The organism is Xanthobacter cornucopiae (assembly GCF_043195065.2).
In the GTDB taxonomy this organism is placed as follows: Bacteria; Pseudomonadota; Alphaproteobacteria; order Rhizobiales; family Xanthobacteraceae; genus Xanthobacter.
Genome location: NZ_CM195531.1, coordinates 4,105,595 through 4,160,326 on the forward strand (window position 1 = coordinate 4,105,595; position 54,732 = coordinate 4,160,326).

Annotated in this window: 57 protein-coding genes (2 of these 57 only partly in view); 23 read left to right on the forward strand and 34 right to left on the reverse strand. The window is 71.1% G+C overall.

All coding sequences use genetic code 11. The features are described from left to right. From fhcD to secB, 13 genes are all read right to left on the reverse strand, one after another. Window positions 1-588: the 5' portion of a formylmethanofuran--tetrahydromethanopterin N-formyltransferase gene (fhcD, locus tag V5F53_RS18025; RefSeq protein WP_393996017.1), read on the reverse strand. It extends 330 nt beyond the left edge of the window; only the first 588 of its 918 coding nucleotides appear in the window; it begins with the start codon at window positions 586-588; the stop codon falls past the left edge of the window. Then, window positions 585-2,240: a formylmethanofuran dehydrogenase subunit A gene (locus tag V5F53_RS18030; RefSeq protein WP_393996016.1), complete on the reverse strand. Its 1,656-nt coding sequence runs from the start codon at window positions 2,238-2,240 to the stop codon at window positions 585-587. The genes fhcD and V5F53_RS18030 overlap by 4 nt, the downstream gene beginning before the upstream one ends. Next, window positions 2,237-3,547, reverse strand: a complete 1,311-nt coding sequence (locus V5F53_RS18035) for a formylmethanofuran dehydrogenase (RefSeq protein ID WP_393996015.1) — start codon at window positions 3,545-3,547, stop codon at window positions 2,237-2,239. The genes V5F53_RS18030 and V5F53_RS18035 overlap by 4 nt, the downstream gene beginning before the upstream one ends. Window positions 3,548-3,891: 344 nt before the next feature. After that, window positions 3,892-4,245 (reverse strand): hypothetical protein, encoded by a 354-nt coding sequence (locus V5F53_RS18040; protein WP_393996014.1) that lies wholly within the window; start codon window positions 4,243-4,245, stop codon window positions 3,892-3,894. Continuing rightward, window positions 4,226-4,987 (reverse strand): hypothetical protein, encoded by a 762-nt coding sequence (locus V5F53_RS18045; protein ID WP_393996013.1) that lies wholly within the window; start codon window positions 4,985-4,987, stop codon window positions 4,226-4,228. Before V5F53_RS18045 ends, V5F53_RS18040 begins: the two co-directional genes overlap by 20 nt. Further along, window positions 4,984-6,168: a pyrroloquinoline quinone biosynthesis protein PqqE gene (gene pqqE / locus V5F53_RS18050; RefSeq protein WP_393996012.1), complete on the reverse strand. Its 1,185-nt coding sequence runs from the start codon at window positions 6,166-6,168 to the stop codon at window positions 4,984-4,986. The genes V5F53_RS18045 and pqqE overlap by 4 nt, the downstream gene beginning before the upstream one ends. Then, window positions 6,165-6,440, reverse strand: coding sequence for a pyrroloquinoline quinone biosynthesis peptide chaperone PqqD (gene pqqD, locus V5F53_RS18055; protein ID WP_393996011.1), 276 nt, complete (start codon window positions 6,438-6,440; stop codon window positions 6,165-6,167). The genes pqqE and pqqD overlap by 4 nt, the downstream gene beginning before the upstream one ends. Continuing rightward, complete coding sequence (pqqC, locus tag V5F53_RS18060) at window positions 6,437-7,222, reverse strand: pyrroloquinoline-quinone synthase PqqC (protein ID WP_393996264.1); 786 nt, start codon at window positions 7,220-7,222, stop codon at window positions 6,437-6,439. The genes pqqD and pqqC overlap by 4 nt, the downstream gene beginning before the upstream one ends. A 2-nt stretch (window positions 7,223-7,224) precedes the next feature. Beyond that, window positions 7,225-8,136: a pyrroloquinoline quinone biosynthesis protein PqqB gene (pqqB, locus tag V5F53_RS18065; RefSeq protein ID WP_393996010.1), complete on the reverse strand. Its 912-nt coding sequence runs from the start codon at window positions 8,134-8,136 to the stop codon at window positions 7,225-7,227. A 254-nt stretch (window positions 8,137-8,390) separates the two neighbouring features. Next, complete coding sequence (gene pqqA, locus V5F53_RS18070; RefSeq protein ID WP_393996263.1) at window positions 8,391-8,468, reverse strand: pyrroloquinoline quinone precursor peptide PqqA; 78 nt, start codon at window positions 8,466-8,468, stop codon at window positions 8,391-8,393. A 189-nt stretch (window positions 8,469-8,657) separates the two neighbouring features. Continuing rightward, window positions 8,658-9,359 (reverse strand): response regulator transcription factor, encoded by a 702-nt coding sequence (locus V5F53_RS18075; protein ID WP_393996009.1) that lies wholly within the window; start codon window positions 9,357-9,359, stop codon window positions 8,658-8,660. After that, window positions 9,356-10,999, reverse strand: coding sequence for a HAMP domain-containing sensor histidine kinase (locus V5F53_RS18080; protein WP_393996008.1), 1,644 nt, complete (start codon window positions 10,997-10,999; stop codon window positions 9,356-9,358). The genes V5F53_RS18075 and V5F53_RS18080 overlap by 4 nt, the downstream gene beginning before the upstream one ends. 134 nt (window positions 11,000-11,133) lie before the next feature. Next, a complete protein-coding gene (secB, locus tag V5F53_RS18085) occupies window positions 11,134-11,616 on the reverse strand; it encodes a protein-export chaperone SecB (protein ID WP_393996007.1) in 483 nt (160 codons plus the stop codon). A 135-nt stretch (window positions 11,617-11,751) separates the two neighbouring features. Between secB and V5F53_RS18090 the strand changes: the two genes are divergently transcribed. Beyond that, complete coding sequence (locus V5F53_RS18090) at window positions 11,752-11,973, forward strand: DUF1674 domain-containing protein (protein WP_393996006.1); 222 nt, start codon at window positions 11,752-11,754, stop codon at window positions 11,971-11,973. Between the two features lie 269 nt (window positions 11,974-12,242). Further along, the gene (fae, locus tag V5F53_RS18095; protein WP_393996005.1) at window positions 12,243-12,749 is read left to right on the forward strand and encodes a formaldehyde-activating enzyme; all 507 of its coding nucleotides are present in this window, start codon (window positions 12,243-12,245) and stop codon (window positions 12,747-12,749) included. A gap of 330 nt (window positions 12,750-13,079) precedes the next feature. On the opposite strand, the gene V5F53_RS18100 is transcribed toward fae, so the two are convergent. From V5F53_RS18100 to V5F53_RS18110, 3 genes are read right to left on the reverse strand one after another with little or no spacing between them, the layout of a single operon-like run. Then, complete coding sequence (locus tag V5F53_RS18100; RefSeq protein WP_393996004.1) at window positions 13,080-14,048, reverse strand: YVTN family beta-propeller repeat protein; 969 nt, start codon at window positions 14,046-14,048, stop codon at window positions 13,080-13,082. Next, window positions 14,045-14,575, reverse strand: a complete 531-nt coding sequence (locus V5F53_RS18105) for an SRPBCC family protein (RefSeq protein ID WP_393996003.1) — start codon at window positions 14,573-14,575, stop codon at window positions 14,045-14,047. Before V5F53_RS18105 ends, V5F53_RS18100 begins: the two co-directional genes overlap by 4 nt. A 52-nt stretch (window positions 14,576-14,627) precedes the next feature. Continuing rightward, on the reverse strand, window positions 14,628-15,077 hold the full coding sequence (locus tag V5F53_RS18110; RefSeq protein ID WP_393996002.1) for a DUF3280 domain-containing protein: 450 nt from the start codon (window positions 15,075-15,077) through the stop codon (window positions 14,628-14,630). Between the two features lie 333 nt (window positions 15,078-15,410). Here V5F53_RS18110 and pedA1 point away from each other — a divergent pair, with 333 nt between their 5' ends. From pedA1 to V5F53_RS18135, 5 genes are all read left to right on the forward strand, one after another. Continuing rightward, window positions 15,411-16,628, forward strand: coding sequence for a lanthanide ABC transporter ABC transporter substrate-binding protein PedA1 (gene pedA1 / locus V5F53_RS18115; protein WP_393996262.1), 1,218 nt, complete (start codon window positions 15,411-15,413; stop codon window positions 16,626-16,628). A gap of 129 nt (window positions 16,629-16,757) precedes the next feature. Then, a complete protein-coding gene (locus V5F53_RS18120; RefSeq protein ID WP_393996001.1) occupies window positions 16,758-17,756 on the forward strand; it encodes a YVTN family beta-propeller repeat protein in 999 nt (332 codons plus the stop codon). Between the two features lie 19 nt (window positions 17,757-17,775). Then, window positions 17,776-18,528 (forward strand): lanthanide ABC transporter ATP-binding protein PedB/LutE, encoded by a 753-nt coding sequence (gene pedB / locus V5F53_RS18125; RefSeq protein ID WP_393996000.1) that lies wholly within the window; start codon window positions 17,776-17,778, stop codon window positions 18,526-18,528. Then, window positions 18,525-19,394, forward strand: coding sequence for a lanthanide ABC transporter permease protein PedC (gene pedC / locus V5F53_RS18130; protein WP_393995999.1), 870 nt, complete (start codon window positions 18,525-18,527; stop codon window positions 19,392-19,394). The genes pedB and pedC overlap by 4 nt, the downstream gene beginning before the upstream one ends. Before the next feature lie 74 nt (window positions 19,395-19,468). Further along, a complete protein-coding gene (locus V5F53_RS18135) occupies window positions 19,469-20,125 on the forward strand; it encodes a hypothetical protein (protein WP_393995998.1) in 657 nt (218 codons plus the stop codon). Between the two features lie 7 nt (window positions 20,126-20,132). Here the strand turns inward: V5F53_RS18135 and cysW are convergent, their stop codons facing one another. From cysW to V5F53_RS18150, 3 genes are all read right to left on the reverse strand, one after another. Then, the gene (cysW, locus tag V5F53_RS18140) at window positions 20,133-20,999 is read right to left on the reverse strand and encodes a sulfate ABC transporter permease subunit CysW (RefSeq protein ID WP_393995997.1); all 867 of its coding nucleotides are present in this window, start codon (window positions 20,997-20,999) and stop codon (window positions 20,133-20,135) included. Between the two features lie 2 nt (window positions 21,000-21,001). After that, window positions 21,002-21,847, reverse strand: coding sequence for a sulfate ABC transporter permease subunit CysT (gene cysT, locus V5F53_RS18145; RefSeq protein WP_393995996.1), 846 nt, complete (start codon window positions 21,845-21,847; stop codon window positions 21,002-21,004). Window positions 21,848-22,105: 258 nt separating this feature from the next. After that, window positions 22,106-22,408: a hypothetical protein gene (locus V5F53_RS18150; protein WP_393995995.1), complete on the reverse strand. Its 303-nt coding sequence runs from the start codon at window positions 22,406-22,408 to the stop codon at window positions 22,106-22,108. Window positions 22,409-22,703: 295 nt separating this feature from the next. Here V5F53_RS18150 and V5F53_RS18155 point away from each other — a divergent pair, with 295 nt between their 5' ends. Then, on the forward strand, window positions 22,704-23,738 hold the full coding sequence (locus V5F53_RS18155) for an aspartate-semialdehyde dehydrogenase (RefSeq protein ID WP_393995994.1): 1,035 nt from the start codon (window positions 22,704-22,706) through the stop codon (window positions 23,736-23,738). A gap of 121 nt (window positions 23,739-23,859) precedes the next feature. Then, window positions 23,860-24,072 carry a Trm112 family protein gene (locus V5F53_RS18160; RefSeq protein ID WP_393995993.1) on the forward strand — a complete coding sequence of 71 codons (213 nt, stop codon included), beginning with the start codon at window positions 23,860-23,862 and terminating at the stop codon, window positions 24,070-24,072. Between the two features lie 68 nt (window positions 24,073-24,140). Here the strand turns inward: V5F53_RS18160 and V5F53_RS18165 are convergent, their stop codons facing one another. The 4 genes from V5F53_RS18165 to V5F53_RS18180 form a co-directional block, all read right to left on the reverse strand. Beyond that, complete coding sequence (locus tag V5F53_RS18165) at window positions 24,141-25,133, reverse strand: hypothetical protein (protein WP_393995992.1); 993 nt, start codon at window positions 25,131-25,133, stop codon at window positions 24,141-24,143. A gap of 147 nt (window positions 25,134-25,280) precedes the next feature. Continuing rightward, window positions 25,281-26,036: an NUDIX hydrolase gene (locus V5F53_RS18170; RefSeq protein ID WP_393995991.1), complete on the reverse strand. Its 756-nt coding sequence runs from the start codon at window positions 26,034-26,036 to the stop codon at window positions 25,281-25,283. After that, complete coding sequence (locus V5F53_RS18175; protein WP_393995990.1) at window positions 26,033-27,130, reverse strand: alkene reductase; 1,098 nt, start codon at window positions 27,128-27,130, stop codon at window positions 26,033-26,035. Before V5F53_RS18175 ends, V5F53_RS18170 begins: the two co-directional genes overlap by 4 nt. A gap of 238 nt (window positions 27,131-27,368) precedes the next feature. Then, complete coding sequence (locus V5F53_RS18180) at window positions 27,369-28,322, reverse strand: AraC family transcriptional regulator (RefSeq protein ID WP_393995989.1); 954 nt, start codon at window positions 28,320-28,322, stop codon at window positions 27,369-27,371. Window positions 28,323-28,454: 132 nt separating this feature from the next. On the opposite strand from V5F53_RS18180, the gene V5F53_RS18185 reads away from it, so the two are divergent. After that, the gene (locus V5F53_RS18185) at window positions 28,455-29,210 is read left to right on the forward strand and encodes an SDR family NAD(P)-dependent oxidoreductase (protein WP_393995988.1); all 756 of its coding nucleotides are present in this window, start codon (window positions 28,455-28,457) and stop codon (window positions 29,208-29,210) included. A 58-nt stretch (window positions 29,211-29,268) separates the two neighbouring features. On the opposite strand, the gene V5F53_RS18190 is transcribed toward V5F53_RS18185, so the two are convergent. From V5F53_RS18190 to V5F53_RS18200, 3 genes are all read right to left on the reverse strand, one after another. Then, the gene (locus V5F53_RS18190) at window positions 29,269-30,171 is read right to left on the reverse strand and encodes a PhzF family protein (protein ID WP_393995987.1); all 903 of its coding nucleotides are present in this window, start codon (window positions 30,169-30,171) and stop codon (window positions 29,269-29,271) included. 100 nt (window positions 30,172-30,271) lie between these two features. Further along, window positions 30,272-31,120, reverse strand: coding sequence for a pyridoxal kinase PdxY (pdxY, locus tag V5F53_RS18195; protein ID WP_393995986.1), 849 nt, complete (start codon window positions 31,118-31,120; stop codon window positions 30,272-30,274). 174 nt (window positions 31,121-31,294) lie between these two features. Beyond that, window positions 31,295-32,101, reverse strand: a complete 807-nt coding sequence (locus V5F53_RS18200; protein WP_393995985.1) for an SDR family NAD(P)-dependent oxidoreductase — start codon at window positions 32,099-32,101, stop codon at window positions 31,295-31,297. Window positions 32,102-32,672: 571 nt separating this feature from the next. On the opposite strand from V5F53_RS18200, the gene V5F53_RS18205 reads away from it, so the two are divergent. The 5 genes from V5F53_RS18205 to phnE (V5F53_RS18225) all read left to right on the forward strand — a co-directional run bounded on the left by V5F53_RS18205 (window position 32,673) and on the right by phnE (V5F53_RS18225) (window position 37,855). After that, entirely contained in the window at window positions 32,673-33,665 is a 993-nt protein-coding gene (locus V5F53_RS18205; RefSeq protein ID WP_393995984.1) for a polysaccharide deacetylase family protein, read from the forward strand. 480 nt (window positions 33,666-34,145) lie between these two features. Next, window positions 34,146-34,958, forward strand: coding sequence for a phosphonate ABC transporter ATP-binding protein (phnC, locus tag V5F53_RS18210; protein ID WP_393995983.1), 813 nt, complete (start codon window positions 34,146-34,148; stop codon window positions 34,956-34,958). Between the two features lie 140 nt (window positions 34,959-35,098). Continuing rightward, entirely contained in the window at window positions 35,099-36,007 is a 909-nt protein-coding gene (gene phnD, locus V5F53_RS18215) for a phosphonate ABC transporter substrate-binding protein (RefSeq protein WP_393995982.1), read from the forward strand. A 112-nt stretch (window positions 36,008-36,119) separates the two neighbouring features. Beyond that, the gene (gene phnE / locus V5F53_RS18220) at window positions 36,120-37,004 is read left to right on the forward strand and encodes a phosphonate ABC transporter, permease protein PhnE (RefSeq protein ID WP_393995981.1); all 885 of its coding nucleotides are present in this window, start codon (window positions 36,120-36,122) and stop codon (window positions 37,002-37,004) included. Next, a complete protein-coding gene (phnE, locus tag V5F53_RS18225; protein WP_393995980.1) occupies window positions 37,001-37,855 on the forward strand; it encodes a phosphonate ABC transporter, permease protein PhnE in 855 nt (284 codons plus the stop codon). Before phnE (V5F53_RS18220) ends, phnE (V5F53_RS18225) begins: the two co-directional genes overlap by 4 nt. A 24-nt stretch (window positions 37,856-37,879) precedes the next feature. Here phnE (V5F53_RS18225) and V5F53_RS18230 read toward each other — a convergent pair whose 3' ends face one another. After that, entirely contained in the window at window positions 37,880-38,488 is a 609-nt protein-coding gene (locus tag V5F53_RS18230; protein WP_393995979.1) for a pyridoxamine 5'-phosphate oxidase family protein, read from the reverse strand. Window positions 38,489-38,513: 25 nt separating this feature from the next. Next, window positions 38,514-39,251, reverse strand: a complete 738-nt coding sequence (gene phnF, locus V5F53_RS18235) for a phosphonate metabolism transcriptional regulator PhnF (protein WP_393995978.1) — start codon at window positions 39,249-39,251, stop codon at window positions 38,514-38,516. 169 nt (window positions 39,252-39,420) lie between these two features. Here phnF and phnG point away from each other — a divergent pair, with 169 nt between their 5' ends. The 8 genes from phnG (at window position 39,421) to phnN (ending at window position 46,096) form a co-directional block, all read left to right on the forward strand. Then, window positions 39,421-39,924 (forward strand): phosphonate C-P lyase system protein PhnG, encoded by a 504-nt coding sequence (phnG, locus tag V5F53_RS18240; protein ID WP_393995977.1) that lies wholly within the window; start codon window positions 39,421-39,423, stop codon window positions 39,922-39,924. Next, window positions 39,924-40,535 carry a phosphonate C-P lyase system protein PhnH gene (gene phnH / locus V5F53_RS18245; RefSeq protein WP_393995976.1) on the forward strand — a complete coding sequence of 204 codons (612 nt, stop codon included), beginning with the start codon at window positions 39,924-39,926 and terminating at the stop codon, window positions 40,533-40,535. Before phnG ends, phnH begins: the two co-directional genes overlap by 1 nt. 105 nt (window positions 40,536-40,640) lie before the next feature. After that, window positions 40,641-41,843: a carbon-phosphorus lyase complex subunit gene (locus V5F53_RS18250; protein ID WP_393995975.1), complete on the forward strand. Its 1,203-nt coding sequence runs from the start codon at window positions 40,641-40,643 to the stop codon at window positions 41,841-41,843. Further along, complete coding sequence (locus V5F53_RS18255; protein WP_393995974.1) at window positions 41,840-42,760, forward strand: alpha-D-ribose 1-methylphosphonate 5-phosphate C-P-lyase PhnJ; 921 nt, start codon at window positions 41,840-41,842, stop codon at window positions 42,758-42,760. The genes V5F53_RS18250 and V5F53_RS18255 overlap by 4 nt, the downstream gene beginning before the upstream one ends. A gap of 32 nt (window positions 42,761-42,792) precedes the next feature. Beyond that, entirely contained in the window at window positions 42,793-43,590 is a 798-nt protein-coding gene (phnK, locus tag V5F53_RS18260; protein ID WP_393996261.1) for a phosphonate C-P lyase system protein PhnK, read from the forward strand. Beyond that, complete coding sequence (gene phnL, locus V5F53_RS18265) at window positions 43,587-44,312, forward strand: phosphonate C-P lyase system protein PhnL (RefSeq protein ID WP_393995973.1); 726 nt, start codon at window positions 43,587-43,589, stop codon at window positions 44,310-44,312. The genes phnK and phnL overlap by 4 nt, the downstream gene beginning before the upstream one ends. 39 nt (window positions 44,313-44,351) lie before the next feature. Beyond that, window positions 44,352-45,491 (forward strand): alpha-D-ribose 1-methylphosphonate 5-triphosphate diphosphatase, encoded by a 1,140-nt coding sequence (locus tag V5F53_RS18270; protein ID WP_393995972.1) that lies wholly within the window; start codon window positions 44,352-44,354, stop codon window positions 45,489-45,491. Window positions 45,492-45,517: 26 nt separating this feature from the next. Beyond that, a complete protein-coding gene (gene phnN, locus V5F53_RS18275) occupies window positions 45,518-46,096 on the forward strand; it encodes a phosphonate metabolism protein/1,5-bisphosphokinase (PRPP-forming) PhnN (protein WP_393995971.1) in 579 nt (192 codons plus the stop codon). A gap of 324 nt (window positions 46,097-46,420) precedes the next feature. Here phnN and sciP read toward each other — a convergent pair whose 3' ends face one another. From sciP to V5F53_RS18305, 6 genes are all read right to left on the reverse strand, one after another. After that, window positions 46,421-46,696, reverse strand: coding sequence for a CtrA inhibitor SciP (gene sciP, locus V5F53_RS18280; protein WP_012113328.1), 276 nt, complete (start codon window positions 46,694-46,696; stop codon window positions 46,421-46,423). 370 nt (window positions 46,697-47,066) lie between these two features. Beyond that, complete coding sequence (locus V5F53_RS18285; protein ID WP_393995970.1) at window positions 47,067-49,085, reverse strand: phosphatase PAP2 family protein; 2,019 nt, start codon at window positions 49,083-49,085, stop codon at window positions 47,067-47,069. A gap of 545 nt (window positions 49,086-49,630) precedes the next feature. Beyond that, window positions 49,631-51,817 (reverse strand): glycine--tRNA ligase subunit beta, encoded by a 2,187-nt coding sequence (gene glyS / locus V5F53_RS18290; protein ID WP_393995969.1) that lies wholly within the window; start codon window positions 51,815-51,817, stop codon window positions 49,631-49,633. A 108-nt stretch (window positions 51,818-51,925) separates the two neighbouring features. Continuing rightward, window positions 51,926-53,230, reverse strand: coding sequence for an MFS transporter (locus tag V5F53_RS18295; protein ID WP_393995968.1), 1,305 nt, complete (start codon window positions 53,228-53,230; stop codon window positions 51,926-51,928). A gap of 36 nt (window positions 53,231-53,266) precedes the next feature. Then, the gene (locus V5F53_RS18300; RefSeq protein WP_393995967.1) at window positions 53,267-54,196 is read right to left on the reverse strand and encodes a glycine--tRNA ligase subunit alpha; all 930 of its coding nucleotides are present in this window, start codon (window positions 54,194-54,196) and stop codon (window positions 53,267-53,269) included. A gap of 203 nt (window positions 54,197-54,399) precedes the next feature. Then, a protein-coding gene (locus V5F53_RS18305) for a TRAP transporter substrate-binding protein (protein ID WP_393995966.1) crosses the window boundary here: on the reverse strand, window positions 54,400-54,732 show its end. The gene runs 759 nt beyond the window's last position; only the last 333 of its 1,092 coding nucleotides appear in the window; its start codon lies off the right edge, out of view — the gene reads right to left on this strand; the stop codon is at window positions 54,400-54,402.

Below are 54,732 nucleotides of genomic sequence, written 5' to 3' on the forward strand. Positions count from 1 at the left end.
CGGCAGCACCGCCCCCTCGACCCGGCCCATGGCGTCCACCGCCGCCTCCGAGGCCGCCAGGGCGGCGGCGCGGGTGCGGGCGAGAATGAGGAAGTTGCCGCCGCCCACCGCCGATGTCACCGATCCGGTGATCTCGTCGCAGACGAATTCGCCTTCCATCACCGGCACCCGCCAGATGCGCCGGTCGCCGATCTTCTTGGACAGCTGGTGACCGTCGCCGAAATAGCGCAGCGCGCGGCCGATGGCGATGGCCGGGCCGCCCTCCAGCCCGGCATAGCAGGCCGAAGTTGGCGCGGTGAGCACGCATTGCCCGACCCGCAGTGGCACCACCTTCTTCAGGTCCTTCAAGGACATGGCGAAGATCAGCACGGCCACGCCGGGGCGCCCGTCCGGGGTTTCGCTCGCCGGCAGCTCGCGTTCGATGGCGGCCTCGCAGCCGCAGCCGATGACCGAGGTGGCGAAGCCTGTCATGCTGGTGGCGGCCGTCACCGCCCAGCGCGGCGTGTCGGCGGTGATGATGAGGCGGGTGCCCGCCATGGGAAAGGCTTCCGCGAAGCTGTCGCGGATCTCGACGCCGTTGAGGATCATGGCGTGGTCTCCACCAGCTCGGGGCCCTGGCCGTCGCGGATTTCCGTGTCGGCGATCTGGTAGTGCTTGGATTTCAGGCCCACCGCCTCGTCGAACCAGCGCTCGAGGCGCTTGTCCATGAGCGGGTCGGATGGGGGATGGACGGCGAAGGTGCGGCCGGCCTTGAGCGCCACCACCTTGCCGTCGCGCACCACCACGTCGCCGTCCTTCAGCACCAGGCGGGGCGCGGCGAACATGGCCTCGCGGTCGGCCTGCTCCACATAGAGCACCACGTCGGCCCGGGCGCCGGCGCCGAGATGGCCGCGGTCCTTGAGGCCGAGGGTGCGGGCGGGAGCGGCGCGGGTCACCACCGAGATTTCCTCCAGCGTGTATTCGCGGGAGATTTCGGCGAGCCGCGTGTGCGCCCGTGCCGCCTTGTGGATGCGCTCCAGGTGGGAATCGCGGAACGGCTTGTCCATCAGCAGGCGGATGAGGTGCGGATAGGAGGTGAACGGGCCGCCATTGGGATGGTCGGTGGTGAGGTAGACCCGCCACGGGTCATCCACCAGCAGGAACAGTTCCAGGCCGATGGCCCATTGCAGGGCGTTGACGAAGGAGGTGTCGCGATAGTTGAACGGCACCACGCCGCAGGCCGCGTCCAGCTCGATATCCATGCCGATCCACTTCTTGGGGTCGGCGATGTTGTGGTTGCGGTATTGCGACATGAGGTCGGCCGAGGCGGTCACCGTCTGGCCGAACATGATCTGCCCCACATCGATGGAAATGTGCGGGTTGGCGTTCACCGCCTCGGCGATTTCGGCGGCGCCGGAGGAGAACCGCCGGTCCCCTTCCGTGCCGTAGGAATGGAACTGGATGTGGGTGAGGTGCAGCGGCCAGCCCTCGGTGGCGCCGATGGTGGCGAGGGTGGTCTTCACATTGCCCGGGACGCCGAGATTGCAGCCGTGCAGGTGGATGGGATGGGGCACGCCCAGTTCCGTCACCGCCCGTTGCAGGGTGTTGAGGATGCGCCGCGGGCTCAGGTCGTAGTGCGGGCCGGCCTCGTCCAGGTCCAGCGCCCGGCCGTTGAACTTGAAGGCGTTGATGCCGCCGGGATTGACGATCTTGATGGCACAGCACTGGGTGGCCTTGAGCATCCAGGCCACGTAGTCGTTCACCGCCTGCTGGCCCTCGCCATTGGCGATCAGGTTGAGCAGGAAGTCGTCATTGCCCAGCACCAGGAAGCCGCCGGTGTCGAGGTTCGGGATGTCGGCCATTTCCAGGTGGGCGTGGCGGGCGTTGGCACCCACCACCGCCGGCTCGAAGGCGGCGGTGTAGCCCATTTCCGAATAGCGACAGCCGGTGGCGTGGGTGGTGGGCGCCGCGCGTCCGCCGCCGCAGCCGCAGAAGGCGCCGCCGAACGGCTCGGGAAACCGGGCGCGGTCGTCGTTCATGAGCAGGCGGCCGAGGTTCACCTTGCCGCCGGCGATGTGGGTGTGCAGGTCGATGCCGCCAGCCAGCACCACGCAGCCGGAGGCGTCGATGACCTCCTCGCCGGCCTTGGCCGGGCCTTCGGCGGCAACGATGCGGCCGTCGTCGATGACGATGTCGCGGATGACGTCCACGATGCCGTTGGCGGGGTCGAACACCCGCCCGCCGGTGATGCGCGTGGTCATGCCACCCTCCTGAGGCTTTCGAGAATGGCGCGGGTGGCCTGGGCGAGGCTCGGCAGCTCCGCCGGCCGCAGCGCCGTCAGCGGCAGGCACACCACCGCATCCATGCGGAACACATGGCCGTCGTGGTCCACGCCCGGCGTGCCGACGGGAATGAACACGTCCGGCTCGCGGGGGAAGACGGTGTCGGGATGGGCGAGGGCGATCACCGGCCCGCGCGTGAACGCCGGCGGCGGGTCGGGGCGGAAGCTGCTGGTGTGCAGCACCAGGTCGGCGTCGCCGAGGGCTGCGGCCGTGGCGTAGAGCTCCGGCACGTGCCGCGCGGCGCCGCCGCCCACCGCCGTGCGCAGCGGGTAGCCGAAGCGCCACAGCGCCACCTGGTGGGCACCGGTGATGTTGTCGCGCCCGCCGAGGGGAAACACCGCGGCGCGGGTGGTCACGCTCAGCACGTCCACGGCGGAGGCGGCGGCCTCGGCGACGCTGGCGCCATCGCGCGGGCCGAGGCTGGCGGCGTTCCACACGAACACCGCGTAGCGGGCCGCCTTCAGGGCCTCGGCGAGCCCCGCCAGGGCGTCGCCCGTCGCGCCCTCAAGCGCGGGGATGCCGCTTACGGCGCGGCCGGACAGGCGGGCGACGAGGGCCTGGGCGGCCACGGCGACGTCGGTCGCGGCGACCGGGATCTGGATCACCTCATGGCCGGCGAGCGCCCGGCGGGCGCCCTCCGACAGGGCGTCGCCGATGACCACCACCCGGCGCGGACCGGTGACGAAGCGCGGTGCCGCGTCTCCATCCGCCCCGCCGGCCGGAAGCGTGCGCTCGAAGAAGCGGTGGAAGCTGAGCTCGGGATCGGCGCCGAGCACCACCATGAGGTCGCAGCGGTTGCGCAGTTCCGCCAAAGTGGAGGCGATCCAGCCGCGCCGGGCCAGCCGCTCCAGATTGGCGAACAGGCCGTCGGAGGCGGCATGGTCGAAGCTGGCGCCGGCGGTCATGGCGAGATCGAACAGGCCGCGCAGGCCTTCGAGATCGGCGCCGAGCCCCGTGAAGGCCGCGGCCCGGCTGGCGCGGAGCAGGTCGGCGGCGGCCGCCGCCGCCTCGTCCAGGCCGGCGTTCTGGCCGCCGATGCGGGGCGCGGGCGGCGGGCGGTCGGCCCGTGCCAGCAGCCGGCCGGCTTCGCCGCAGGCGTTCACCGGGCGAAGGGTTCGCCCATGGACGGCGACTTGAAGATCGTCACAGCCGAGTCCGCAGAATGCGCAGACCACGTCCGTCACGATGCGTTCCGCACCGTCGCGGGCCACGTCGTCACTTGTCATGATGTCACCGTGGGAGCAGCGCGTCGGGACCCGGGCGGCGCACCGGAAGGGCGGCACCGGTCCTGCTTGGAGGCGCAGGGCATGAAGATGCTTTACGAGCGTAGGGGCACTTTGCGGCCATGGCACTGCCTTGGATGGGAGGTAAGGACCCGATCAAGACGCCGCGGCGGTTGCCCGCTTGTCGTTGCAGTGCGCTTCGGGGTGTCATTCCACTTGGGGAACTGTCCCGTGCGCCTTGCGTCTGTTCTTTGAGTCGGAAGCTAACACAGGCGATGGCGGCTTGAAACCCACCACCTGTGCGGCACCTGCGAGCAGATGTTGTGCGCCGCCGCACGGCTTTTCTCTCACTTGAAGCAGCGCACTTCGGCTTCCGCCTGGGCCCGCTTCAGGTCGGCGACGATGTCGTCGTACATCTTCACGTTCTTGAACACGGAGGCGGCCCGTCCCACCCCCTGGCGCATGGAGAGGATGGTTTCCGCCTCCACGTAGCGGTCGTAGGGAAAGATGGAGGCCAGGGTGTCCACCGAGCAGGAGCAGCGGGTCATGGCGTCCCGGGTCTGGCCGTTGGCGCCCATGCAGCCGATCACGTAGTCCACCCGCGCGCTGGTGGGATAATCGCTCACGTCCTGCGCCAGGGCCGGCGGGGCGAGCGCCAGGGCGAGCGCCAGGGCGGCGCCCTCAAGTGCCTTGCGGATCATAGGTCAGGGACTCCTCCCATAAGCGGCCGTCCTTGACGTCGGCCGTGATGGTCATGCGCACGATGGCGCCGGGCAGCTCGGGGGCCACCTCGAACCCGTAGGTCAGGGTGTCGAGGCCGCGCATGCGCTTGGCATTGGCGTCGCCGGCGAACGGCGTCACCTTGATCCGCCAGCCCTTGTAGGTGCGGCCGGCGATCATGAAATGGGCCGGCGTCACCTCGGCCCGGTCGCGCAGGGCGGCGCGGATGGCGCTCTTGAAGTAGCGGGGATTGCCCAGCAGCTTGGCCGACAGGTCGCTCAGGTGGTTTTCAAGGAACAGGATCAGCGCCGGATTGCCAGTGACGTCCTCGAACGGCCCGGCCGCCCGATGGCGCTCGGCGCTGAAGAAATTCACCTTCACGGTGCGCGCTCCGGCTGGCGCGCCGGGGCTGGGCGGCTCCACCTCCAGGGTCAGTGTGTCGTCGAACGAGGGCCCAAGCTCGGGGTCCGACACCTTGCGGCTGTAGCGATAGGTGAGGGTGCGGCCGACCGCTGCAGCGTCGAGCTGCGGGGTCTCGAACAGCAGGGTGGCGGCGGAGGGGGCGGCCGGCGCCGCCGCAGGGGCCTGCGGGTCGGCCGGCGCTGCCGGCGGCGCCTCGGCTTGGGCCGGGCCGGCGCCGGCCAAGCCGAAAAGCGCCGGCCCGGCGATGGTGGAGGCGAGCAGCAGCGACAGGGTGCGGCGGCGGGAAACGAGTACGGTCACAGGTGCGCCTCCGCCTCGCGCGGGGCCGGGGCGCCGCCGATGGTGCGATAGATGTAGTCGGGGGCGGCGCCGGTCGCTTCCGTTGTGGCCAGCGCCTCCATGCGGGCATGGAAGGGGGATTTCGAGCAGGCGGGATCGGTGGCCGCGGCATCGCCCAGCAGCGCCATGGCCTGGCAGCGGCACCCGCCGAAGTCCATGTCGCGCCGCTCGCAGCTCTGGCACGGCTCGGGCATCCAGCCGGTGCCGCGATAGGCATTGAAGGCCGGATTGTGCCGCCAGATGTCGCCCAGCGCGTGGTCGGTGACGTTCCAGAACTCGAGGCCGGGAATGCTCTCCGCCGCGTGGCAGGGCAGCACCCGGCCGGTGGGGGTCACGTTCAGGGTGCGCCGCCCCCAGCCGCCGGTGCAGGGCTTGGGATAGCGGGCGTAATAGTCCGGGATCACCATGTCGATGACCAGCACCCCTTCCAGCCGCTCGCGCGCCGCCGCCACCAGGGCGATGGAATGGTCGACATCGGGGCGGGCCGGCATCAGGGCGGCGCGGTTGGCGTAGGCCCAGCCGTAATACTGGGTGTGCGCCACCTCCAGCCGCTTGGCCTTGAGCGCCACCGCAAGGGCGATGATGTCCTCCACCTCATGGATGTTGCCGCGATGGATCACGGCGTTGAGGGTCAGCGGCAGGCCCAGGTCCACCACCCGGCGGGCGAAGTCGAGCTTGGCGGCGTGGCCCCCGGCATAGCCGCCGATGCGGTCGGCGGTGGCGGCGCTGGCGCCCTGGACCGACAGTTGCACATGATCGAGGCCGGCGGCGTACAGGGCGTCGATCATCCGCTCCGCGCGGCCGATGCCGGAGGTGATGAGATTGGTGTAGAGGCCTTCCTTCGCGCAATGGGCGGTCAGCTCCACCAGGTCGGCGCGGGCGGTGGGCTCGCCGCCGGACAGATGCACATGCAGCACGCCGAGGGCTGCCGCCTCGCTCAGCACCCGCATCCAGGTGGCGGTGTCGAGCTCGCGGTCGCGCCGCTCCAGCTCCAGCGGGTTGGAGCAATAGGGACAGCGCAGCGGGCAGCGGTGGGTCAGCTCCGCCAGCAGCCCGATGGGGTGGCCGACGCCCGGCGGCGCTGAGCGGCCGGGATGCGGCGCGGCGGGGCCGGCGGAGGTGCCCGGGCTCACGGTCGTCATCGTTCGATCACCCGGCGGGCGACGAGATCGCCGATCATGGCCAGCACGTCGCCGGCGATGACATCGCGCTGCTCGTCATATTGAGCGGCGAGCATGTCCACGATCTCGCCGCAGGTGCGCTGGCCATCCACCAGCGCCAGCACGGCGGCGGCGATGGCGTCGATGTCGAACGCCCGCTCCGGGGCGAGCAGCACATGGCGTTCGCGCACCGCGTCATACTTCAGCTTCACCCCGCGCGGCAGGCGCGGCACGTCGGCTTCGGCGGCGATCATGTGGCCGCCAGCCCCGCACCCGGAACCCAGGCCCCCGGCGCCGGCCAGCCCGGCTCCACATAAGCGAAATAGAGCGCGTCGAGCTGGGCCCACAGCACCTCGGTCTTGAACGTGAGGGCGCGGATGACGCCGCGCTGCTGGTCCACCGTGCGCGCATGCCGCTTCACATAGTCCAGCGCGAAATCGGCGTCCTTGGGGGCCTGGTCGAGGCGGCGGCGGAAATAGGCGACCACGGTCTCGTTGATGAAGTCGTAATTGGCCAGCATGCCGGAGATGCGCTCGGCATGGATGCCCGGCGCGAACAGCTCGGTGAGGGAGGAGGCGACCGCCTCCAGCAACGTGTTCTCGGCCACGAAGCGCACATAGGCTTCCACCGCGAACCTGGTGGCCGGCAGGGCGCCGGCCTTGGAGACCACATAGGCGCGGTCCAGCCCGAGCCCGTCGGTGAGCACCAGCCAGCGCTCGATGCCGCCGGAATCTTCGCCGTATCCGTCGTGGTCGGTGATGCGGTGCAGCCATTCGCGGCGCAACTCGCGGTCGTCGCACCGGGCCATCAGCGCCGCATCCTTGCGGGGAATGGCGGACTGGTAGCAGTAGCGGTTCAGCGCCCAGGCCCGCACCTGCTCGCGATTGAGCTGGCCGGAATGCAGCAGCTTATGGAAGGGGTGCAGGTTGTGGTAGCGCCGGGCGCCGATCTCACGCAGCGCCGCTTCCAGGCCCTCGGGCGTGAACGGGGTGTCGGTGGGCGCCGGGAGCGGCTCGCGATTGATGTCGAGGTGCACGGTCACAGCGCAAACTCCATGCCGTCGCGGGCGACGATCCACCCCGCGGCCTCCACCGTCCGGCGCTCGCTCGAATCCTCGATGAGCGCAGGATTGGTGTTGTTGATGTGGATGAACACCCGGCGCGCGGCAGGCACGTCGGCCAGCAGCGCCACGGTGCCGTCGGCGCCGGACATGGACAGGTGGCCCATGCGGGCGCCGGTCTTCACGCCGGTTCCGGCGGCGACCATCTCGTCGTCCCGGTAGAGGGTGCCGTCGAACAGCAGCAGGTCGGCTCCGGCGATGCGGGCGCGGACCGTCTCGGTGATGGCGGCGCAGCCGGGAATATAGACGATGCGCCGGCCGTTGCCGGAGAGGGTGACGCCCACCGTGCCGCCGGTCTCGGCGCCGATCCCGAGATACTCGCCCTGGCGCGGGTCCTCCTGCCACAGCGGCACCTTGCCGGGCACCGCGAACATCTCCAGCGTCAGGCCCGGCAGCGGCGCGAACGCCTCGCCCAAGGCCACCGTGCGGCGGGGCACCAGCGCCGGGTTCACCACGCCGAACACCGGATTGGCGTTCACCATGGCCAGCGTCTCGGCGGTGCCGAACAGGGTGAAGGGCTGCGATTCCCGGAGCGTCAGCAGGCCGGCGATGTGGTCCACGTCGCCATTGGTCACGACCACGGCGGAGATCGGCGAATGCCGCTCCCCGAGCCGGGGATGCAGGGCCCGGGTGGCGGCGATCTGCGCCCGCAGATCCGGCGAAGCGTTCAGCAACAGCCAGTTGACGCCGTCGCTGGACACCGCCAGCGACGATTGGGTGCGGGGCGTGACCCGGGGATCGCCGGCCCAGGCGAGGCTGCAGACCGGGCACCGGCAATTCCACTGCGGAACGCCGCCTCCGGCCGCGGAGCCGAGAACGATGGCTTGCATGATGAAGGGTGATGCCCTGGCTGCGCCTGCGCGTCCGCCCTTGGATGCGCACGCCGATCAGACCGGCGGCTCCGGCCAGCGCCGGCGCCGATGGGGTTTTGTCAGGCGCCGCGGGGGCCCGGCCTGGAACGGCTTCGACCCGCAAGGCCGCCGTTCGCGTTCACACGCCGCCTTGCTTCAGACGCCGTGGCGGCTGGCGCGCCAGCCGCGACACCATTCAAAGGCCGGCGCGCATGCCGCGCCGGCCTTTGACATCAGAAGTCGGCCGGCAGATAGGCGGTCACTTCCATGCCGACGCACACTTCGCAGACCTGGGGCTTGTGCCAACGCATGTTGCTTCCTCCTCGTATTGCGGTTCAGATTTTCATAAGAAAATCATAAGAACCAAGCTGTAATGATGTTTCACTACAGTGGCTTCAAATATTGTCACGCGATATGGATCGCGCAAGAGGAAAATTTGGAAGCTCCGTCGGGTAAATTTTCGCGGGCACTGCGAAATACATTTTGCGGCAGCGCACAAATCAAGCCGGCGTGGGGCCGGCGCCGGAGAGATCCAGCATGAAGCCTCGGCCGCGCACGGTCGCCACCTGCGGCCCGCCGGCCCGGCTCACCGGCGTCAGCTTGCCGCGTAGATAGCCCACATAGACATCCACCACATTCAGCGAAGCGCCGCCCTGGCTGGCCCAGAGGCGATCGAAGATGTCGCCGCGCGCGACCGGCCGGTTGGGGGTGGCCATCAGCAGCGCCAGAAGCTCGGTCTCGCGCTCGGTCAACCGCACATGGATTTCGCCGAACAGCACCTGCCGGGTGGCGAGGTCCAGCACCAGCCGCCCGGCGGTGAGGCGCTTGTCCCCCGCGCCGCCGAGCCGGTGCATGAGATGGGCCCGCAGGCGCGCCACCAGCTCGCCGAACTCGAACGGCTTGACGATGTAGTCGTCGGCGCCGGCGCCCAGGCCCTCGGCGCGGTCGGCCACCTCGTCCTTGGCGCTGAGGAACAGGATCGGCCCGGAATGGCCGGCGGTGCGCAGGGCGCGGCACACGTCGATGCCGGAGCCGTCCGGCAGCATGATGTCGAGCACCACGGCACAGGGATTGTAGGCGCGCGCGGTTTCCAGGGCGGCATCGGCGCTGGTCGCCACCTGCACGTCGAAGCCCTCGGCGGCCAGCCCCCGGCTCAGCATGGCGCCGATATCGATGTCGTCCTCCACCACCAGGATGTTCATGGCATTGCTCCTTGCTCCGCGCCTCCGCGTCCGGTTCCGGCGTCGGGCCGCCCGCCCTCCTGCGCCGCGTCGGCCGAAGGCAGCGTGATCGCGACGCGAAGGCCCGCGCCGTCGGTATTGCTGTCCAGTGTGATCCGTCCGCCGTGCTGCGTCACCACCCATTCCGCCAGCGCCAGGCCGAGCCCGAAGCCCGAGGGGGCGCTGCCGGCGCCGCGCGCGAAGCGCCGGAACAGGCCGGCCCGGTCCCCGGGCGGAATGCCGCGTCCATCGTCCTCCACGGCAATGCAGATTCCCTCCGCCACGCCCTGAGCCGTGTCTTGCGCCGCATTTCGCGCCGCGCCCTCCTGCCGGACCGTGACGCGGCGGAGCGGCGCGCCGTGGCGCAAAGCGTTGTCGATCAGGCCCTCCACCACCTGCCGCAGCCACTCCCGGTCGGCATGCACCAGCGGCCCCGGCTCGGCCGCCTCCAGCGTCAACGCCACCCCCTGGCGCTGGGCCACGGTGGCGAAGCTCGCCACCGCCTCGGCCAGCAGCGGCCGCAGCGCCACGTCCTGGAACACCAGCTCGATCTCCCCGCTTTCCGAGCGGGCGATGCGCAGCAGGTCCTCGACCCGCCGGTGCAGGCCGCTCGCCCGCTTGCGGATGGTGGCGAGCACGGTGCGGGTGAGCGCCTCCGGGATGGCCGGCGCGCGCTGGGTCACGTCGCATTCGCCGATGATGACCGTAAGCGGGGTGCGCAGTTCATGGCTCACATCGGCGAAGAAGCGCCGGCGGGACGCATCGATGGCGGCGAGGCGCGTGTTGGCGGCGGTAAGGTCGGCGGTGCGCGCGGCGATGGTGTCTTCCAGCCCGGCGCGGTCCGCCGCCACCCGGCGGGCGCGGCGGGCCAGCCGCTCGGCCATGCGGTTGAACTTGGCCATCAGCAGGCCCAGCTCGTCACGCGGGCCGATGGGCAGGCGGGTGTCGAGCACGCCGGAGCCGATGGCGGCGGCGGCCTTGTCGATCCGCCGCAACCGCTCCAGCAGGGGCCGGGCCAGCGCCCGGTGCAGCACCAGCGCCGCCACCAGCAGCAGGGCGGCGGCGGCGATCGCCCCGGACCGCAGCCGGGCGGACAGCGCGCTGGCCTCGGCGCGGGCCTGGGTCACGGCGCGGCGGTCGCTTTCCACCAGCACCGAGAGAATGGGGCCGGCGCCGGCCGCGAAGGCATTGAGGGCGCCGCGCACCGCGTCGCCGCGCCGGATCGTGTCGGGATCGGCGATGGCCCGGCCGATCTGCCGGTCCAGCAGCGCGAAGTCGGCCTTCAGGTGGGCCATGAGGCGGGCCCGTCCGGGACTGGCCGGCTCGCCCTCCTGGGCGGGGGAGGCCACCATGTCCAGTACCGCGACGACACGGTCGCGGGCATCGGCCATGGGCTGGCGATCGGCGGTGGGGTGGTCGGCGTCGGCCACCGCCGCGATGCCGAATTCGGACAGGCGGGCCGAGGCCTCGGTGAGCAGGTCCAGCCGCTTCTGCGCGGCGATGGCGGCTTCCAGGGCATGATCGGTGGCGCCCACTGCCAGCACCACGCCCGCCGCCGCCAGCACCGCGAACACGGCGACGGCGGCGGTGAGGGCGCCGAGCTTGAAACGGATGGACCCCATGGGATGTCTGCGCGGCTCCGCTGCGCCAGCGCTGCGCGGCGACATCGGGCGACGTCGCCGGGGCGGGCGGGGCCGGCAGCGTGGGAGCCGCGCCCGCCGGCGTCAAGCCGGCCGGGCGCCGCGCGGGCCGCCGCTCAGGCCTGGCCGGAGGTGGCGAGCTTCTGGGCTTCCGCCTGCATGCGCTGCTGGTAGAGCGCGGCGAAGTCCACCGGGTCGATCATCAGGGGCGGGAAGCCGCCGTTGCGCACCGCATCGGCGATGATCTGGCGGGCGAACGGGAACAGGATGCGCGGGCATTCGATGAGAACCACCGGCTGCAGGCTCTGCTCGGGAATGCCCTGGACCCGGAAGATGCCGGCATAGGTGAGCTCGAACGCGAACAGGGTCTCGCCGCTGACCTTGGCGCCGCCCTCGATCTTGAGCTCCACCTCGAAGTCGCCATTGCCGCCGGGCTTGGCATTGACCTGGATCTGGATGTTCACGTCGGGCTGGCTGGGAGGGGCGGCGAGCGAGCGCGGCGCGTTGGGATTCTCGAACGAGAAATCCTTGGTGTACTGCGCGAGCACGTTCAGCGACGGCGCCGGATTCGGGGTGGGGCCGCCATTCTGCGTCGCCATGCGCATCTCCTAAGTTGAAAGTCTTTGAGTAAAGTGAGCCCGAGGGCGCGCGGTCCGCTACCATGCTTTGCCGCCGCCGTGCAAGATTGCGGGCGTCGCGGGTAGCGGCGGCGCCGGCCCATGGAGGAGTTGCCGATGACGGAAGAGACCCGACAGGAGCGCGCGGACATCGCGGCCGAGGCGCCCGGCAAGCCGCTGAGCGCCGCCGCCCGCCGCGCCCTGGCCGAGGCCGAGGCCCGCCGCGCCGCCGCCGATGCCGCGCAGCAGGCCCGCCCGAAGGAGATCAACGGCCGCGCCGGACCCGAGCCGGTGCGCTACGGCGATTGGGAGGTGGGCGGCATCGCCAGCGACTTTTGAGCGGCGGCGACGCGCCCGGCGCAAAAAAAAACTGGCGTGCACGCCCCGGCGCGGCGTCTTGCTGGCTTCATGCGGGTCGAGTAGGCTCCGCCCGCTATCCGGTGAACCGGCTCGGCGGAAAGCCGGGCGCTGAAGCAAGGGTAAGCGGCAGGCGACCGCTATCCGCCAGGTCCGGGAGCGGTCGTCCCCGGTCGGGTGTCGTCGGGATTGGGCCGGAAACGTTCCGGTCACCCGCGCCATCCGGCGAAATTTCTGGGAGGACGAAACCAATGGCCAAGATCGACAAGGTTCTGGTGGGCGAGGCTCTGGTGGGCGACGGCAACGAGGTGGCGCATATCGACCTCCTCATCGGGCCGCGCGGCAGCGCCGCCGAGGCCGCGTTCTGCAACAGCCTGACCAACAACAAGGACGGCTTCACCTCGCTGCTCGCGGTGATCGCGCCCAACCTGGCGTGCAAGCCCAACACGGTGATGTTCAACAAGGTGACCATCAAGGACGCGCGCCAGGCGGTGCAGATGTTCGGCCCGGCCCAGCACGGCGTGGCCAAGGCGGTGCAGGATTCGGTGGCCGAAGGCGTCATCCCGCTGGAGGAAGCCGACGACCTCTACATCGCGGTCGGCGTGTTCATCCACTGGGAAGCCGCCGACGACGCCAAGATCCAGTCCTACAATTACGAGGCGACCAAGCTCGCCATCGCCCGCGCCGTCGCCGGTACCCCCACCGCCAAGGAAGCCACCGAGCAGCGCGACGCCGTCAAGCATCCCTTCCAGGCGTAGGAGCGGAACCACCCTGGGCAGAGCCTCCCCGCGCCCATGCCGAAGGGGCTGCTCCAGCGGTTGGCCACGATCTTCCTGGGGCGCTGATCGCGTCCCGAAGCGCCGATCCCATGGATGTCGAGATGCCGCCGGCCACAGCGCCGGCGGCATTTTTGCGCCCGAAAGGGCCGTCCGGGGAGCCTTGTCCCGGCTCTTTTCGGATCGTCCTGTTTTCGTAGCCCTGCAGTTTCGTCCCGGCGCTTTGCGCGCGGCCAAGGGCCGGGCAGGCAACGCGCGGCGAGGGCTTGCGCCGCGGTCCGCAGCGGGGCTGTAAAGGGGGCGGGATGTCGGCTAGGGCGCCTGGCGGATGAAGCGGCCGAAGGCGCGCGGGCCTTCGCCCAGGGGCACGCTGGCCACCACCTTCAAGGTGTCGGTGTCGATCACCGAGAGCGCATTGTCGAACCAGTTGGCCACATAGACGCGGCTGCCGTCGCCGCTGGCATCGATGCCTTCGGGATACTCGCCCACCTCGATGCGCGCGCGCGGCTCCAGGCTGTCCACATCGAACACGCTCACCGTGCCGCCATACTGGTTGGTGACGAAGCCGCGCCCGCGCGCCAGGGCGACCGCGTAGGGCCGCTCCCCCACCTTCACCGTGCCGATGCGCGCGCGGGTGCCGAGGTCGATGACGCTGACATCGTTGGAGCCCACATTGGCGGTGTAGGCGCGCCGGCCCTCGGCATCGATGGTGAGGCCGAACGGACGCTTGCCCACCCCGATCACCGCCACCCGCTTCAGGCTCGCGGCGTCGATGATGGACACCGTGTCGTCGTCGCGGTCGGCGGTGAGCACGAAGGCGCCATCGGGCGTCACCGCCACCCCCGAGGGCGACGCGCCGGTTTCCGCCAGCCGGGGCGTTTCCGGCGTCTTGGGGTCGATCACCAGCAGGCGATGGGCATACCAGTCGGCCACGAACACCGGAGCTCCCGCCGGGGGCACGGCGATGCCCAGCGGCCCGCCGCCCACCGGCCAGCGCGCCAGCACCCGCCGGCCGGCGGTGTCGATGACGCTGACGGTCTTGTCGTCGGGGCTGGTCACATAGGCGCGGGTGCCATCGCTGGTGACGGCGATGCCGGCCGGCGCGCCGGGCACCTCGATCTGCGCCGAAACGGCGCCCGCGCCGCGGGCGGCGGCGGACAGGTCCACCACCGCCACGCGATTGGCCGGCTGTTCGGTGACGAAGGCCTCGTCGGCCCGCGCCGGGCCGCCGGCGAGCAGGACGGCGGCGAGCAGGGCGGCGGCCGGCGCGCGGGCGCTCACTTCTCCAACTGGGCCTTCAGGGCGTCGAGGCCTGCGCGGTAGACGCCGGTGACGGCCGCCACCGCGGCTTCGTCGCTCAGCTCCGGCGGCGGGTCGTTGTTGGGATAGCCGCGGTAGAAGGCGCCCTTCCACTCGACCTTGGTGTGGGTGGCGTCGATGGGCTCCACCGTGAGCGTGGAGGAATAATTGGTGACCGGCAGGACCTTCACGTCCACTTCGGAGATGCGGTAGGAATAGCTGCGCTTTTCCGGCTCGAACTTGTAGAGCACCTCGTCGATGGTGCCGCCACCCTTCAAGGTGAGCTTGCGCGTGGCATCGACGGCGTTGCCGCCCTGGCCGGCGGTGGCGCCGACCACCGGATGCCAGCTCATGTCCTGGAAATTGCCGATGGCGGCCCAGACCTTGTCCGCCGGCGCGGCGATCTCCACGGTTTCGCTCACCTTCTTGCGGGTGGGGCCATGGGCCTGCGCGACCAGCGGCGACAGCATCACCGCGGCCGCCAGCGCGGCGGTCAAAACGTGTTTCATCAAGCGTTCCCTTCCCTAACGATTATGATTGCGGTGTCTTGGGGGCGCCCGCTCAGGGGGCGAGCGGCGGCTGGCCGGGGGCCAGAATGCGGTTCTTCACCAGGTAGCGCACGCCGCGCAGCCACGATTCGTCGGTGTTGCCGCGGATGTCCACCTGGCCGGCCCGCACGACGCGGCCGTCGTCCCCGGTCTCGCGCACGTCCAGCACGATGGACAGGATGAGGTTGGAGATCTTGCGGATCACCCCCACCACCTCCAGCCGGGCGCCGACATCGCGGGCGATCTCGCGCTCGCAGCCGTTGCACTTGAAGAAGGGGGAGAACTCGGCGATGCGCGCGGCCTCGGGCTCGAGGTCCACCAGGGTCATCTCGCCGGACTGTTCCAGGAGCGCGATGAGTTCGGCATTGACGCGCTTCAGGCGCTCGGCCTGCTCGGCCTTCACCTCCGGGCGCGTGTCCAGCGTGTCGTCGAAGAACTCGAAGCCGAACACGGCCGTCTTCACCGGCGCCGCCGAGGCGGCCGCGGGACAGCAGAGAAACAGTGCCGCTGCGGTAAGAAACGCTGATCTTTTCATCATCTGCACCTGAATGCGGGCAGCGTGTCATAGTCCCACCGCATCCGGCAAGACGGGAACATCTTATTCTTTTCTTAGATATATCCGGTTGCGCGCGGTGCGCGATGGTGCCTAGATCTCCGCTCCCGAAACGGCGCTTGAGGTAAGGGAGCGATGTCGAGCCGGCCTGCACGCCTGTTGCCCGCACGCCTGTTGCCCGCACGCCTGTTGCCCGCGTGCCTTCTGGCCGCTGCCGGTGTGTCGCTGAGCCTGGGCGTGGCGATGCCGGCGCATGCGCAGCCGGTCCAAGCTCAGCCGGTGCAAGCCCAGCCGGTCCAGGGATCGGCGGCGCAGGCACCCGCCTCGCAGCCGGAGAGCGGCGCGCCGAAAGTGCTCGACGTCGCCATCGGCCTGCTCACCCGCGAGGTGCCGCCGCCGCCCCTCTATGACCTTTCGGCGGTGCCGCAGGACGATGCGGTGGCCGGGGCGGAACTGGCCATCAAGGACAACAATTCCACCGGCGCCTTCACCGGCCAGCGCTTCACCCTTGCGGCCAGCAGCCTGGCCGAGGGCGAGGACGCGGCGGCGGCGGCCACGGCGCTGGTGGCGGCCGGCAACCGCCTGCTCGTCGTCAACCTGCCCGCGGATGAGCTGCTCGCCGTGGCCGACGCGGTGAAGCCGGCGGGCGGCATCGTCTTCAACGTGGCGGCCCAGGACGACGGACTGCGCGCCGCCGACTGCCGGGCCAATGTGTTCCACGTGGCCCCGAGCCGCGCCATGCTGGCGGACGCCTTGGCGCAGTTCCTGGCCGCCAAGCGCTGGACCCGGCTGCTGCTGGTGGTGGGGCCGCAGCCCGCCGACGCGGCCTATGCCGAGGCGGTGAAGCGTGCCGCCCGCAAGTTCGGGCTCAAGGTGGTGGCGGAAAAGCCCTGGACCTTCGGGCCCCTGGCGCGCGAGCGGTCCGACAGCATCACCCGTTCCGATGCCCTGCTGCTCACGCGCGGTGTCGATGCGGACGTGCTGGTGGTGGCGGACGAGGCCGATGACTTCGGCAACTACATTCCCTTCCGCACCGCCGAGCCGCGCCTGGTGGTGGGCACCCAGGGCCTGACCGCCTCCACCTGGCACGCGGCGCAGGATGCGTGGGGCTCGGCGCAACTGCAGAGCCGGTTCCTGCGCGGCGCCGGCCGCACCATGCGGCCCGCCGATTATCAGGCCTGGCTGGCGGCGCGGATGGTGGGAGAGGCGGCGACGCGCACCGGCAGCGCCGATCCCGCCGTCCTCGCCGATTTCCTGCGCAGGCCGGACTTTTCCCTCGCCGCCTTCAAGGGCGTGCCGCTCAGCGTGCGGCCGTGGGACCAGCAGGTGCGCCAGCCGCTGCTGATCGCGCAGCCGCTCGGCATCGTCGCGGTGGCGCCGGATGACGGCTTCCTGCACCAGCGCACCCCCCTCGACACGCTGGGCTTCGACCAGCCGGAAAGCAAGTGCCGCCTGAAATAGGGGCGCGGGCGTCGTCGGTGGCGGCGCCCGCGTTCCGGTTTGCCTGACGGGGGGTCCCGTCGCGGGTCGCGCCAACGGCCCGGTTTCAGAAGAACGCGCGCAAGACGCGTTGCCATCGGAGGAGACCTGATGACCGCCATTCGTCCGCAGCCATGCTTGCGCGCGCTCGCCGCCGCGTTCCTGGGCGCCGGCGCCCTCCTTGCGGCCGGGGCGGCGGAGGCCGGCATGGTCTATGTCTCCAACGAGCGCGGCAATTCCATCTCCGCCATCGACACCGAGACCCTGGCGGTGACGCAGACCGCGAAGGTCGGGCGTCGCCCGCGCGGCATCCTCATGAGCCCCGACGGCAAGCTCATCTACCTGTGCGCCAGCGACGATCACGCGGTGCAGGTGATCGATCCCACCACGCTGAAGGTGCTGCGCAAGCTGAAGTCGGGGCAGGATCCGGAGCTGTTCGCGCTGCACCCTTCGGGCAACCCGCTCTACATCGCCAACGAGGACGACAACCAGGTCACCGTGCTGGACGTGGAGAAAAACAAGATCATCGCCCAGGTGCCGGTGGGCACCGAGCCGGAGGGCATGGCGGTGAGCCCCGACGGCAAGATCCTGGTGGCCACCTCCGAAACCACCAACATGGCCCATTTCATCGATACCCAGACGCACAAGATCGTCGCCAACGTGCTGGTGGACGCGCGCCCGCGCTTTGCCGAGTTCACCGCCGACGGCACCAGGCTGTTCGTCTCGGCCGAGGTGGGCGGCACGGTGTCGGTGATCGACCCGCAGACGCGCCAGATCCTCAAGAAGATCGAGTTCAAGATCCCTGGCGTGTCCAAGGAGACCATCCAGCCGGTGGGCGTGCGGGTGACGCGGGACGGCAAGACCGCTTTCGTGGCGCTGGGCCCGGCCAACCGGGTCGCGGTGGTGGACGCCGAGACCTATGAGGTCAAGGACTACCTGCTGGTGGGCCAGAGGGTGTGGCAGCTCGCCTTCACGCCGGACGAGAAGCAGCTGTTCACCACCAACGGCAATTCCAACGACGTGTCGGTCATCGACGTGCCGAGCCGCAAGGTGGTGAAGTCCATCAAGGTGGGCGGCGCCCCCTGGGGCGTGGTGGCGGCGCCGCAATAGCGCCGGGGGAGGCCCTCTCATGGACCCGTTGAACCAGGCTCCAGCCCTGGAGGTGGCGCAGGTGAGCCACGCCTTCGGTCGTCGCGCGGTGCTGGACCGGGTGTCGCTGCGGGTGCCGGCGGGCCGCTTCGTGGCCCTGCTCGGCCCCAACGGCGCCGGCAAGACCACGCTGTTCTCGCTGGTGACGCGCCTCTATGCCTGCCGCGCCGGCGCCGTGCGCATCTTCGGCCACGATGTCTCCCGCGCGCCATCGGCGGCGTTGTCGGAGCTGGGCGTGGTGTTCCAGAGCCGCACCCTCGACCTCGATCTCACGGTGCGCCAGAACCTCGTCTACCATGCCGCGCTGCATGGCCTGGCCGGGGCGGCGCTGCACGCGCGCATCGCCGACCTGCTGGCCCTCGTGGGCCTGACCGAGCGGGCGGGGGACAAGGTGCGCACCCTGTCCGGCGGGCAGTCGCGGCGGGTGGAGATCGCCCGCGCCCTGCTGCATCGCCCGCGCCTGCTGTTGCTGGACGAGGCGAGCGTCGGCCTCGATCTGGCGGCGCGCCGCTCCATGGTGGCGCTGGTGCGCGCCCTGGTGCGCGAGGCCGGGCTTTCGGTGCTGTGGGCCACCCACATCTTCGACGAGATCGAGGATGACGATCTGGTCTACGTGGTCCATCGCGGCCGGCTCATCGCCAGCGGCGAGGCGGCGGCGCTCGCGGCGGGCGCCCCTTCGCTGGAGGCGGCGTTCCGCGCCCTCACCGAGCACGACGCGGGGGCGGCGGCATGAGCGCGGGGGAACCGGACGCCCGGGCGCGGGGGGCGGAAGCCCGGCCGCTGGGCGCCGCCGGCTTTGCCATCTGCCTCGGCGGCATCGTCTGGCGCGAGCTGCTGCGCTTCGTGCAGCAGAAGGAACGCTTCCTGTCGGCGCTGGTGCGGCCGCTGGTGTGGCTGTTCATCTTCGCCGCCGGCTTCCGCAGCGCGCTCGGGGTCTCCATCATCCCGCCCTACGAGACCTACATTCTCTACGAGGTCTACGTCACCCCGGGCCTGGCGGTGATGATCCAGCTTTTCAACGGCATGCAATCGTCCCTGTCCATGGTCTACGACCGCGAGGTGGGGTCCATGCGGGTGCTGCTCACCAGCCCGTTCCCGCGCTGGTGGCTGTTGTTCTCCAAGCTCATCGCCGGGGGGGCGGTGTCGCTGGTCCAGGTCTATGTGTTCCTGGCCATCGCGTTTGCCTGGGGCGTGGAGATTCCACCTCTGGGCTATGTGCTGGCTCTGCCGGCGCTGGTGCTCACCGGCTTCATGCTGGGGGCGATCGGCCTCGTCATCTCTTCGCTGGTGCGGCAGCTGGAGAATTTCGCCAGCGTGATGAATTTCGTCATCTTTCCCATGTTCTTCGCCTCGTCGGCCCTCTACCCCCTGTGGCGGGTGCGCGACGCCAGCGAGGCGCTCTATGTGGTCTGCCTTCTCAATCCGTTCACCCATGCGGTGGAGCTGGTGCGGTTCGCGCTCTATGGCGCGTTCGATCCGCTCTCCTGCGCGGTGGTGGTGGCCACCACGGCGGTGTTCTTCGCCCTCGCGGTGATCGCCTACGACCCCGGCCGCGGGGTCATGGGCCTGCGCGGCGGGCCGAAGGGGGAAGCCGCGTGAGCGGGCCGCACCGTGATCGGGAAGCTCGTGTGATGTCCCGCAGTTCAGGCGCCATGCCGGGAGGCTCGCCAGCCATGAAGAGCGCGTATCTGTCCGTGTCCTGGGTTTCCTCCGCGCGCCGCCGCTCCGGGTTTGCGGTGCTGGCGCTGCTGGCGGCCGGCCCGGCCCTCGCCCAGCCCAGGGTCGAGGCCAAGGCCGATCCCGATTGGCCCTGCGTGCAGCGCCGCACCCCCGACATCAGCCTCGCGGCGGTCTGGAGCGGCCCGGACCTCGCCTCGGCCGGGCGCTGGACCGACGACCAGGATGCCGCCGCCCTTGCGGTGCGCCTTGCCTCCCGGCGCACGCTGCTGGACGAGGTGGATGGCCTGCTGGACACCTTCGCCCGGGAGGCCGGCGCCGATGCGAAGACACGCCTGGTGCGGGTGTTCGCAGGGGTCTACGAGATCACCGGGGCCGAGCGAAGCAAGGTGATGGATGGCATCACCCGCTATGCCCGAGGCCAGGCGCGCCTTGCCGCGCGCCTGCGCGAGGAGGGGGACGCCCTGAGCAAGGCCAAGGATTCCCCCGAGGCGCCGGACACGCCGGAGAGCAGGGCCTTGGATGAAAAGCTGAACTGGGACACCCGCATCTTCGAGGAGCGCGCTCGCGCCCTGACCGCCGTGTGCGAGACCCCGGTGCTGATGGAGCAGCGCCTGTTCGAGATCGGCCGGCGCGTCGCCGCCCGCCTGTGACCGGGCCTCAGCCCCCGGCGCCGAGGCCGCCGGCCGCGCGCCGGGCCTCGGCGCGCTCGATGAGGAATTTCGCCACCAGCGTGAACAGCGCCACCCCGGCCAGCACCGTGGCCGCCGCGAACGCCGCCAGCACCTGGCTGTCCTGGTAGAGCAGCTCGATCTGCAGTGGCAGGGTGGAGGTCTGGCCGCGGATGTTGCCGGACACCACCGACACCGCACCGAATTCGCCCATCACCCGCGCGTTGCACAGGGCGGCGCCATAGAGCAGCGCCAGCTTCACGTTGGGCAGGGTGACGAGGCGCAGGGTCTGGAAGCCGGAGGCGCCGAGGCTCACTGCCGCCTCTTCCTCGTCGCGGCCCTGGGCCATCATCAGCGGCACCAGCTCGCGCACCACGAACGGGGCGGTGACGAACAGACTGGCCAGGATGATGGCCGGCACCGCGAACATGATCTTGATGTCGTGCTCCGCCAGCCACGGCCCCAGCAGGCCCTGGGCGCCATAGACGAACAGATAGGCGACGCCGGCGATGATGGGCGAGATGGAAAACGGCAGCTCCACCAGGGCGAGCAGCAGGCTGCGGCCGGGGAAGGTGAACTTGGTGACGGTCCAGGCCGCGGCGATGCCGAAGGCGATGTTCACCGGCACGCACACCAGCGCCACGAATACGGTGAGGCCCATGGCGTGCAGCGTGTCGGGCCGGACCAGCGCCTCCAGATAGGCGGGCAGGCCGCGCCGCAGCGCTTCCACGAAGATCACCGACAGCGGCGCGATCAGCACCAGAGCGGTGGTGGCCAGCACCAGGGCGGTGATGCCATAGCGGTAGAGGGGCGTGTCGCCCACCCGCACGCGATAGCGGCTGGTCGCCTTGGCCATGCTCAGTCCTCCCCGACGGTGTGACGCTGGAGCCAGGCCTGGATGACGTTGACCGTCAGCAGCAAGGCGAAGGCGATGCCGAGCAGGGTGACGGCGATGGCGGCGGCGGCCGCGTAGTCGTATTCCTCAAGCCGGATATAGGTGAGCAGGGCCACGATCTCGGTGCGGAACGGCTGGTTTCCGGCGATGAACACCACCGCCCCGAACTCGCCCAGCGAGCGCGCAAAGGCCAGGGAGGCCCCCGCCAGGAAAGCCGGCAGCAGCGCCGGGAAGATCACCGAACGAAAGATGCGCCCGTCGCTGGCGCCCAGGGTGGCGGCCGCCTCCTCCAGCTCCGGTTCCAGGTCCTCCAGCACCGGCTGGACCGTGCGCACCACGAACGGAATGGAGGTGAACGCCATGGCGCAGGCGATGCCGGCCGGGGCGTAGGCCACCTGGATGCCCCATTGCGCCAGCGGTGCGCCGAACCAGCCATTCTTGGCGAACAGCGTGGTCAGCGCCAGGCCGGCCACCGCCGTGGGCAGGGCGAAGGGCACGTCCACCAGTGCATCGAGCAGGCGCTTGCCGGGAAAGTCGTAGCGCACCAGCACCCAGGCCAGGGCCAGGCCGTAGACGGTGTTGAACAGGGTGGCGGCGGCGGCGGTGGCGAAGGTGACCTGGAAAGACGCGAGGGTGCGCGGTGAGGTAATGATGGCGAGATACCGCCAGAAGCCCACGTCCGCCGACTTCAGCAGCAGCGCGGCGATCGGCAGCAGGACGATGAATGCCAGATAGGTGAGGGTCAGCCCCAGGGACAGGCGAAAGCCGGGAATCACGCTGCGGCGGGGACGTCCGAGGGAAAGTCGCATGAGGGCCCGGGGCAAGGACGGATGGGGCGTGACGTGCGGTGGCCCGTCGCCGGGGCCGTCGCGCGGCCTGTCTCAGGTCGCGCCGCCTCCGGCCGCGTCAGCGCGACCGGGGCATTCTATGCCTGCCGCCAGGGAATTTGTCATGCGGTTTCCGTGAACGAAAGAAAAGACAATTTTTGTCTGTATTATATGGGCCTGAAAAAGGGCCGTGCCCTTGGGCCGGCCCTTCATGCGAGGCGCTGATTCGTGCCCAGCAGCTCAATAGCCGGGCAGGTCGAACGGGCCGGGCAGCGGCCAGCGCAGGCCAGTGATGGGGCCAGGGCCCACGCCCGAGCCCTGATAGTTCGGGAAGTTGTAGTCCGGGGGCAAAGCGTAGTTGAGGTAGGGCCGGGAGCCGGGCTTCACCACGTTGCCGGGGTCGAGATAAGAGCGCTGGCTGATGGTGACCTTGGTGCGCTTCTTGGTGGTCTGCTGCGCCTCGGCGGTGCCGGCGACCGCGACCGAGCCGGCGAGCGCGACGATGAGCGCGGCGGCAAGCGTGTGAAGCGGCGCGAAACGCATGGAACCCTCCTCGAAACGGCATATCTTCGGACACCTGCCGTCCAGCTTGGATTAGGGCACTTGCCGGCCTCGCGCAAGGAAACGCATGCCGCATCGCGGCGTTCCCTGTGGGAGAAATTTCCGCCGTGGCCAGGTGGCAACACCTCGAAGCGGCGGCCCGGCCATACCCGCCGCGCGCCGCTCCTTGCGAAAGCCCTTGCGATGCCCACTTGAACGGGTGCAATTGAAAGGCGCGCGCGTTCATCCTAAAAGGCGCGTTCACCGGCCGCAGGGCCGGCAATCCCGAGGAACTTTCATGGGTTACAAGGTCGCCGTCGTCGGCGCCACGGGCAACGTGGGCCGGGAGATTCTCTCGATCCTCGCCGAGCGGGGCTTTCCCGCGGACGAGGTGGTCGCACTCGCATCGCGCCGCTCCCAGGGCACCGAGGTCTCGTTCGGCGACAAAACCCTGAAGGTGAAGGCGCTCGACACCTACGACTTCTCCGACACCGACATCTGCCTGATGTCGGCGGGCGGCTCCGTGTCGAAGGAATGGGCGCCGAAGATCGGCGCCGCCGGCTGCGTGGTGATCGACAATTCCTCCCAGTGGCGCACCGACCCCGAAGTGCCGCTGATCGTGCCGGAAGTGAACGCCGATGCCATCGTCGGCTTCAAGGCCAAGAACATCATCGCCAATCCCAATTGCTCCACGGCGCAATTGGTGGTGGCGCTGAAGCCGCTGCACGACGCCGCCGTCATCAAGCGGGTGGTGGTTTCCACCTACCAGTCGGTGTCCGGCGCCGGCAAGGACGGCATGGATGAGCTGTTCACCCAGACCCGGGCGGTCTTCGTCTCCGATCCGGTGGAGCCGAAGAAGTTCCCCAAGCGCATCGCCTTCAACCTCATTCCGCAGATCGATGTCTTCCTGGACGACGGCTCGACCAAGGAAGAGTGGAAGATGGTGGTCGAGACCAAGAAGATCCTCGACCCGAAGATCAAGCTCACCGCCACCTGCGTGCGGGTGCCGGTGTTCATCTCCCATTCGGAGGCGGTGAACGTGGAGTTCGAGAAGGAGCTCTCCGCCGAGGACGCGCGCAGGATCCTGCGCGAGGCCCCCGGCGTGCTGGTCATCGACACCCGAGAGCCGGGCGGCTACGCCACCCCGCACGAGGCGGCCGGCGAGGATGCCACCTACATCTCGCGCCTGCGCGACGATCCGACGGTGGAGAACGCCATCAACTTCTGGTGCGTCTCCGACAACCTGCGCAAGGGCGCGGCCCTGAACGCGGTGCAGATCGCCGAGGTTCTGGTGAACCGCAAGCTCATCACGCCGCACCGCCAGGCGGCGTGACAGCAACGGGAACGGCCCTCCATGGAGGGCCGTTTTCATGTGGCGCGACCCGGCGAACCGGGCCGGCGCCGATGTGACGGCCTGGCGATGACGGCCCGGCGACCAAGCACAGGTGAGACCCATGCCCCAGTCCCCGCGTTCCGGCCAGGAGGTCGATCCCAAGCTCCTGGAAATCCTGGTGTGCCCGCTCACCAAGGGGCCCCTGGAATACAATCGCGAGCGCCAGGAGCTGATCTCGCGGGCGGCTCGCCTCGCCTATCCCATTCGCGACGGCATCCCGATCATGCTGGCCGACGACGCCCGCCCCCTCGACGAAGCTGAACTGAGCAAGTGACCGCCGGCCACCGCGCCTGAGGCGGGAGCCGACGGGCGGGATTCGCCCATCGGCGGGAGCCGCCGGCCTCAGTGGTAGCTGCCGTCCCGGTAGGACATGCGCTCGACGCCGCCGGGGGTCTTCAGCGACAGGTCGCGCCAGCCCTCGGTCACCTCCTTGCGGGGAGTGAGGCCGAGGCCGATGAATTGCCCCATCACCCGGGGCTTGCCGGACAGGTCCACCACGAACCACGTGCAGCCGGTCTCGGCGCACCAGGCCGGATCGTTCAGGGTGACGATGGCCTCGGGGGCGCCGTCGCCGCTGAGGTCCACCGGCGTCACCTTCAGCTTGTCCGCCACCCGCTGGCCTTCCGCCTGATCGACGAAGATGGCGAGCGCGATGTCCCGCGCCGGCGGCACGGCGCCGCCACGGGCGGGCTTGGTCTCCGCGGCGGGCTTCGCCTCGGGCGCCGGCTTGGCGTCGGTGGCGGGCCTGGCCTCCGCGGCGCTTGGGGCGGACTGCCCGGCTGGCGGGGCGGGGTCCGCCGCCGCCGTGGCCGGACCTGTCGGCGCCGGGGCGCCGCAGGTGGCGAGTGCCTTGGCCAGCAGCGCCGCGCCGCTGTCGAGGGGAATGACGAGCGCGGCCTCGCCCTTGCCCAGCTTGAGCTTCTGGCCCGCACCGAGCGCCTTCACCAGCGGGTCGCCGGCGCGCACCCGCGCCACCACGGCGCCGCGCGGGCCGCCCTCGGCGTTTTCATCCACCGCCACGCGCCCCTTGGCGCCGAAGCGCCTGCCGTCCACTTCAAGGGCGAGGCTGGCGCCGCCGCCGTTGCGCGGCCGGGCGCCCTCGGGCAGGGGCGCCTGGATGAACAGGCCGGGCCCGGCGCCGCAGCCGAGCACGAACAGGGCGATGCCCCCGGCCTCGCCGAAGGTCGCCCCGCGCACCGGCCCCTGAAGCTCCCGCCACGCGGGCTCCGCCCGCGCCGGCGGGGTGAGGGCCAAGGTCGCCGCCAGCAGGCTGGCGCTGGCCAGCGCGGCGTGCGCGGCCCGCCGCCCCAGTCCCATGTGCGGGCGCCCGGCCACGCTCCACCTCTTCCACGATGCACGGACATGCGCCCAAGCCCGCGGTTCCTGTGCCGACCGCGCGCCCGTGTCCTTTTCCATCATGTGTGACCCTTGCCCCTTGCGTTCCGGCGCGCCGGGCCCGTTCCCCGGCGTCGCCCGAGGCGGTCACGGCATCGGCCGTCGCGCGCCCCACAGATGGCGCATATACGCCACCGCGAACGGGGCCATCTGCGGCGTGATGTCTTTTTCGCTGTGGATGACGGCGATATCGGCCAGTTCCGGCAGGTCGTCGCGGCGGAGGAAGGCGCGGATGCGCCGCGCCGCCGCCTCGGCCGGCTCGGGCAGCACCAGCCGCCGCAGCAGTGCCAGGCGCGGGCCGTCGAATACGGCGGTGAAGCCGGCGTCGCGGGCGACGTCGGCGCGCGTGAGGCCGGTTTCCTCGTGAAGCTCCCGCCACGCGGAAGCCTCCAGGTCGAGCCGCCCATCGGCGGCGAGGTCGGACAGGTCGGGGGTGCCGCCGGGAAAATAGATGCCCCCCGCCGAGGAGGTGTGAGCGCCCATGACGCCCATCAGGAAGGCGCCGTCCGCGCCTTCCAGAGCGGCGAGGGCGAACACGTTGACCATGCCGAAGTCCAGCGGCCAGCCCTGGTCCCGCCACCACAGGAAGGCGGCGAAATCGGTGCGCCGCACCCGGCCTTCAAGGTGCCCCGCGGCGAAGCGCCGGTCGCGCAGCAGCAGGATGTCGCCGTTCCACAGGTGCGGATTGGTGGCTTGGCGCGCGGCGAAATGGGCGTCGATCTCGGCCCGCCGGGCCTCGGCTTCCGGCCAGCCGCCCGGTTCCAGCGTCAGCGCGACGGTGAGGACCGGCGCGACGCGCCGATCCCCGGTCTCGCTCGGTCCCCAGAGGTCGCCGCCGCTCACGCGGCGCTGTCCAGGGTGGGATAGTCCAGATAGCCCTTGGCGCCGCCGCCGTAGAGGGTGTCGCGGTCCAGCTCGTTGAGCGGCGCGTTGCGGCGCAGGCGCTCCACCAGGTCGGGATTGGAGATGAACGGGCGGCCGAACGCCACCAGGTCCGCCTTGCCCTCGGCCACCGCCGCGCGGGCGAGCTCCAGGTCGTAGCCGTTGTTGACGATCCAGGTGCCGGTGTAGCGCTGGCGCAGCGCGTCGAAGGAGAAGTCGGGGGCGATGTCGCGGGGGCCGCCGGTGGCGCCTTCCACCACGTGCAGATACAGCGGATGCCGCTTTTCCAGCTCCTCCACCACATGGTTGAAGAGGGCCTGCGGATTGCTGTCGGCGATGCCGTTGGACGGGGTCACCGGCGACAGCCGCAGTCCGGTGCGCCCGGCGCCGATCTCGGCGATGATCGCGTCGGTCACCTCCAGCAGGAAGCGGGTGCGGTTCTCGATGGAGCCGCCGTAGGCATCGGTGCGGGCGTTGGCGCCGTCCCGCAGGAACTGGTCGATGAGATAGCCGTTGGCGGCGTGGATCTCGACCCCGTCGAAGCCGGCCTTGATGGCGTTGGCGGCGGCGCGGCGATAGTCGGCGACAATGCCGGGAATCTCCGACAGCTCCAGGGCGCGCGGCGTCGAGGTGTCGGTGAAGGCGTTGTTGACGAAGGTCTTGCTTCCGGAGGCGATGGCGGAGGGCGCCACCGGCGCCGCCCCGCCCGGCTGCAGCGCGGTGTGGGAGATGCGGCCCACGTGCCAGAGCTGGATCACGATGTGCCCGCCCTTGGCGTGCACGGCGTCGGTGATCTTGCGCCAGGCGGCCACCTGTTCGTCGGAATAGATGCCGGGGGTGTCCTGGTAGCCTTGTCCCTGCTGGCTGATCTGCGAGGCTTCCGTGACGATCAGGCCGGCGCTGGCACGCTGGGTGTAATATTCCACGGCGAGGTCGCTGGGCACGAAGCCGGGATCGGCCCGGTTGCGGGTGAGCGGCGCCATGACGATGCGGTTCGAGAGGGTGAGATCGCCCAGGCGATAGCTGTCGAACAGAGACGGGGTGCTCGCACTCATGAGGATTCCCTTCGGACAAGCCCCGCCGCCATGCGGGGGGCGATGCGATGTCGCGAACATAGGCACGCGACAGCCCCCGCCAAGGGGCCGAAGCCGTGCCCGGGGCCGATTTGACGCATTTGAATGACGGATAATTCTAATCAACACTTATGAGTGCGGCAAATATATGATGCCCGTCCACTCGCCGTGCTTGCCGGCCGCCGCCCCCGTCTCCATGACCCGCGCCGCCGCGGGGCGGTCATCCCGGCGGGGCGGGCGCCGGGGCGGGTGGCTTGCGGCCCCGCGCGGCGCGGGTCTCGCGGGCCGGGGACTGGCCGAACATGCGGCCATATTCCCGCGTGAACTGCGGCACGCTCTCGTACCCCACGGCGAAGGCGGCGCCGCTGGCGGTGGCCCCCTCGGAGAGCATCAGCCGCCGGGCCTCGATGAGCCGCAGCTGCTTCTGGAATTGCAGCGGCGACAGCGTCGTCACGGCCCGGAAGTGCTGGTGGAAGGCTGAGGAGCTCATCCCGGCGATGGCGGCGAGGCGCTCCACCGGGACCGGCCGGGCGAAGTCCGCGCGCAGCATCGCCACGGCCCGCGCCACGCGCTGCACATGGCCTTCCGGCCAGCCCAGGCGCCGGATGGCGGCCCCGTGCCGCCCCGCCAGCAGCCAATAATGCAGCTCCCGCACCATTTGCGCCTGCAGCACCGGCACCGAGGCTGGCCGGTCGATGAGGCGCAGGAGCCGCAGGGCGGCGTCCGCCACCTCGGCATCGGTGGGCTCCACCTGCACTGGCGCGCCGTCGCGCGCAGGGGCGCCGCCCATCTGCGCCGTCAGGTCGGCGATGACGGCGGGGTCGAGCTCCAGCACCAGGGAGAGATAGGGCGCGGCGAGGCTGGCCTGGGTGATCTGGCTCACGGTCGGCACGTCGGCGGTGATCAGCAGGGACGAGCCGGCGGTGAAGGCGAAGGTCCGCGCTCCCATGCTCACCTGCTTGCTGCCCTGCGCCACGATGCAGACAAGCGGCCGCGAGATGGCATGGAGCAGGTCGCTCGGCGCGGTGGCCCGCACGGTCATGAGGCCGGGGACGGGCGTCGCCGCCAGCCCGCCGCCGTCCGCATGGGCCTCCGCGTGGCGGCGGACGGCGTCGCGCAGCCCGGCGTTCACGAGCGCCGCGTTGAAGGGAGGAGGGATCGGGGCGGGAGCCATGAGGCGAGCCTAGCGCGCCGCCGCCCGCCGTGCACGCGGCTTTGGAGGATCAGGCAAGGAAAGGCGAGGTTCCGGCAACACCGGCCGGCGGCGGCGGCGCATACCCCTGTCACGGCCTCACAGGAGCAGACCATGACCACCCTCACCCTCGTTACCGGCGGCAGCCGCGGCCTTGGCCGCAACACGGCGCTGGCCATCGCCCGCCACGGCGGCGACGTCGTCCTCACCTATCGCAGCCGCAGCGCGGAGGCGGACGCGGTGGTCGCCGAGATCGCGGCGCTGGGGCGCACGGCGGTGGCCCTGCCCCTCGACACCGGCGACATCGCCAGCTTCCCGGCGTTCGCCGTGGAGCTGCGCGCGGTGCTGGGCCAGACCTGGGGGCGCCAGAGCATCGATCACCTGGTGAACAACGCCGGCCATGGCGAGCACGCGCCCATCGCCGAGACCAGCGAGGCGCAGTTCGACGGCCTGGTGAACGTGCATTTCAAGGGCGTGTTCTTCCTCACCCAGGCGCTGCTGCCGCTGATCGTGGACGGTGGCCGCATCGTCAACCTGTCGTCCGGCCTCACCCGCCTGTCGGTCCCCGGCTTTGCCGCCTATGCGGCGGTGAAGGGCGCGGTGGAGGTGCTCACCCGCTACATGGCGAAGGAACTCGGGGCGCGCGGCATCGCCGTCAACACCGTGGCGCCGGGCGCCATCGAGACCGATTTCGGCGGCGGCGTGGTGCGCGACAATCCCGAGCTCAACCGGACGTTCGCCGCCGCCACCGCCCTCGGCCGCGTCGGCCTGCCGGACGACATCGGGCCGATGATCGCCAGCCTGCTGTCGCCGGACAATCGCTGGGTGAACGCCCAGCGGATCGAGGTGTCCGGCGGCCAGGGGCTGTGACCCGGCAGTCGCAGGCACGCCGTGGCGTCAGGCGGTTTCCAGCGCGCTTGGGAACGCCCTAGACGTGCAGCATGCCTTCGGCGACCAGCACGGCGCCGCCGCCGATGGTGGTGGTGCCGTCCACCAGCTGGCCGCCCTTGACGGAAAAGCCGAGATCGATGCGGCTGGGCCGGCCCATCTCGAAGCCCTGGTCGATGCGCACCTTGTGGTGCCCGTCCACGCGGGTTTCCGCGTCCAGCAGCACCGCCGGGAAGGCCGCCGCCGCGGCGCCGGTGGCCGGGTCCTCGACGATGCCGAGGCCCGGGGAGAACATGCGGGCGCGGAAATCGCCGTCGCCGTCCTCGTCCAGGGTATAGAGATAGACCGCGTCGCCGAACGCGCCGAGGGAGGCGATGGAGGCGGCCTCGTCCGGCCGTGCCCGCGCCAGCGCCGAGAGGCTGGCCAGCGGAATGAACAGGAACGGCACGCCGGCCGAGGCCACCACCGGGCGATGGGCGTCGAAGCCGATGTCGTCCGGGTCCAGGCTGAGCGCCTCGGCGCAGGCCGCGCGGGTCAGTTCCACCGGCTCCAGCTCCGCCCGGCGCGGCACGGTGAACACCGCCGCGCCCCGGCGCGTGCCGGGTCCCTGGGTGGTGACGGTGCAACTGACGGTGCCGATCGCCTCCTCCAGCTTGAGGGCGCCCTTGTCGATCTTGTCCTCCAGCGCCAGCAGCACCGCGGTGCCCACCGTGGGATGGCCGGCGAACGGCATCTCGTGGGCCACGGTGAAGATGCGGATGCGGGCGCGGTGGGTCTTGTCGCGCGGCGGCAGCACGAACACCGTCTCCGACAGGTTGAACTCGCGGGTGATCTGCTGCATCGCGGCGTCGTCGAGGCCGGTGGCGTCCAGCACCACGGCGAGCGGATTGCCGCCAAACGGGCGGGTGGTGAAGACGTCCAGTGTCACGTAGCGGCGCGGCATGGGCGGGGGTCCGGGGCAGGGGGCGGTGAGACAGGCGTTCGCGCGGCCGGGCGGGACGGCGCATGCCGCTTCTCCGCCCGGCTGGTGCCACAAAGTTGCCTCAAACCGCCTGGGGCGTGAAGACCGTGGAGGGGCTCACGAACTCCTCCTGGGCCTCGACCAGCAGCAATTCCCGCGAGTGTGCTTTTTCGGTCCGCTCCAGCAGCCCGTAGATGGAGGAGGCGGCGGCCGCAAGCGCCTGGGCGGTGCTGCCGGTGCGCTTCACGTGGAAGAAGAAGAGGGCGGCGATGGCGTCGCCCGCCCCATTCGGCGCCACGTCGAGGCGCGGCGTGCGCACCAGGAAGCGCCCGTCCGGCCCGGAGGCGAGCAGGTCGATGGCGTTTCGCGGTGTCTCGCGGGTATGCAGGCTGGTGACGAGGATCACCTTCGGCCCCATCCGGTGCAGCGTGTCGCAGGCGGCGCGGGCGTCGGCAAGGTCGGCCACCGCCTGGCCCGACAGCAGCTCCAGCTCGAACTGGTTGGGGGTGAGGACATCGGCGGCGGGCACCGCCTGCTGGCGCATGAATTCGGGGATGCCGGGGCGCACGAAGATGCCCCGGCCCACGTCGCCGATCACCGGATCGCAGCAATAGTCGGCCTTGGGATTGGCGGCGCGCACCCGCGCCACCGCGTCGAGGATGGCGGCGCCGATGTCGGCCGAGCCCATGTAGCCGGACAGCACGCCGTCGCAGCGGGGCAGGGCGCCGCGTTCGGCGATGCCGTCGAGCAGGTCGCAGATCGCCGCCGCCTCGAACACCTGCCCGTGCCAGGCGCCATAGCCGGTGTGGTTGGAGAACTGCACGGTGTGGATCGGCCACACCTCCACCCCGAGCCGCTGCAGCGGGAACACGGCGGAGGCGTTGCCCACGTGCCCGTAGGCGACATGGGACTGGATGGACAGCAGGTTCATGATTCCGACCGGCGGATGAGGATGCCCGGCCCGCGGTTACTCCCCGCCGGGGGTCGGGACAAATGGATTTTCGTCATGGGTGCCGGCGCCGGCGCTGATGGATGCCTGCGCCCGATCCGGACGGCGGGCGTTGTCACGCGATGAGGCCACCGGGGGACGCGGCCGGAAGTTGCCTTAGCCTTCGGCCTTGCGCGAGGCGAGCATGTGGCGGGTGGCCTCGCCCACCAGCCGGCGCGGGGCGAGGCGGATGGAGAAGATCAGCAGCCTGTTGAGCCAGCCCACCACCGCCAGCCGCCGCCCGGCCATCATGGCCGTGAAGCCGATCTCCGCCACGGTCTCGGCACTGGCCATGGGGCCCTTGAACAGGCGCGTGCCGTCCCAGCCGGCGCGGTCGAAGAAGCGGGTGGCGGTGGGGCCGGGGCACAGCGCCGTGACGGTGACGGGGCTGCCCTTCAGCTCCTCGGCCACGGCCTCGGAGAAGCTGAGCACGAACGCCTTGCTGGCGCCGTAGACGGCGGAGAAGGGCAGCGGCGCGAACGACCCGGTGGAGGCGACGTTCAGCACCCGCCCCGAGCCGCGCGCCCGCATGCCCGGCAGCACCGCGGCGGTGAGGCGGGCGAGGGCGCCGACATTGGTGGCGATCATGTCCGCGGTCACGGCGGGGTCGATCTCGGCGAAGCGGCCGTAGGCGCCGAAGCCGGCGTTGTTGACCAGCACATCCGGCACCTGGGCCTCCAGATCGGTGGCGAAGGCCTCCAGCGCGGCCGGGTCGGCAAGATCCACCTGGCGGACGGCGACGCGGCGCCCGAGGGCGGCGACGGCATCGGCGGCGGCGTCGAGGCGGTCGGCGTCGCGGCCCACCAGCACCAGGTCGAAGCCGTCCCTGGCCAGGCGCAGGGCGAGGGCGAGGCCGATGCCGCTCGACGCGCCCGTCACCACGGCGAAGCGCAGGGCGGGACGGGCAGGGGGAACCTTCGGCAACGCCACCTCCTGGGCACACGGACGCGCCGGCATCGGCCGGCCGGCCTAATACCAAAGGCCCATGAGCGTGACTCATGGGCCTTTGGTCAAGCCCGCGCGGCGCTTGAGCCGACCCACTTGGCACCGGTCGAAGACCGGGGCCGATGGTATAAGTCTATCCGACCTTCCGCACCGCCATATAGGGCCGCCGCCGTGCGACCAAAGGCGCCTGTGGGCAAGGCCGGCCGAAGACGGACGGGACGGGCCGGCTCACGCATCGGGAGCGTGTCGCGAGAGCGTCGAAATCCGGCCCGCGCCGAGGCCTCTCCTTTCAGGACGGCGACTTGTCGGGACGTCGCCTTGCGGCGCCCCGCGCTCGGGTCGTGTTTCGGCGCCGGCCTCCGGGTCCCGCGCGCTCCGGCGGCCTGGTCCCTGGGCTTGACTCTCCCGCCGGGCGGTGCGGCTGGCCCCATGCCGGGCAGGATGTGGGGCGCGGACGGTGGACGACGGCGGCGCGGGCGTGTTTTCGCCATGCCAGGAGGGTTAATGTCGGCGACACTGTCATCGCATCCCTTATCCTCGAGTGCCGCCCGTGCCTGTTCCCTCCGCTCGCCGCTTCGCCGCTCCTGCCTGTCTGCTTGCCGCGCTGGCCGCGCCGGTGGGGGGGCCGGGCGGGGCCTGGGCGGCGGGGCCGGCCTGCTACCCGGCTTCGGCCCTGGCCGCGCGGCCGGGGGAGGAGCAGGTGGAGCCGCATCCGCGCGGCGAGCCCATCACCCTGCCGGCGCTGGCCCTTGCGCCGGCGACGCCGGTGCCGGCGGCGCTGCGCGGCTCCATCCGCCGGGTGGAGCTGCCGGCGGGCGTCAAGCTGGTGGCCCTTACCTTCGACCTGTGCGAGGCCTCGGCGGAGCGCTCCGGTTATGACGGCGCCATTGTCGATTTCCTGCGCGCGGAGGACATTCCCGCCACCTTCTTCGGTGGCGGCAAATGGCTCATGAGCCATCCCGAGCGGGCGGCCCAGCTCATCGCCGACCCCGGCTTCGAGATGGGCAACCACACCTGGTCCCACGCCAATCTCACCGTGCGCAGCGGCGAGGCCATGCAGCGGCAGGTGGACGACGCCGATGTCGCCTTCGCCCTGCGCCGCAAGGATGCCGTGGCCGCGGGCTGCGCCGTTCCGGCGGTGCCGCCGCGCCCCACCTTGTTCCGTTTTCCCTACGGGTCCTGCAGTGCCGAGGCCCTCGGCTATGTCAACGACAGCGGCCATCTGGCGGTTCAATGGGACGTGGATTCGGGCGACCCCGCCCTCATCGGCGCCAAGGGGATGGCGGACGACATGGCGCGGCAGATCCGGCCCGGTTCCATCGTGCTGATGCATGCCAACGGGCGCGGCAAGCACACCGCCGAGGCCCTGAAGCGGCTGGTGCCAGCGCTGCGGGCCAAGGGCTATCGCTTTGTCACCGTCTCGGACCTGCTGGCCGCCGGCCGGCCGGTGATCGCCGACACCTGCTATTCCCTCAAGCCGGGCGACACCCGCGTCTATGACGAGGCCGCGCGCGCGGGCAAGCGCATCCTTCCGGTGCGGTGAGCCCGGCGCGAGCCCTGGCCGGCGCCCGCACGCGCGAACGCCGGGGAGGGGGGCTCCCCGGCGCCGCGATCATCGATCCGACCTCATTTTGTTGTTTTCTGGGTCCTCGCGGGGGCCAAGGAACGCGCGTCAAACCACGCCAAAGATAATCGCGCCAATGAACGTAAAGGCAGCGCAGATCTCAAGCATGGCGAGCAGCTCCGATATCACCGGCATCTCCCGCTGAATCGATGTCAGCTTCTACTTTAGCGTAATTCCTGCGCATTTGAAGTGAATTCGATGCTGCATTGCAGATGCTTCATCTTGCAGTGCGAAGACGCGCTGCAAGATGTCCGCCCCCGCCTTTGACTTGAGCTCTGCTGCGCCGCGTCGCGCGAGATGGGCGCGTGGGCGCCGGCCTCCGCCGCCGGGCCGGCCTGCGGCGTCACATGACTGTTGCGCAGCCGGATTATGGCCATCAGGACGCAACGGAGTGGCCCGATGCTTGTGATCGAGGGCCTTGGTCGCCGCTTTGGCGACAAGGTGGCGGTGTCCGACGTGAACCTGCAGATCGCCCACGGCGCGTTCGTGGGCGTGATCGGGCGTTCCGGCGCCGGCAAGTCGACGCTCCTGCGCATGGTCAACCGCCTCCAGGAACCCAGCAGCGGCCGCATCCTGTTCGACGGGCGCGACGTGAGCGCGCTCAGCGGGCCGGCGCTGCGCCAGTGGCGGGCCCAGGCGGCGATGATCTTCCAGCAGTTCAACCTGGTGGGCCGGCTCGACGTGCTCACCAACGTACTCATGGGCCGGCTCGCCACCGTGCCCACCTGGCGCGCCCTGACCAAGGTGTGGAGCCGCGAGGACCGGGCCATCGCCGTGTCGGCGCTGGAGCAGTTCGACATCGGCGCGCTCGCCGCCCAGCGCGCCGACAGCCTGTCCGGCGGCCAGCAGCAGCGCGTCGCCATCGCCCGCGCCCTGGCCCAGGAGCCCGGCCTGATCCTGGCCGACGAGCCCATCGCCTCGCTCGATCCGCGCAACACCAAGATCGTGATGGACGCGCTTTTGCGCATCAACAAGCACTTCGGCATCACCGTGCTGTGCAACCTGCATTCCCTGGACCTCGCCCGCACCTATTGCGACCGGCTGGTGGGCATGGCCCAGGGACGGGTGGTGTTCGACGGCGCCCCGGAGGCCCTGACCGCCCAGGTGGCGCGCGACCTCTACGGCCTGGAGGCCGGCGAGGTGATGGATGCCGTCCCCGCCGAGGCGCCGATGGGCCGGCCGGTGCCGGCGGCGAGTGCCGCGCTGGCCTGAACGCCGCCGGGCCCTGCGGGTCCGCGCCGGCGCTGACGCCGGCGGGCGGGCCGTCGCCGGATGAATGCGTCCGCCGGCCGGCGGCGCGGATCGCGCATGTCCAAGCCCTTTGTCCGACCTGTTCCCAGTGGAGCCGAACCATGCTGAACCGACGTACCCTGATCGCGGCCGCCGCCGCGCTCACCTTCTGCGCCGGCGCCGCCAGCGCCCAGGACTACAAGGCCCAGTATCCCGAGCTGACCTTCGCCATCATCCCGGCGGAGAACGCCACCGGCGTCACCGAGCGCTTCGCGCCGCTGATGAGCTACCTCACCGCCCAGATCGGCGTGCCGGTGAAGCTGCGCATCGCCAACGACTACGCGGCGGTGATCGAGGGCCAGCGCGCCGGCAACATCCAGATCGCCTCCTACGGCCCGTCCTCGTTCGCCCGCGCCCTGATGACCGGCGCCAAGATCGAGGCCTTCGCCATCGAAGTGAACGCCGACGGCACCAAGGGCTACCATTCGGTGCTCTATGTGAAGAAGGACAGCCCCTATAAGTCCATCGAGGACCTGAAGGGCAAGAACCTGTGCCTGGTGGACCCCAACTCCACCTCCGGCAACAACGTGCCGCGCTTCGCCCTCAACAAGATGGGCCTGAAGCCGGACGAATTCTTCGGCAAGGTGGTCTATGCCGGTTCGCACGAGAATGCGGTGATCGGCGTGGAGCAGGGCACCTGCGACGCGGCCTTCAACTGGTGGAACGACGAGCAGGAATCCGCCCTCAAGCGCATGGAGCGCAAGGGCATGGCGAAGTACGACGACTTCCGCATCATCTTCAAGTCCGACCAGATCGTGAATTCGCCCTATGCTTATCTGGCCGACCTGCCGCCGGAGCTGAAGGCGAAGATCCGCGACGCCTTCTTCTCCATCCAGGAGAAGGACAAGGCCGCCTTCGACAAGATCTATGAAGGCAAGCAGCAGCCCTGGCAGCCGGTGGACAACGAGGCCTATGTCTCCATCATCGAGCTGAACAAGTTCGTGGACGAGCTGCGCAAGAAGAAGTCCTGATCCGGGACGCCCGGCCCGCGCCCTCCCGGCCGGGAAGGCGCGGGCCGCTTCCCTCTTCGTCGCCAGCCCTCCGGCAGGCCGCACCGGCCTGCCCCGACGCCGCGAGGCCACCTTGTCCCACGCCGTGCCCATCCTGCCCGAGGAGCAGCTTTTCCCCCTGCTCGCCCGTTATGACGCGGCGGTGCGCGCGCGGCGGCGGCATTCCTACATGGTCGCGGCGGTGGTGCTGGTCTGCATCGCCCTGTCGACCTGGATGGGCGAGGTGCGGCCGGGGGTGTTCCTGGCCCATGCCGACCGCCTCACCGACTATTTCTGGAACATCACGCCGACCCTGCGCTGGGGCAGCCTGTGGAGCGATCTCGGCGAGTGGTACTGGAATCTCGACCACTGGCTGAAGCTGCTGTTCGACACCATCCTCATCGCCTATCTCGGCACGCTTGCCGGCGGCATCGGCGCCTTCGTGCTGTGCTTCCTGGCCAGCGCCAACCTGGTGCCGAACCCCTTCATTCGCCTCGCCGCCCGCCGCTTCCTCGAATTCTGCCGCACGGTGCCGGAGCTGGTGTTCGCGCTGCTGTTCGTGGTCGCCTTCGGCCTCGGGCCGCTGCCGGGGGTGCTGGCGCTTGCCATCCACACCATGGGCGCGCTGGGCAAGCTGTTCGCCGAGGTGGTGGAGAACATCGACATGAAGCCGGTGGAGGGCGCCACCGCCTCCGGCGCCTCCTGGGTGCAGAGCGTACGCTTCGCGGTGGTGCCGCAGGTGGCCTCCAATTTCGCCTCCTATGGCCTGCTGCGGTTCGAGATCAACGTGCGGGAGGCCTCCATCATGGGCTTCGTCGGCGCCGGCGGCATCGGCCAGGATCTGATCGAGGCCATCCGCAAGTTCTATTATTCCGACGTCTCGGCCATCCTGCTGCTCATCATCGCCACGGTGATGATCATCGACATTCTGACCGAGCAGGTGCGGCACCGCCTGATCGGCCTCGGGGACAAGCGATGACCCGCGCCCGCTTCGATCTCGGCGCCGCCGACCACGCCCGCCTTGCCGCCGCCTTCCCTGAGGCGATGCGCCCATCGCCGTCGGGGCGGGTGCGCGCCGGCGTGGTGCTGGGGCTGGCGGCCCTGGTCGCCGCCTTCGCCTGCTGGCGGCTGGGCTTCGGCCTGGACCGGCTGGGCTCCGGCCTGGTGCAGCTCGGCCGTTTCACCGCCATGATGTTTCCGCCCGATCCGGGCACCCAGCTGCCGCTCTACATGCACGCCCTGGGCGAGACCCTGGCCATCGCCTTCCTCGGCACCCTGGGCGGGGCGCTGCTGGCGCTGCCGTTTGGCTTCCTGGCGGCGAAGACGGTCATTCCCAACATCTTCGCCCACTTCGCGGTGCGCCGCCTGCTCGACACGGTGCGCGGGGTGGACCGGCTGATCTGGGCGCTGATCTATGTCACGGTGGTCGGGCTCGGCCCGTTCGCCGGCATCCTGGCGATCGCCACCGCCAGCTTCGGCGAGCTGGGCAAGCTGTTCTCGGAGGCGGTGGAGGCGCTCGACCGCAAGCCGGTGGAGGGCGTCGTCTCCACCGGCGGCTCGCCGCTGGAGGGGGTGCGCTTCGGCATGCTGCCGCAGGTGCTGCCGGTGCTGGCGAGCCAGCTGCTCTATTATTTCGAGAGCAACGCCCGCCAGTCCACCATCGTCGGCATCGTCGGCGCCGGCGGCCTGGGGCTGCACCTGGCCGAGCAGATCCGGGTTCTGGAGTGGCAGAAGGTGTCCTTCCTCATCCTCATGATGCTGGTGATGGTGGGGGTGATCGACTTCATCTCCTCGCGCCTGCGCTTCGCCATCATCGGCCGCGCGCGCTGACCGGCGTGGCCCGACGCCGGGCCGTCAGTACAGCACGGCGCGATAACGGCGCAGCATGTCGTCCTGGCTCTCGGCCGGGGCGGCGTGGCCGATCTGGTCCCGCAGCATCTCGCCCATGGTGGGCAGGGCCGCGCGCGGGATCTGCGCCTGCGGGCTCCACAGGGCCGAGCGCATGAAGGCCTTGGCGCAGTGCAGGAAGGCTTCCTCCACCTCCACGGCGATGACGGTGCGCGGCAGGCGACCGTTCACCGGAAAGCGGCCGCGCAGGTCCGCGTCGTCATGGATGGCGGCGCGGCCGTTGACGCGCAGGGTCTCGTCCACGCCGGGAATGAGGAACAGCAGGCCCACGCGCCCGGTGGCGAGAATGTTGGAGAGGCTGTCCAGCCGGTTGTTGCCGGGCCGGTCGGGGATGAACAGGCGGTTGTCTTCGCTCGCCACGAAGCCCGGGGCATCGCCGCGCGGGGAGACATCGGCGGCGCCGGCGGCGTCGGCGGTGGCCACCAGCACGAACGGGCTCAGGGCGATGAAGCGGCGGCAATGGGGATCGAGCCGCGACAGCACCTTGTCGCGGGTGCGGCCGGAGGGCTCGCCGTAGAGCCGGCGCAGGGCGTCCACGCTGTCGATGCGGGCCATGGGGAGTCTCCTTCGGTGGACGGGATCAGGGCTTGAACACCAGCTGCACGCGATCGGCGGCGAACGAGGAGCGGCCCCATTGCAGCGGCCGGCCGTTCGGCTCCACGTCCACCCGCTCCAGCACCAGCACCGAGCGGCCGGGGGCGATGGAGAGCTGGTCCATCTCCCGGGCATTGGCGGGGCGGGCGGTGACGCGGGTCTCGCGGCGGCGGAAGTCCTGGATGCCGAGGGTGGCGAGCGCCCGGGTGAGGGAGCCGGTGGCGGCATAGACCAGGTCCAGGTCGGGACAGCGCGCGGCCACGAACCAGGCCAGGCCGCAGGACAGCGGCACGCCGTCCGCCTCGTGGATGCTCTCGATGCGCAGCACCGGGGTGTCTGGGGCAATGTCGAGCTCGCGCGCGACCTCGGCATCGGCCGGTTCCAGCCGGGCGCCCAGGAAGCGGCCGAAGGGCCAGCGCCCGCCGGCGGTGACGATCTCGGAAAAGCGGGTGCGCGGGCCGATGGGATAGCGCAGGGGCGGGGCCTTCACGAAGGTGCCGCGGCCGGCGGTGGCCTCGATCAGCCCGGCTTCGGCCAACGCCCCCAGCGCCCGGCGCAGGGTGTGGCGGTTGACGCCGAAGGCGACCGCCAGCTCGGTTTCCACCGGCAGGCGCTCGCCCGGCCCCCAGCGCCCGGCGGCGATGTCGGCCTCCAGGCGCTCGGCGATCTGCCGCCACAGCGCCACCCCGGTGCCGCGCGGCACCGGCGCGTCGGCACCCGTCATCGGGCTGTGACCCTCGGCCTTCACAGTGGTCTCCGCTCCCGACACGCGCGTCCCCCGTTTCGATGTTCTGCGTAATGAACATTTGTATAGACGAACATACAAATTAAGTCTAGGGAATCGTCCGCGAAGCCGCCGCGCCGGTCGCGGCCCAGGGATCGAGAGCCCTCAGATGTCCTCCACCAGCACCACGCCCCCGGCGGCGCCGGTCGCGGCGGTCCCGCCGCCCGCGCCGGATGACACGGCCGCCCGCCAAGCGCTCATGGGCGTTCTGGCGCGTGCCACGCTCAAGGAGCTTCAGGCCGCGGTCGAGCGTTTCGAGCCGCTGCCGAAGCTGCGCGATCTGCGCCCGCCCGAGGTGGGGCTGGTGATGGTGCAGGGCCGCGCCGGCGGCGACGGCGGCGCCTTCAACCTCGGCGAAGCCACGGTGACACGCGCCGCCGTGCAGGTGGAAGGCGGCGCCACCGGCCTGTCCTATCTGTTGGGCCGCGCCCCGGAAAAGGCCCGGGCGGCGGCGCTGCTGGACGCGTTCTGGCAGGACCCGGCGCTGCGCATCGCGGTGGACGACGCGCTGCGCCCGGTCCGCCGCCGGCTGGCGGCGGAGGATGCCGCCGTGGCGGGCGAGGCCGCCGCCACCAAGGTCAATTTCTTCACCATGACGCGCGGGGAAGACTGATGCCGCCCGTGTCCCTCGCCACCGCGCCGGGCTTCGCCGATCCGGTGCATGATGCCCAGCGCGCCTTCTCGGCTCTCATGTGGGCCATGGCCGAGCCGGGCCGGGTGCTGCCCCTGGCCGGCGGTCTCAGCCCCCCGGCGCCGCTGGCGCCGGAGCTGGCGGCGGTGGCGCTGGCGCTGCTGGACTACGAAACGCCGTTCTGGCTCGACCCGCCGCTGGCGGCGCGGCCGGAGGTGGCGGATTTCCTGCGCTTCCACACCGGCGCGCCGCGCGCGGGCGAACCGGCCGCGGCGCGCTTCGCCTTCTGCGCCGATGGCGCCGGGCTGCCGCCGTTCGCCGCCTTTGCCCAGGGCGAGCCGGACGATCCGGATCGCTCGGCGACGCTCGTGGTGCAGGTCGAGCGGTTCGAGGCCGGGCCGCTCGCCCTCGCCGGCCCGGGAAACGCGGTGCCGCGCGGCTTCGGCGCGGTTCCCCTCCCGCATGATTTCGCGGCCCGGCTCGCCGCCAACGCGGCGGGCTTTCCGCTGGGCGTGGACCTCATCCTGTGCGCCCCCGGCGCGGTGGCGGCGGTGCCCCGCACCGCGCGGCCGGTGGCCCTGCCCGGGGCCTGAGCGGCGCCGGCGCCGGGGGCGGGGACGGGAAGCCGGCGCGTGCCCGCCGGGACTGTGTGAAACGCGCCGCGTCAGGCGGCGGAAAGCCTGTCAGGAGAGCCTGTCATGTACGTGGCCGTGAAGGGCGGGGAAGACGCCATCCGCAACGCCCATGCGCTGCTGGCGCGGCGGCGGCGGGGCGACCCCGCGGTGCCGGAGGTCGGCATCGACCAGATCGCCGAGCAATTGGGGCTGGCGGTGGACCGGGTGATGGCCGAGGGCTCGCTCTACGACCGGGAGCTGGCGGCGCTTGCCATTAAGCAGGCGCGCGGCGACCTGATCGAGGCGATTTTCCTGGCCCGGGCGTTCCGCACCACTTTGCCGCGCTTCGGCGCCACCGCGCCGGTGGACACCGGCGCCATGCGCCTGCACCGGCGCATCTCGGCCACCTTCAAGGACCTGCCCGGCGGGCAGGTGCTGGGGCCCACCTTCGACTACACCCACCGCCTGCTCGACGCCACGCTCGCCACCCGGGCGGCCCTGGGCGAGGGGGAGGTCGGCGCCACCCTGCCGGAGCCCCCCGCGCCGGATGTGGCCGCGCCGCCGGATCTTTCGGAACCGCCCGCCGTGGCGCCCGGCCGGGTGCCCCGCGTCACCGCTCTGCTGGGCGAGGAAGGCCTGATCGAGCCGGCCTCCGCCGACGACGGCGCGCCGCCCGCCGACCTCACCCGCACCCCGCTGGCGTTCCCGGCCGACCGGCCGCTGCGCCTGCAGGCGCTGGCGCGGGGCGACGAAGGCTTCCTGCTGGCGCTCGGCTATTCCACCCAGCGCGGCTATGCCCGCACCCATCCGTTCGTGGGTGAAATCCGGTTCGGCACGGTGGAGGTGAGCCTTCATGTGGAGGAGCTGGGCTTTGCCGTGCCGCTGGGCGACATCACGCTCACCGAATGCCAGAGCGTGAACCAGTTCACCGGCTCGGCGACTCGCGCGCCGCAGTTCACCCGTGGCTATGGCCTGGTGTTCGGCCAGTCGGAGCGCAAGGCCATGTCCATGGCACTGGTGGACCGCGCCTTGCGCTTCCAAGAGCTGGGCGAGGAGAAGAGCGCCCCGGCGCAGGACGAGGAATTCGTGCTGTCCCATTGCGACAATGTCCAGGCCACCGGCTTCGTGGAGCATCTCAAATTGCCCCACTACGTCGACTTCCAGGCCGAGCTCGATCTCGTGCGCCGCATGCGTGCCGCCCATGCCGCCCATGCCGCCCATGCCGGGCAGACCGGCGCGGCGGCGCCGGACCCGGCGCCAACCCCCGGCCAGGAGGCCGCCGAATGACCCCCGCGCGCCTCACCTACAATTTCGCCTATCTCGATGAGCAGACCAAGCGGATGATCCGCCGGGCCATCCTGAAGGCCATCGCCATTCCCGGCTACCAGGTGCCGTTCGCCGGCCGCGAGATGCCCATGCCCTATGGCTGGGGCACCGGCGGCGTGCAGGTGACCGCCGCCATCCTCGGCGCCGACGACGTGCTGAAGGTGATCGACCAGGGCTCGGACGACACCACCAACGCGGTTGCCATCCGCGGCTTCTTCGCCGCCACCGCCGGAGTGGCCACCACCACCCGCACCGAGGCGGCCACCGTCATCCAGACCCGCCACCGCATTCCCGAAGCCTCCCTGAAGGCGGGGCAGGTGTTGGTCTACCAGGTGCCGATCCCCGATCCGCTGCGGTTCCTGGAGCCGCGCGAGACCGAGACCCGCCGCCTGCACGGCCTGGGCGACTATGGATTGATTCACGTGAAACTCTACGAGGACATCGCCCGCCATGGCCACATCGCCACCACCTACGCCTATCCGGTGACGGTGAACGGTCGCTACGTGATGGATCCCTCGCCGATCCCGAAGTTCGACAACCCGAAGATGCACATGAGCCCGGCGCTGCAGCTGTTCGGCGCCGGCCGCGAGAAGCGCATCTATGCGGTGCCGCCGTACACCAGCGTGGTGCCGCTGGACTTCGCGGACCATCCGTTCGCGGTGCAGACCTTCGACCAGCCCTGCGCCCTGTGCGGCGCCGAGGGGGTCTACCTGGACGAGGTGATCCTGGATGACGCCGGCGGCCGCATGTTCGTGTGCTCCGATACCGACCACTGCGCCACCCGCCAGGGCGAGGGCCATGCCGGTGTCCTGAGCGCGCCCTATGGCACGGCGGCCGGCACGACGGACGCCGCCGGCAGCGGGGAGGAGCGGCCATGAGCGCGGGCACCGCCACGAGCGCAAGCCAGGTGATGGGTGAAGCGATGGGCGCGGACGGCGACGCCCCGTTGCTGAGCGCCGAGGGCCTCACGCGCTATTACGGCGCCCGTTTGGGCTGCCGGGATGTGAACCTCACCCTTTATCCCGGCGAGGTGCTGGCCATCGTCGGCGAATCCGGCTCCGGCAAGTCCACCCTGCTCGGCCTCCTGTCCACCGAGCTCGCGCCCAGTGCCGGGCGGGTGCTCTACCGCCTGCGCGACGGGCACACGCGCGATCTCGCCCACCTCTCCGAGGCCGAGCGGCGGCTGCTGCTGCGCACTGACTGGGGCTTCGTGCGCCAGCACGCGGAAGCCGGCCTGCGCATGGCGGTTTCGGCCGGTGGCAACGTGGGCGAGCGGCTGATGGCGGTGGGTCAGCGGCATTATGGCGACATCCGCGCCACCGCCGCCGACTGGCTGGGCCGGGTGGAGATCGCGCCCGAGCGCATCGACGACGATCCGCGCACCTTTTCCGGCGGCATGCGCCAGCGCCTGCAGATCGCCCGCAACCTGGTGACGCGGCCGCGCCTCGTCTTCATGGACGAGCCCACGGGCGGTCTCGACGTGTCGGTGCAGGCCCGGCTGCTGGACCTCATCCGCCAGCTGGTGGCCGAGTTCGGCCTGGCGGTGGTCATCGTCACCCATGACCTGGCGGTGGCGCGGCTGCTCTCCCACCGCATCATGGTGATGAAGGCGGGAGAGGTGATCGAGGAGGGCCTCACCGACCAGGTGCTGGACGACCCCCGCGCGCCCTACACCCAGCTTCTCGTGTCCTCGGTGCTCACGCCATGATCGCTCCCGCTCCCCGCGCCCCCGTTCCACCGGCCCCGATGCTGGCGGTGGAGGCCATTGCCAAGCAGTTCACCCTGCACCTGCGGGGCGGCCTGCGCCTGCCGGTGGTGGAGGGCGTCTCGTTCGAGGTGTTCGCCGGCGAATGCCTGGCTCTGGGCGGGCCCTCCGGGGCCGGCAAGAGCTCCATCCTCAAGATGGTCTACGGCAACTATCGCACCGACGCCGGCCGCATCCTGGTGGCCACCGACGCGGGCGTGGTGGATGTGGCCACCCTGGCGCCGCGCCCGCTCATCCGCCTGCGCAGCCGGCGTATCGGCTATGTCAGCCAGTTCCTGCGGGTCATTCCCCGGGTCGGCGCCCTGGACGTGGTGGCCGAGCCGCTGCTGGCCGAGGGCGTGGCGCGGGACGCCGCGGCGGAGCGGGCCGGTGCCCTGCTGGCCCGGCTCAACCTGCCGGAGCGCCTGTGGCGGCTGCCGCCGGCCACCTTTTCCGGCGGCGAGCAACAGCGCGTGAACGTGGCGCGCGGCTTCATCGGCTCCCAGCCCCTGCTGCTGCTGGACGAGCCCACCGCCTCGCTGGACGCCGCCAACCGGGCGGTGGTGATCGACCTCATCGCCGAGAAGAAGGCCGCCGGCTGCGCCGTGCTCGGCATCTTCCACGACGCCGACACCCGCGCGGCGGCGGCCGACCGGGTGGTGGACGTCGCCCGCTTCGCCGCCTGAGGCCCCCGGCCCGCGGCCGTTGGAATGAAGGGACTGGACATGACTGAAACCGTGCTCGCCAACGCCCGCCTCGTGCTCGCCGATGCGGTGGTGCATGGCCACCTGCGCCTCGTCGACGGCAGGATCGCCGAGATCGGCACCGGCGCGGTGCCGGCCGGCGCCGAGGACCTCGCCGGCGATTATCTCGTGCCGGGCCTCGTGGAACTGCACACCGACCATGTGGAAGGCCACCTGACGCCCCGCCCCAAGGTGCGGTGGAACCCGGTGGCGGCGGTGCTGGCGCACGACGCGCAGGTGGCCGCCTCCGGCATCACCACGGTGTTCGATTCGCTGAGGGTCTGGCCGGACAAGCGCGCCGTGGGCATGGACGGGGAGGCGCCGGCGCTCATCGCCGCCTTTGCCGCCGCCCGCAATGCCGGCGCCCTGCGCGCCGACCACCGCATCCACCTGCGCTGCGAGGTCGCCACCGACACCGTGGTGGAGGATGCCGCGGCCATCATGGACCAGGCCGATATCCATCTCGTCTCGCTGATGGACCACACCCCGGGCCAGCGCCAGTTCGCCAGCGTCGAGCAGTTCCGCAGCTATTACATGAAGAAGAGCGGCCTTGGCGCCGACGAGATCGACGTCATCGTCGCCACCCGGCTCGAGTGCCACGCCCGCTATGCGCGCCCCAACCGCGCCGGCCTGGTGGCGCTCGCCCATGCCCATGGCTGCGTGCTGGCGAGCCATGACGACGCCACCCCCGAGCATGTGGCCGAGGCCATCGGCGACGGCGTCGCCATCGCCGAATTCCCCACCACCGAGGCCGCCGCCCGGCTCTCCCACGAGGCCGGCATCCGGGTGCTGATGGGGGCGCCCAACCTGGTGCGGGGCGGCTCCCACACCGGCAACGCCTCGGCCGAGGCGCTGGCGCGGGCGGGGCTGCTCGACATCCTGTCCTCCGATTATGTGCCCTCCAGCCTGCTGTGGTCGGCGTTCGACCTGGCGCGGCGGGTGCCGGCGATCTCGCTGCCGCAGGCGATGCAGCGCGTCACCAAGATTCCGGCCGAGGTGGCGGGGCTCGCCGATCGCGGCGAGATCGCCCCCGGCCGTCGCGCCGACCTGGCGCGGGTGGCCGCGCTCGGCGATATACCGGTGGTGCGGAGCGTCTATCGCGAGGGGCGGCGGGTGGCATGAGCGCGGATGGTAAGGGGAGTGCGGCGGTGTCTGCCCCGCCGTCCGATCCGCTTGGGCCGGGGGCCCTCATCCTGGTGGTGGGGCCGTCCGGCGCCGGCAAGGATACGCTGATCGACATCGCTCGTGCGCGGCTCGCCGGCGAGGGGCGGGTGGCGTTTGCGCGGCGGCTGGTCACCCGTCCGCCGGGGGCGGGGGAGGCCCACGGCACCCTCAGCGAGGCGGATTTCGAGGCCGAGCGCGCCGCCGGTCGCTTCGCCTTGTGCTGGCGCGCCCACGGCCTTGCCTATGCGCTGGGGCCGGAGGTGATGACCCAGATCCAGGCCGGTGGGGCGGTGGTGGCCAACGGCTCCCGCGCCACCCTGGACGAGGCCCGCAGCCGTTTCGCGCGGCTCAAGGTGGTGCTGGTGACGGCGCCGATGGGGGTCCGCGCGGCGCGGCTGGCGGCCCGCGGCCGCGAACACCCTGCCGACATCCGCGAACGCCTCGCCCGCCAGCCGGCGCTGACGCTGGCGCCGGATCTGCTGATCGACAATGTGGGGGCCCCGGCCGATGGCGGCCGGCGGCTGGCGGACTTCATCGCCGCCACCCTGGCGGCGGCCGGCTGACCGGGCGGCCCGCGGGGAGATCCGTCCGCCTTGAAAAAGGGCCCGCCGGCCGGGCGAACCGGACGCGGCGGGCGGAGGCGGCTTGAGCGGTGCCGCACGTCGGGAGACGTGTGACACGGCTCAACATCCCTGCGGGGGGATTCCTTTATGGCGTGAGCAGGGCTCGACCGCCCCCGGGGGGCTGTTCGGGCCTGTTCCGCGTGCGCGCAGCCGGCGCGGCACCGGGCGAGGGGCGTGGCGACGGCCACGACGGCGGGGCTGGCAGGGCCGGCGCGCCGGGGGCGCGGCATCGGCCGTTCGCGCCCGCGGCCGGGCTGAAGCCGTCTATTGTCGGTAGTGCTGGATGCGCGTGGTGCGCAGGCCCGGCAGGCCGTGCCGGTCGATGGAGGCCTGCCACGACAGGAATTCATCCACGGTGAGCGTGTAGCGCTTGCAGGCCTCCTCCAGGGAGAGCAGGCCCCCCCGGACCGCCGCCACCACCTCCGCCTTGCGCCGGATCACCCAGCGCCGGGTGTCTGGAGGAGGCAGGTCCGCGATGGTGAGCGGACCACCATCGGGGCCGATCACGTACTTTACCCTCGGCCGATACGCATCGGTCATCGTTACGCCACCCGTACACTGGCTTACACTGGAGCAAAGATGGCGCAGGCTCCTGAATATTTCGCTAAAGTACTGGAATTAAATATCATTTACTTGTCTTAAGAGAGCCTGAAGGGAATCTGTCCGGAAGGTAAACACGGGCTGGCCGGCATGTTCCCCGGTCGCCCTCCCGGCGCGGGCCCGGGGAGGGCGATGCCTCGGCGGTGGCGCCCGTTGCTGCGTCGCCATCATTGGTCCCGCCGGCTGCCTCCGGCGGGCCGTCCGACGGCTCATCCCATCGGCCCCGGTCTTCGACCGGTGCCAAGTGGGTCCGCTCAGGCACCGCGCGGGTTTGACCGAAGGCGGATGAGTGACGCTCAGGGCTTTGGTATCAGCGCGGTGCCGCCGCGGCGAGGCGCGCGGCGGTCCGTGGCCGCAGCGTCACGATCACCGCCGTGCCCGCCACCCGGACCTCCGCCTCCAGCGACGGGTCGGGGGGGCGCACCGCGTCGAAGCCGCCGGACACGCCGCCGGCGGCGGTGAGCAGGGTCCAGGACCGGGGCGCCGTGTCCTGTGCGGTGTCGGCGGCCGGGGCATCGTCGCGCAGCTCCAGCCGGCCGCCGAGATGCACGGCTCCATCGGCGGCGAGGATCGGGACGCCGGCCGGCGCCGCGAGCACCGATCCCGGCTCCAGCACCGCGTCGGCGGCGAGGCGGATGGCGCCGCCTTGCGGCCGCAGCAGGCCGGCATTGCGCAGGGTGCCGGACACCGTGCCCGCGCCGGTGAGGGTGCCGAAGTTGAAGATGTCGCCGGTGAGGTGGCCGGTGTTGGTGGCGGCGCCGAAATTGTAGAGGGCCGCGCCGATGGAGGTGAAGGTGCCGGCATTGGCCAGCGTCGCGTCCGGCGCCACCCAATAGCCGCCGGTGCTGAACACGCTCGCGCCGGCGGCGATGGCGAGGCTGCCCGTGAGGCTGCCGGACAGGCCGAGCGCCCCCTCGGCCACGGTGGTGCCGCCGGCATAGCTGTTGTCGCCGGCCAGCAGCAGGGTGCCGCTGCCGGTCTTGGCGAGGCTGCCGGCGCCCGTGATGTCGTTGGTCCACAGGTCGAAGGCGTGAAGTCCGCCCTTGGCGGCATCCAGGGTGATCGTCACCGCTCCGTCCAGGGCGCCGTAGCCGCCGCCGGCGGCGTGGAGGTCGAGCCGTGCCCAGCCCTGGCCGCCGTCCAGGGGCACGTTGGCGGGCAGGCTGGTGCTGGCCAGGACGGCCCGGCGCTCGGCCGCGCCGAGATAGGGAAAGCGGGCGGCCAGGAGGCCCTCAGCCGCGTCCGGCACCACCGGCCCGGGCGGGTTCTCGCCCATGGGCGGCAGGCCGTAGGTGAGGCGCCAGGCGGCCTGCTGCCGCTGCGCGCGCCAGCGGGCGGCGCTGGGAATGAGGCCGCTGGCGAGGCATCCCGCCACCGAAGCCCGGCAGCCGGCGTGCAGCGGCGAAACCGCTACCGGGCCGAGCGCGGCGCCGAAGGCCTCCGCATTGGCTCCGGCGCGCCGCGGGAAGCCTGCGGAATAGGAGGGATTGCCGGCCAGCAGCTCCGCCAGGGTGCGCTGGGCGACGATGCGCCCGCCGATCACATCGAGGGCGTAGTGGACGCCGATGATGTTGCGGCCGAGGGCATAGGCCTGGGCCGCGCGGAACAGCTCCTGGTGGTAGGTGGGCGCGAGGGTGGCGTAATAGAGCGCGGTGGTGAAGCCGAAGAAGGTGTGGCCGCTCGGGAACGAGGGCATGGTGGCGAGGCTCTGCCATTCCGCGTGCTGGCCGGCGACGATGCCGGGCGGCGTGGTGTCGCGGGTCCAGGGCCGGGTGCCGATGGCCGGCAGGGCGAGATAGGGGCGGGGATCGTTCACCAGGCCCGGGGGCGCGTGATAGGCGTCGCCATAGATGTTGGCCTGGGGAAACGTGTCCTTCAGGTAGCCCACCTGCTCCACGGCGAAGGCGCCGGCGAGGTCGGCGCCGATGGTGCCGGGCAGGGCGTGGCCGGAGGCCAGGGGCAGCATCACCGCGCGCGCCGGGCCATCCACCAGGCTCCAGATGTTGAAGCTGGTGAGGGCGGGGTCGGCCGGATCGCGGGCGTTCTGCACCGCCTGGATGCGCTCCGCCAGGGTGGATGTCTCATAGATGTGGGCGGTGACGGCGGCGTTGGCCTCCAGCAGCCGCTGGCCGGCGGCCGTGTGGCCGAGGGCGTGCAGCACGATCAGCGCGCTTCCCTGGCCCTGCTGCTGCGCGGTGGCGCAAACCGGGGTGAGGCAGAAGGCGGACGCCTCCGCCGGCGTCAGCGCCGGGGTGAGCGAGGGCGGGAGGGCGGGAGCCTCGGCGCCGGCCGGTCCCGCCGCCAGCGCCACGGCCAGCGCGGCGGCCATGCCCATCCGTCGGCCGCGAACGAAACTCCGGCTGCGACCGGCCGGCTGCCCCGGCGCGCTCCAAGACCCACCCATGCTGTCCCCCAAGGCCCCATTTCAAACCGGCCCATCGTGCTGCCAAGGCCAGCGTTGCGCCAGCCGGGCGAAGGTCGCGGCCAGCAGCGCAAAGGGAGGGGCGCGCAAGAGGGGCGGAAAAGCCGGGACCGGTGCCGGAGGCGCGGGAGGCGCGGGCAAGCCGCCGCGCGGCGGAGGCTGTGGCACCGCCGTCCCGATCGCGCGCGCGGCCGGGACGGACGCGGCCTTCAGGCATTGCAGGGGCCGGCCGTGGCGCTGATCCCATCGACCCTGTCTTCGACCGGTGCCAAGTGGGTTCGCTCAAGCGCCGCGTGGGCTTGACCAAAGGCCCATGAGCAAAGCTCACAGGCCTTTGGCATTACGGGATGGGCGGGGCTCAGCGCCACGCGGGCCTCAGCCGCCTGCACGCCCCCGGCGGGGGCGCCCGGAGCGCGGAAGGACGCGACCCGGGGCCGGAATCGGCCGCCGGCTCAGCCCTCGATGCGGTCGAAATCGGCGATGGCGCGGGTGGCGGCGCGGATTTCGTCCAGCAGCTTCAAGCGGTTCTCGCGCAGGGCCGGGTCGGCGGCATTCACCGTCACCGCCTCGAAGAAGGCATCCACCGGGCCGCGCAGGTCCGACAGCGCGGTCATGGCGGCCTCGAAATCCTCGGCGGCGAGGGCGCTGGCCACATGGGCCTTCACATCCTCGATGGCGGCGGCCAGCTTCTCCTCGGCCTCCTCCTTGAGCAGGGCGGCGCTGGTGGGGCCGGTATAGGCGCGGGCGTCCTTCTTCTCCTCGATGCGCAGGATGTTCACGGCGCGGCGATAGCCGGCGAGCAGGGTCCGTCCGTCCTCGGTCTCCAGGAAGCGGGCCAGCGCCTTCATGCGGTTGACCAGCTGGAACAGGTCGTCCTGGCCGGGCAGGGCGAACACCGCGTCCACCAGGTCATGCCGCGCGCCGTTCTCGCGCAGGTACACCTTGAGGCGGTCGGCGAAGAAGGAGAGCAGGTCCAACGCTCGCTCATCGACCATATCGTCGCCGAAAGAAGACAGGCCGATGGCCGTTGATCCGCCAGCGACGCCTCGGCCAAGCTCATTAATTTTCTTCTGACGTTCTACCACGTCGGCCGTTAGCAGGGAGATATCAATCTTTTCGAACAGCGGCGACATCAGCCGCGCCAGCCGCAGCCGCAGCCCGTTTTCGAGCACGATGCGGATGATGCCCAGCGCCGCCCGGCGCAAAGCATAAGGGTCCTTCGAGCCCGTGGGCTTCTCGTCGATGGCCCAGAAGCCGACCAAGGTGTCGATCTTGTCGGCCAGCGCCACGGCGACGGAGACGGGGGCGGTGGGCACCCGGTCGCCCGGCCCCTGGGGCTTGTAATGTTCCTCGCAGGCGGCGGCGACCTCGGGGGCGAGGCCCTCTCCGGTGGCGTAGTAGCGGCCCATCAGGCCCTGCAACTCGGGGAACTCGCCCACCACCTCGGTGAGCAGGTCGGCCTTGGCGATCAGCGCCGCCTCTTCCGCCAGCGCCGGATCGGCGCCGACCTGGGGGGCGATCTCCTTGGCGAGGCGGGCGATGCGCGCGATGCGCGCGGCCTGGGTGCCCAGCTTCTCGTGGAAGGTGATGTGGGCGAACTTGGGCATCCGGCTTTCCAGGCCGTTGGCGCGGTCGGTGTCCCAGAAGAACTTGGCGTCCGACAGGCGGGCGCGGATGACCCGGCCGTTGCCGGCGACGATGGCGGCGCCGCCGTCGCTGGCCACCAGATTCGAGATCAGGATAAAGCGGTTGGCGAGGCGCCCGGTCTTGGGGTCCTTCAGCACGAAGCACTTCTGGTTGGCGCGGATGGTGGCGCGGATGACCTCGTCGGGAATGTCGAGGAAGCGCTCTTCGAATGCGCCCATCAGCACCACCGGCCATTCCACCAGCCCGCACACCTCCTCCAGCAGCCCCTCGTCCTCCACCAGCTCCAGCCCGGCGGCGAGCGCGAGGTCCTTGGCGTCGTTGAGGATGATGGCCTTGCGGCGGTCGCGGTCGGCGACCACGCTGGCGGCGTCGAGCTTGGCCATCCAGTCGTCCAGGCGCTTCACCGTGAACGGGGCGGGCGCCAGGAAGCGGTGGCCGTAGGTGACGTTGGAGGACGTGATGCCCTCCACCTCGAACCGCACCACCTCCGGCTCGTCGCCCTCCACGCCGAAGGTGCAGACGATGGCGTGCAGCGGCCGCACCCAGCGCAGGCTACCGGTGCCCCAGCGCATGGACTTCGGCCAGGGGAAGGCGCGGATGATGTCGGGGACGATCTCGGCGATCACCTCCGGCGTGGCGCGCCCCTTCTTCTCCACCACGGCGACATAGAAATCGCCTTTCTTGGGGTCGGACTGCACCTTGGCCTGCTCAATGGAGGCGAGCCCGGCGCTTTTCAGGAAGCCGGCCAGGGCGGCCTCGGGGGCGCCGACGCGGGGGCCCTTCTTCTCCTCCCGCTGGTCGGCCTGCTTGCCGGGCAGGCCGTGCACGGCGAGCGCCAGCCGGCGTGGCGTCACGAAGGCCTTGGCGCCTTCATAGACGAGCCCCCGGTCCACCAGCGCGTCGGTGACGAGCTTGCGCAGCGTGTCGGCCGCCTGGGCCTGCATGCGGGCGGGGATTTCCTCGGAGAAGAGCTCAAGCAGAAGATCGGGCATGGGACCGGACTCGTCCCCGGTGGCGGGGAGGCAGGCGCGCGGGCGCGCCGGGGTGAGGGTTCGGGCGTGTGCTAAAGGGTTTCGGCCACGCCGTCGAGGGGCGCGGCCTCAATCGAGCGGCCGGCCGGCGCGGTCGGGCAGGGTGAGCACCGCCAGCGTGGCCAGCGCCGCCGCGCCGATCAGGTAGGCCGCCGGCGCCATGGTGCTGCCGGTGGCGCTCACCAGCAGCACCGCCACCAGCGGCGCGGTGCCGCCGCCGATGCCGATGGCAAGGTTCCAGCTCAGCCCCACCGCGGTGCAGCGGATGCGGCGGGGGAACAGCTCCACCAGCGCCGCCGGCATGGCGCCGCCGGTGGCGATGAGCACCGAAAAGCCGATCTGCGCCCCCAGGGCGAGGGCGGGATCGCCGGAGCGCAGCAGCAGGAACAGCGGCCAGGAGAACAGGGCAAGGCCGAGGAAGCCGGCCCCCAGCACCCATTTGCGGCCGATCCGGTCGGACAGTGCCGCGAACGCCACCGCCAGCACCAGCACCACCAGCATGCTCAGGGTGTTGAGCTCCAGCGACAGGGCCGGGGTGAAGCCGTCCACCTGCTGCAGCCAGGTCGCGAGATAGACGAAGATGAGGTAATAGGAGACGCCGCCGACGAAGGTGAGGCAGGAGGCGCGCAGGATGTCGCGCCACGCGTCCCGGATCGCCGCCAGCAGCGGCAGTTCCGCGTCTGCCGCCTGCACCATGGGCGGTGGGGTGGGGGGGACGGTGCGCCGCAGCACCAGGGTGAAGCCGCCGAGCGCCAGTCCCAGCAGGAACGGCACCCGCCAGCCCCAGGCGTCGAGCTGGTCGGGGGTGAGCAGCCCGGCCGTCAGCGCACCCATGCCGGAGCCCACCAGGGTGCCGGCGTTGCAACCCACGGTGGCGAGGGCGGCGCAGGTGCCGCGCCAGTCCCGGGGCGCGCCTTCCGCCAGGAACACCGCCGAGGTCATGTATTCGCCGCCGATGGCGAGGCCCTGCAGCAGGCGCAGCGCCAGCAGCAGCACCGGCGCCATCACGCCGATGGCGGCATAGGTGGGCAGCAGGCCCACCAGCACGGTGGACACCGTCATGCAGGCTGCGGAGGTGATGAGCGCCGCCCGCCGTCCATGGCGATCGCCGATATGGCCGAACACGATGGAGCCCAGCGGCCGCATGAGGAAGGACGCGGCGAACACGCCGAACACCGAGAGCAGGGCGGCGGTGGGGCTGGAATTGGGGAAGAAGTTCCGCGCGAACACGCTGGCCAGGAAGCCGTAGACCGCGAAATCGTACCATTCCAGCAGGTTGCCCATGGCCCCGGCGGCCATGGCGCGGGGCGGCAGACGCGCCGGCGCGGCGCCGGCCTCGAACCGGAGATCGGACGCGGCGTCGGTGGCGCTCATGGCGGGGGCTCCCGGCGGGGTGGCTAGGCGGGGTGGCTAGGCGGCCCCGCCGCCGGCGGTCTTCAGCCAGGCGGCGCCGCAGGCCTTGGCCAGCTCGCGCACGCGCAGGATGTAGCTCTGCCGCTCGGTGACCGAGATCACGCCGCGCGCGTCGAGCAGGTTGAAGACGTGGGAGGCCTTGATGCACTGGTCGTAGGCCGGCAGCGCCATCAGGTGCTTCTCGCCGGCATCGCCGGCGGCCAGGTACTTGGTGCAGGCGCCCTCGGCCATGCGGAACTGTTCCAGCAGCATGTCGGTGTCGGCATGCTCGAAATTGTGCCGCGAATATTCCTGCTCGGCCTGGAGGAAGACATCGCCGTAGGTGGTCTTCTCCGCGCCCTCGCGGCCGTTGAAGTTGAGGTCGTAGACGTTCTCGACCCCCTGCACGTACATGGCCAGGCGCTCCAGCCCATAGGTGAGCTCGCCCGCCACCGGCGCGCACTCGAAGCCGGCCACCTGCTGGAAATAGGTGAATTGCGAGACTTCCATGCCGTCGCACCAGCACTCCCAGCCCAGGCCCCAGGCGCCGAGCGTCGGGCTCTCCCAATCGTCCTCCACGAACCGCACGTCGTGCAGGTGAAGATCGATGCCGATGGCCTCCAGCGACTTCAGGTACAGATCCTGGAGATTGGGCGGCGACGGCTTCAGGATCACCTGGAACTGGTAATAATGCTGCAGCCGGTTGGGGTTCTCGCCATAGCGCCCGTCCTTGGGGCGGCGCGAGGGCTGCACATAGGCCGCCTTCCAGGGCTTGGGGCCGAGGGCGCGCAGGGTGGTGGCGGGGTGGAAGGTGCCGGCCCCCACCTCCATGTCGTAGGGCTGGAGGATCACGCAGCCCTGGTCCGCCCAGAAGCGCTGAAGGGTCAGCAGCAGGGCCTGGAAGGAGCGGTCGGGCCGCATATGGGGCGGAAGGGCGGGATCGATCATCAAGGGCTCGCGAGACATCGGGCCAGCCGGCGCGGAACCGGAAGGGGCCCACCGCGCCGCTGCGCCGGCGGACACTAGTTTTTCGTTCCGGCGAGATCAAGGGAACGCGATCAAGGGAAGCGTGATCGCCGGCGGGTGCGACGGCCGGCGGAACGCAAGAGCCCCGGCGCGCGGGCCGGGGCTCGAGGGGCGGGCGCGGGGGGTCAGCCGCGCGAGCGGGCGCGGATCATGAAGTCGTCATAGGTGAACTCGACGATCTGCCACCACAGGTAGCCATTGTTGCGGAACACCTTCACGTCGTCCCAGATCTTCTTGAACTCGGGGTTCTTGGCCGAGATTTCGTCATAAAGGGCGTTGGCTGCCTTGTAGGCCGCCTCCAGCACGTCGGTGGGGTAGCGGCGCAGCTGGGTGCCGGCCTTCACCAGGCTCTGGATGGCGATCGGGTTCTTGGCGTCGTAACTGGCCAGCATGCTCTCGTTGGCGCGGGCGCAGGCGGCGGTCAGCGCCGCGCGATAGCCCTTCGGCAGCTTGTCCAG

Excerpts from the sequence above, each read along its gene's own strand:
- V5F53_RS18030 (WP_393996016.1), bottom strand. The coding sequence starts at position 2,240 with ATGACCACGCGCATCACCGGCGGGCGGGTGTTCGACCCCGCCAACGGC.
- V5F53_RS18035 (WP_393996015.1), bottom strand. The coding sequence starts at position 3,547 with ATGACAAGTGACGACGTGGCCCGCGACGGTGCGGAACGCATCGTGACG.
- V5F53_RS18040 (WP_393996014.1), bottom strand. The coding sequence starts at position 4,245 with ATGATCCGCAAGGCACTTGAGGGCGCCGCCCTGGCGCTCGCCCTGGCG.
- pqqE (WP_393996012.1), bottom strand. The coding sequence starts at position 6,168 with ATGACGACCGTGAGCCCGGGCACCTCCGCCGGCCCCGCCGCGCCGCAT.
- pqqD (WP_393996011.1), bottom strand. The coding sequence starts at position 6,440 with ATGATCGCCGCCGAAGCCGACGTGCCGCGCCTGCCGCGCGGGGTGAAG.
- pqqB (WP_393996010.1), bottom strand. The coding sequence starts at position 8,136 with ATGCAAGCCATCGTTCTCGGCTCCGCGGCCGGAGGCGGCGTTCCGCAG.
- pqqA (WP_393996263.1), bottom strand. The coding sequence starts at position 8,468 with ATGCGTTGGCACAAGCCCCAGGTCTGCGAAGTGTGCGTCGGCATGGAA.
- V5F53_RS18075 (WP_393996009.1), bottom strand. The coding sequence starts at position 9,359 with ATGAACATCCTGGTGGTGGAGGACGACATCGATATCGGCGCCATGCTG.
- V5F53_RS18080 (WP_393996008.1), bottom strand. The coding sequence starts at position 10,999 with ATGGGGTCCATCCGTTTCAAGCTCGGCGCCCTCACCGCCGCCGTCGCC.
- secB (WP_393996007.1), bottom strand. The coding sequence starts at position 11,616 with ATGGCGACGCAGAATGGCGGCCCCACCCCGAATCCGGCGCCGTCGCTG.
- V5F53_RS18090 (WP_393996006.1), top strand. The coding sequence starts at position 11,752 with ATGACGGAAGAGACCCGACAGGAGCGCGCGGACATCGCGGCCGAGGCG.
- fae (WP_393996005.1), top strand. The coding sequence starts at position 12,243 with ATGGCCAAGATCGACAAGGTTCTGGTGGGCGAGGCTCTGGTGGGCGAC.
- V5F53_RS18105 (WP_393996003.1), bottom strand. The coding sequence starts at position 14,575 with ATGAAACACGTTTTGACCGCCGCGCTGGCGGCCGCGGTGATGCTGTCG.
- pedA1 (WP_393996262.1), top strand. The coding sequence starts at position 15,411 with ATGCCGGCGCATGCGCAGCCGGTCCAAGCTCAGCCGGTGCAAGCCCAG.
- V5F53_RS18120 (WP_393996001.1), top strand. The coding sequence starts at position 16,758 with ATGACCGCCATTCGTCCGCAGCCATGCTTGCGCGCGCTCGCCGCCGCG.
- pedB (WP_393996000.1), top strand. The coding sequence starts at position 17,776 with ATGGACCCGTTGAACCAGGCTCCAGCCCTGGAGGTGGCGCAGGTGAGC.
- pedC (WP_393995999.1), top strand. The coding sequence starts at position 18,525 with ATGAGCGCGGGGGAACCGGACGCCCGGGCGCGGGGGGCGGAAGCCCGG.
- V5F53_RS18135 (WP_393995998.1), top strand. The coding sequence starts at position 19,469 with ATGAAGAGCGCGTATCTGTCCGTGTCCTGGGTTTCCTCCGCGCGCCGC.
- cysW (WP_393995997.1), bottom strand. The coding sequence starts at position 20,999 with ATGGCCAAGGCGACCAGCCGCTATCGCGTGCGGGTGGGCGACACGCCC.
- cysT (WP_393995996.1), bottom strand. The coding sequence starts at position 21,847 with ATGCGACTTTCCCTCGGACGTCCCCGCCGCAGCGTGATTCCCGGCTTT.
- V5F53_RS18150 (WP_393995995.1), bottom strand. The coding sequence starts at position 22,408 with ATGCGTTTCGCGCCGCTTCACACGCTTGCCGCCGCGCTCATCGTCGCG.
- V5F53_RS18155 (WP_393995994.1), top strand. The coding sequence starts at position 22,704 with ATGGGTTACAAGGTCGCCGTCGTCGGCGCCACGGGCAACGTGGGCCGG.
- V5F53_RS18160 (WP_393995993.1), top strand. The coding sequence starts at position 23,860 with ATGCCCCAGTCCCCGCGTTCCGGCCAGGAGGTCGATCCCAAGCTCCTG.
- V5F53_RS18175 (WP_393995990.1), bottom strand. The coding sequence starts at position 27,130 with ATGAGTGCGAGCACCCCGTCTCTGTTCGACAGCTATCGCCTGGGCGAT.
- V5F53_RS18180 (WP_393995989.1), bottom strand. The coding sequence starts at position 28,322 with ATGGCTCCCGCCCCGATCCCTCCTCCCTTCAACGCGGCGCTCGTGAAC.
- V5F53_RS18185 (WP_393995988.1), top strand. The coding sequence starts at position 28,455 with ATGACCACCCTCACCCTCGTTACCGGCGGCAGCCGCGGCCTTGGCCGC.
- V5F53_RS18190 (WP_393995987.1), bottom strand. The coding sequence starts at position 30,171 with ATGCCGCGCCGCTACGTGACACTGGACGTCTTCACCACCCGCCCGTTT.
- pdxY (WP_393995986.1), bottom strand. The coding sequence starts at position 31,120 with ATGAACCTGCTGTCCATCCAGTCCCATGTCGCCTACGGGCACGTGGGC.
- phnC (WP_393995983.1), top strand. The coding sequence starts at position 34,146 with ATGCTTGTGATCGAGGGCCTTGGTCGCCGCTTTGGCGACAAGGTGGCG.
- phnD (WP_393995982.1), top strand. The coding sequence starts at position 35,099 with ATGCTGAACCGACGTACCCTGATCGCGGCCGCCGCCGCGCTCACCTTC.
- phnE (WP_393995980.1), top strand. The coding sequence starts at position 37,001 with ATGACCCGCGCCCGCTTCGATCTCGGCGCCGCCGACCACGCCCGCCTT.
- V5F53_RS18230 (WP_393995979.1), bottom strand. The coding sequence starts at position 38,488 with ATGGCCCGCATCGACAGCGTGGACGCCCTGCGCCGGCTCTACGGCGAG.
- phnF (WP_393995978.1), bottom strand. The coding sequence starts at position 39,251 with ATGACGGGTGCCGACGCGCCGGTGCCGCGCGGCACCGGGGTGGCGCTG.
- phnG (WP_393995977.1), top strand. The coding sequence starts at position 39,421 with ATGTCCTCCACCAGCACCACGCCCCCGGCGGCGCCGGTCGCGGCGGTC.
- phnH (WP_393995976.1), top strand. The coding sequence starts at position 39,924 with ATGCCGCCCGTGTCCCTCGCCACCGCGCCGGGCTTCGCCGATCCGGTG.
- V5F53_RS18250 (WP_393995975.1), top strand. The coding sequence starts at position 40,641 with ATGTACGTGGCCGTGAAGGGCGGGGAAGACGCCATCCGCAACGCCCAT.
- V5F53_RS18255 (WP_393995974.1), top strand. The coding sequence starts at position 41,840 with ATGACCCCCGCGCGCCTCACCTACAATTTCGCCTATCTCGATGAGCAG.
- phnK (WP_393996261.1), top strand. The coding sequence starts at position 42,793 with ATGGGTGAAGCGATGGGCGCGGACGGCGACGCCCCGTTGCTGAGCGCC.
- phnL (WP_393995973.1), top strand. The coding sequence starts at position 43,587 with ATGATCGCTCCCGCTCCCCGCGCCCCCGTTCCACCGGCCCCGATGCTG.
- V5F53_RS18270 (WP_393995972.1), top strand. The coding sequence starts at position 44,352 with ATGACTGAAACCGTGCTCGCCAACGCCCGCCTCGTGCTCGCCGATGCG.
- sciP (WP_012113328.1), bottom strand. The coding sequence starts at position 46,696 with ATGACCGATGCGTATCGGCCGAGGGTAAAGTACGTGATCGGCCCCGAT.
- V5F53_RS18285 (WP_393995970.1), bottom strand. The coding sequence starts at position 49,085 with ATGGCCGCCGCGCTGGCCGTGGCGCTGGCGGCGGGACCGGCCGGCGCC.
- glyS (WP_393995969.1), bottom strand. The coding sequence starts at position 51,817 with ATGCCCGATCTTCTGCTTGAGCTCTTCTCCGAGGAAATCCCCGCCCGC.
- V5F53_RS18295 (WP_393995968.1), bottom strand. The coding sequence starts at position 53,230 with ATGAGCGCCACCGACGCCGCGTCCGATCTCCGGTTCGAGGCCGGCGCC.
- V5F53_RS18300 (WP_393995967.1), bottom strand. The coding sequence starts at position 54,196 with ATGATCGATCCCGCCCTTCCGCCCCATATGCGGCCCGACCGCTCCTTC.